This is a genomic window from Pseudarthrobacter sp. NPDC058362, from assembly GCF_042723515.1.
Classification (GTDB): Bacteria; Actinomycetota; Actinomycetes; order Actinomycetales; family Micrococcaceae; genus Arthrobacter.
In genome coordinates this window covers 286,514-328,865 of record NZ_JBHXIW010000002.1, presented here as the reverse complement: position 1 = coordinate 328,865, position 42,352 = coordinate 286,514, and the positions used below count along the sequence as shown (strand labels likewise).

The window sequence follows — 42,352 nt, the reverse complement described above, 5'->3', positions numbered from 1 at the left end:
ACCCCGCGCCCCCCCCCCGGCTCCCCGCCGCACCCCCCCCCACCAACGCCCACCCCCCAACGGGCGTTTGGGGGCACACACCCCCCCACTTGGCGCTACTCAATTGGGTGGGGGTCAGCCGGCGACGCCCGCCACCATGAAGATGACCGCGGCGATGCCGAAGCCCATCACGCCGATCAGGGTCTCCATCACGGTCCAGGTCTTCAGCGTGGTCTTGACGTCCATGCCGAAGAAGCGCCCCACCAGCCAGAAGCCGGAGTCGTTCACGTGCGAGACCACCACGGAACCGGCGGCAACGGCGATGACCAGGGTGGCCAGCTGCATGCCGTTCATTCCGGCGGCGGCAACGGCGGGGGCGATCAGGCCGGCCGTGGTGGTCAGCGCCACGGTGGCTGAACCCTGGGCGATGCGCAGGATGGAGGAGATCAGGAAGCCGGCCAGGATCAGCGGGATGCCGAGGTCGCCCAGGACGTCGGCCAGCGCCGCGCCAATGCCGGAGGTGCGCAGGACGCCGCCGAACATGCCGCCGGCACCGGTGATCAGGATGACGGAGCAGACAGGGCCCAGGGAGGACTCGAGCAGCTTCTCCAGCGCCCCGGCATCCTTGCCGCGCTTGGCGCCCAGAACGAACATGGCCACCAGGACCGCGATCAGCAGGGCAACAGGGGTTTCACCGATGGTGCGCAGGATCTGGTACCACTGCTGGTCCTTGGTGCCCTCGGCGAGCGCGCCGGAGGCAGCCAGGGTGTTCAGGCCGGTGTTGAGGAAGATCAGGACCAGCGGCAGCAGGAGCAGGCCCACAATGGTGCGGAAGCGCGGCGGGTTCTGTTCGGCTTCGGGAGAGGCGTGGCCCAGCAGTTCGGGCACCGGCAGGATGAGCTTCTTGCCGGTGTACAGGCCGTACAGGTAGCAGGTGACGTACCAGGTGGGAACGGCCACGATGATGCCGGCCACGAGGACCAGGCCGATATTGGCGTCAAAGAACGCGGACGCGGCAACCGGGCCCGGGTGCGGCGGCAGGAAGATATGCGTCACGGAGAACGCACCGGCGGCGGGCAGGCCGTAGCGCAGCACTCCGCCGCCCATCCGGCGGGCCACGGCGAAGACGACGGGCAGCATGACCACCAGGCCGGCGTCGAAGAAAATGGGGAAGCCAAAGATCAGCGAGGCCAGGCCGAGCGCGAACGGTGCGCGCTTTTCACCGAAGACCCCGATCAGGTATTCGGCCAGCACCTTGGCTCCGCCGCTGGTCTCCACGATGCGTCCGAGCATCGCGCCGAGGCCCACCAGGAGGGCAACGGTGCCCAGGGTGGTTCCGAAGCCGTTGAGCAGCACCGGGACCACCTGGCCTGCGGGAATGCCGGTGGCGAAGGCCGTGGCCAGGCTGACGAGGATCAGCGCGATCAGGGCGTGGACGCGCAGCTTGATGATGAGGAACAGCAGGACGACGATCGCGGCTGCGGCGATGAGCAGCAGCGGACCTGCTCCCAGCGTCTGGGTCCATCCTTCGATGGTCATGGTTCTCCTTTGAAACAGATATTTTGGGTGGTTTTTTCGGTCGGTTCAGGGGTGCCAGGCGCCTATTGGGCGGAGAGGCCCAGGGCCTCCACGACGGCGGCAGCCAGCTCCTCCGGCGAGCGTGCGATATCGAGGCGGAGGCTGCCTGCGCGGAGCTCTTCCCCGGTCAGCGGCTCAAGGGTGGCGAGCTGGCTGGGAAGCAGCGCCGGCGGCATGAAGTGGCCTTCGCGGCCCTGCATGCGTTGGCTGATCAGGTCCGCGCCGCCCTCCAGGTGGAGGAACACGACGCGCCCCTCGGCCGCGGAAAGCAGCTGCCGGTAGCTTTGCTTCAGCGCCGAACAGGTGAGGACGGTGCTGGCCCCGGCGCGGGCCTGGGTTGTCATCCAGTCCCGGATTTCGGCCAGCCAAGGCCACCGGTCGGCATCTTCAAGCGGGATTCCCCGGCGCATCTTGTCGATGTTCTGCTGCGGGTGGAACTCGTCCGCCTCCGCGCAGGTCCAGCCCAGCCGTTTTGAAAGCGCGGCCGCCAGGGTGGTTTTGCCGGACCCGGCCACGCCCATCACCACGAGGTGCGTGGGTTGCTGCATGTCATACCTCCGGAGAAGACGTCGTTGGCTTTGGAAGAAGCTCGGTGTGGGCCCGCCGTGGAGTGGGCTACGCCATAAGGTATCGCCTTTTGAAAGCAAAGATACTATCTTTTCGTGTCACAAGTCATACCTTTACAGATCTTCGCTATCCTGTAGGGGCGCTGCGGCGCGGAAGAGAGAGCGGGAAGATGTCGACGGCGACAGTACAGGGCGCAGACAACGCGGACGACGGCGGGTCCTCACCCGCGATGCATGAGCGCGTCCTCGAAGCGGTGGGGATAGCGATCGCTTCGGCTGAGCTTCCGCCGGGCAGCCGACTCACCCTTGAGGGGCTGCAGCAGGATTACGGGATTTCCCGCACCGTCGCACGGGACACCATGAAGGTCCTGGAATCCATGAACTTGGTCTACTCGCGCCGGCGGGTGGGGATTGTGGTGCAGGAGCGCAGGTTCTGGAACGTCTTCGACCCCAAGCTGGTGCGCTGGCGACTGGCCTCAAACCGCCGCGAGATCCAGTACAGCAGCCTGACCGAGCTGCGTATCGCCGTCGAACCCATTGCGGCGGCAGGTGCGGCGCGGCGGGCGACGTCCACCGAACGCCACCAACTGCTGGCCCTGGCAGCGGACCTGCGGCGGCTCGGCGAAGCAGGGGACCTCAAGGGATTCCTGGCGGCCGACATTGAGTTTCACCAGCTGCTGCTGCGCAGCTGCGGCAACGAAATGTTCCAGGCGCTCGAGGGCATGGTGGCGGAAGTCCTGACCAGCCGGACGCAGCAGGGGCTTATGCCGTTCAAGCCACGGAACGAGGCGCTGCAGGCGCACGAGGACGTGGCGGCAGCCGTGGCAGCGGGCGACACCGCGGTGGCCGAACAGGCTATGCACCACATCCTCAACGAAGTGCGAGAGGCGATGGGCCTGCACTAGCGGCCGCGCGGTTGCTAGGCCAGGGAGAGGAAGAGCTTCTCCAGGTCCTTGCGGTCCAGGCTGGCGTCCTCCTGGACGATGCACTGCTCCAGGCCGCTGGCGATAATGGCGAAGCCTGCGCGGTCCAGCGCCTTGGACACGGCGGCGAGCTGCGTGACGATGTCCTTGCAGTCGCGACCCTCTTCCAGCATGCGCGTTACGGCAGCAAGCTGCCCCTGCGCGCGCTTGAGCCGGTTGACCACCGGGGTCAGTTCAGTTGTGTCCAGTTGCACGGCGATCTCCCATTTCCAGAATTCGTACCCCACCATCGTATACCCAGAGGGGTGTTTTGCCTACCCCCTGGGGTATATAGGATACTCGGTGGGGTATTGAGCAAGGCGGCCGCTGCCATGGCAGAGTGCAACAACTCAACCGGCACGGCCCCTCATCGTGATCTCAGGAAAAGCACCGGCACGCCCTCTTTTCAAGATACCCCTAGGGGTAGACGATATTTATTAACCGAGTTCAGGAGATCCCATGCTTATCGAACGCATCTATGACGAAGACCTCGCGCAGGCCAGCTATTTCATCGGCTGCCAGTCCAAGGGCGAGGCGATCGTGGTGGACGGCCGCCGCGATATCGCGGTGTACCAGGACCTCGCCGCGAAGAACGGCATGAAGATCGTGGCGGTGACTGAGACGCACATCCACGCCGATTACCTCTCGGGGACCCGTGAGCTGGCTGCCGCTACCGGTGCCACGATGTACGTTTCCGGTGAGGGCGGGCCGGACTGGCAGTACGGGTTCGACGCCGAGCGCCTCTATGACGGGGACGCCATCACCCTGGGGAACATCAGTGTCAAGGCCCTGCACACCCCCGGGCACACCCCGGAGCACCTGTCCTTCCTGGTGACCGACGGCGCGTTCAGCGACCAGCCCGGCTACCTGCTCTCCGGTGACTTCGTGTTCTCCGGAGACCTGGGCCGCCCGGACCTGCTCGATGAGGCAGCAGGCGGCATCGACACCCGGTTCGAAGGCGCCAAGCAGCTCTTCGCCAGCCTGCGGGATAAGTTCCTCACCCTGCCCGACTACGTCCAGGTCCACCCCGCCCACGGCGCCGGCAGTGCCTGCGGCAAGGACCTCGGAGCCATCCCCTCCTCCACCGTGGGCTATGAGCGCCTCTACGCCTGGTGGGGCCCGTACCTGGCCGCCAACGACGAACAGGGCTTCATCGACGAACTGCTCGACGGCCAGCCCGACGCGCACGCCTACTTCGCCCGCATGAAACACGAAAACCGTGAGGGCCCGGCCGTCATGGGTAAACGTGCACCACTGCCGGAACTGGACGCTGCCGCCGTCGTCAAGGGCTTGGAAGAGGACACGCTGACGTTTGTCGATACCCGCGGCAACCGCGAGGTGCACCGGGGAACGGTGGCCCGCTCGCTGAACATTCCCGCCGGCAAGATGGCCAGCTACGGCGCATGGGTGGTGGACCCGGAGAAGGGCAAGAACCCCCTGGTGCTTCTCGCACCGGACCAGGACGCCGCACAGGAGATGTGGGACCACCTGGTCCGCGTCGGCATCGACAACGTCGCCGGCTACGTCACCACCCTTGACGGCCTGCCGATGACCACACCCCGGCTGATCCAGCCCGAGGAACTGGACGGGTTTGACGCCGCGCTCCTTCTGGATGTCCGCAACCGATCCGAGCACGCCGCCGGGCACATCCCCGGCTCTGCTCAACTCGGTGCCGGCCGCATCATGTGGCACCTGGACCAGCTCCCCGAGGACGGACCCATCGTGACGTACTGCCAGAGCGGGGCGCGCAATTCGGTTGCCGCCAGCGCCCTGCGGCGTGCGGGGTACGACGTCATCGAACTCGACGGCAGCTATGCCGCCTGGAGTGCCTCGCGGCTCAGCGCCCAGTCGTAACAGGCTCTGACGCAGTACGGCTCCCCAGCAGATGGACATTTCCCCCTGGGACCCCGGCGGGAAATGTCCATTCGGCGGGGACAAACGGCAGCAGGCACCAAAAAAGCAGGACCCGCCGTGTTGAAACGGCGGGTCCTGCTTTTAAGTGGAAACCTAACGGTCCCGGAACTCTAGGAAATTAGAGAGCCTGGATGTTGGTGGCCTGGGGACCCTTGGGGCCCTGCTCGGTGTCGAAGGAAACCTTCTGGTTCTCTTCGAGGGAGCGGAAGCCGTTGGAGTTGATCGCGGAGTAGTGCGCGAAAACGTCCTGCGAGGAGTCGTCCGGGGAGATGAAGCCGAAGCCCTTTTCAGCGTTAAACCATTTGACGGTACCAGTAGCCATTATTTTTGTCCTTCGTGAAGGTGGAGGGATAGTCCCGACTTTCGGGCCCTCCGGTGTGGGGTGTTCAAAACCGCTACTTCAGAAGAACGCGGACTTTCGACCGCGCGTACTGCCTGAACTACCAACTGCATAAACACAACAACAGTTTCGAGACTACAGGAGTTTTCCGCCGCACCCTAAACGGCTGCCGCCGCGTCCCTCGACCGCCCCGGGTATATCCTGCATCCGGATCCGAAGAACGCCTGCCCCCGGGAGATGACGCCATGGATATGCCCAAAGCCACCGACGCCGAGAAAGCACACTTCCGCGCCCTGGTCCCGGACCGGCCGGATGTGGTGGTCAAACCGATGTTCGGCAACCTGGGGGCCTTCGTGAACGGCAACATGTTTGCGGGGCTGTTCGGGCCCACCGTCGGCGTGAAGCTGTCCGCCGAGGACCGCCGAGTGCTCGAAACCACCGAGCGGACGGTCCCGTTCGGTCCCGCGGAACGCCCCATGGGTGGGTACACCGGACTGCCTGAGATGTGGAATGAAGAGGGCGACGGCGACGAGGCCCGGGCGCGCGCGTGGGTGGAGAAGGCGCTGGACTACGTTTCCACGCTGCCGCCTAAGGCGCCCAAGGCCCCCGCCCGGAAAGCCCAGCCCCGGAAGTAGCCGCTCCCCCGCCGCGAGATGGCACCAACGGCCGGGACCAGTCAGCCGGGGAATCCGAAGCAGGGGAAGAACCCCTCCACCCCAGGACGGGCGACTTCAATGCACCGTGACTTCACCTGTTCCAGCACAGCGTTGGGATCCGTGCCCGCGGCCGTCATGCCGTCAACTGAGACCGCCACGTCGGCAGCGGCGGCCCGGCGCAGGTTGTTGTCCGTTGCGTTGACGGTGCCTTCATCCGGGTAGTTGCTGTGGGTATGGACGGTATCGTGCTCCAGCGGACCGGTGGCGGTCCACGTTGCCGACAGGCTGATGGTCACGGGGTTGCCCTCGCCATCCGTGCCAGCCATGCCGGTACTGATGGAGGCGGTGTTCAGCCGCGGGTCAACCACCAGCGGCGCCATGTTCTGGCCTTCGGCCTGGAACAGGACCGTACCGCCGCCCGCAGCTGCAGTGACCACACCGGCCGGAGCGGCGCAGATGTCCGTGACGCGCACAAACACGGCACTGAGTCCCTGCTTGTTGACGGGCCCGGGCTGGCTGGCGTACATCGCCACACTGGAGGAGACAAAGACTTCGGTCTGCTCGCAGCCGCTGATGCTGGTCACCGTTGCGGAGCCATGCGTCGACGAGATGGTGTGGTAAATGTTCGGGGCCGCCCCGGCCGGGGCCGCGGCCAGAACCATCGAGGCTGCGGTGCAGAGAAGAACGGGCAAACGCTTCATGACAACTCCTTTGTATGAGGTGAGGCTACTCCCGGCTGCAGGCCACCGGCAGGGCCCAATGGCCCAAAAGTTTTCCCAGGTCACCCATCCGACCTGCGGCAGCAGCCGAATAGCTTGCATAACCCTTTGGGTCGGCAGCAAGCGTTCTGCTGATCCATGAATCCATACCGCATTCAGGAGAACATCATGGCTACACACACCAGCACCGGCACGGCAGTCCGCACCAACGTCCAGAAAGCGTCCATGGCAGTAGGCGCCGTATTCCTGCTGGTCGGCGTCCTGGGCTTCGTCCCGGGCATCACCGGCAACTTCGAGCAGCTGCACTTCGCAGGAGCGCACTCCGAGGCCATGCTGCTGGGCCTCTTCCAGGTGTCCGTGCTCCACAACGCGGTCCACCTGCTGTTCGGCGTTGCCGGCCTCGTCCTGGCCAAGACCGCCGGCGGCGCCCGTTCGTTCCTGCTCTACGGCGGCGTGATCTACCTGGTCCTGTTCGTCTACGGCCTGGTGGTTCCCCAGGATTCGGCCGGCAACTTCGTCCCGTTGAACCTGTTCGACAACATCCTGCACCTGCTCCTGGGCATCGGCATGGTCGGCCTGGCGCTGGTCCTCACCAAGGGCCACAAGGCACACGCCTAACCACAACTAACCACGCAACGCACGACGCCGGGACCCGCCAGATATGGCGGGTCCCGGCGTCGTTTTCGTGGCTGGGCGGGTTGGGGCCGGCTACTGCACGGCCAGGCGCCCTTCGATCTGCGGATCAACCGGTGAGTGGTGTTCCAGGTAGTGCACCACGGTGTCCACCAGGTTGATGCCGGTGTCCACGGTGCCGGTGCCCTGGGTGAAGGTGGTGAACTGGTCGCCGCCGGTGGCCATGAAGTTGTTCGTGGCCACGCGGTAGGTGGCACCCGGATCCAGCGGGGTTCCGTCCGGGAGGGTGACGGAGGTGACCCGGGCGCCGAAGGGTGCGCCGGCGTCGTACGCCCACTTCAGTCCGGAGACCTGGACGGTGCCGTACTGGCTGAAGGCGCCTTCCTCCAGTACCTTGCGCACCTGGGCTCCGGTGAGGTCCATGGTGACCAGCGTGTTGTTGAACGGCAGGACGGCGTAGACCTCTTCGAGCGTGATGGGCCCGGCGTCAATGTCCGCGCGCAGGCCGCCGGCGTTGGTGAAGGCGAAGTCCACCCCGTCAATGTAGGAGCGCATGCTGTCGGTGACGAAGTTGCCCATCTCCGACTCGACGCCGCGGCTGGAGCCGCGCGTGATGGACGTGGCCGCCTCCCCCACGCTCTTGCCGAGCTCTTCGCCCAGCTGAGCCTGGTAGCCGTCCACGATCGCCTTCACCGCCGGGTCCGGGGCGATGGCGTCCGTCCAGGTGGCATCCAGCTCGATGCCGGTGCCCACTACGTCCTTCGTGGCGCGGTCCACGGTAAGGGTGACATCCGCGTAGCCGCGGGTGTTGCCGTAGGGCTGGACCACGGGAATTCCGTTGATGACGGTGTTGTATTCGAGCGGAATGTGTCCGCCAAGGACCAGGTCCACCTCGCCGGAAAGCTGTCCCACCAGGTCCGCGAGCGCGCCGGTGGAGGCTGTTTCCAGGCCCTGGTGGGCGCTGACCACGATGGTTTCCACGTGGCGTTCGCGGAGTTCCGCCACGGCATCGTTGACCGCCGCGGCCGTCTGGTTCAGGTCCAGGAAGCTCAGGCCCTCGGTGGCGGCGGGGAGGGTGACGTTCTTGGTGTCGGGGTTTGCGACGCCGATGACGCCCACCTTGACCCCGTCCAGTTCCTCGATGACGTAGGGGCTGACGCCGGCTGGGGCGGCTCCTGTGGCGTCGACGACGATGTTGGCCGCGATGAACGGGAAGTCGGCCTGCTCCACCCGTTCGGCGAAGGCGTCCTGGCCCCAGTCGAACTCGTGGTTGCCCACGGCGGCCGCATCCACGCCGATCGCGTTGAAGACGTCCACGGTGGAGGCGCCCTCGAAGTAGGAGGAGATGGCCGGGCCCTGCATGAAGTCGCCGGAGTCCAGGATCAGGGTCCGCGGGTTCTCCGCTTCCTCTGCCTTGAGATAGGCGGCGAGCGCGGCCGCTCCCCCGGCCAGGCGGCCCGAGCGCTTGAGCGGGGTGAGCTGGCCGTGGGTTTCGTTCAGGCCGAGGATCTGGATGTCCACGGTGCGCTGGGACTGGGGTTCGGCCTGCGCCGGCGGCGTGCGGTCAGCGGCGGTGGCCGTGCCGGGGACGACGGCGGCCAACAGCACCGCGGTCACCGCGGCTGCGGTGCCCCTTTGGAGGGCAGGGGCCAGGTGGGTTCGAGGGGTCATGAGGGCATCTCCTGGTGCGTAGCAGTGGGATGCCGCGAACCTAGCAGCACCGGTATAACCGCTGGTGAACGGCAGGTTGCTGGCTCGGTACCTGGGGTCTGCGCACGGAACGTTCACGTATGGTTCACTCAGGCAACAGCCCGCGGTCAACCTGCCTCCCTAGGTTCGAAGCCATGCACAACATCTCCCGCAGATCCCTCATTTCCGCCGGTCTCGGGGCAGGCCTTGTCGCCGCCCTGCCTGGTACCGCCGTCGCCGTTTCCACCGCAGACGACGCCGGCCTCCGCACCGATCCCTTCATGCTCGGCATCGCGTCGGGTGAGCCGTGGCCGGACGGCTTCGTGCTGTGGACGCGCCTTGCGCTGGACCCCTTGGCTGCGGACGGCCTGGGCGGAATGCCGTCCCGTCCGGTCCCGGTGGCCTGGGAAGTGGCCGAGGACGCATCAATGCGCACCGTGGTGGCACGCGGCGTCGAGGAGGCCCGGATCGAGACGGCCCACTCCGTGCATGTGGAGCTGCGCGGACTGAAGCCGGGCCGCGAGTACTTCTACCGGTTCCGCAGCGGCCGCCACATCAGCGCCGTCGGCCGTACCCTGACGGCGCCGGCGCTGCACGAAACACCCGCCGCGCTGGCCATGGCGTTCGCCAGCTGCTCGCAGTACGAGCACGGCTACTTCACCGCCTACTCCCGCCTGGCGCAGGACCACCCGGACCTGGTGCTCCACCTCGGCGACTACCTGTATGAGTACAAGAAGAACCACTACGTCATCGGCGGTGGCAACCCCCGCGACCACCAAGGACCCGAGACGGTCACGCTCGAGGGATACCGGCAGCGGCACGCCCAGTACAAGTCCGACGCCGACCTGCAGGCCGCGCACGCCGTCGCACCCTGGCTGGTCGTGTGGGATGACCACGAGGTGGACAACAACTGGGCGGACGAGATTCCGGAGAACCGCGACGCCAACCAGATGAACGACACCACCGAGCGCTTCCGGCAGCGCCGCGCAGCCGCCTTCCAGGCATACTACGAGAACATGCCGCTGCGAAGGTCCTCCGTTCCCGCCGGATTCGACATGAAGATCTACCGCACCATCCAGTGGGGCCAGCTTGCCAACTTCCACATGATGGACACCCGCCAGTACCGCGACGACCAGCTCGCCGGCGACGGCTGGAAGAAGAACGTGGCCGAGCGCCTCGCCGAGGACCGCAGCATCACCGGTGCCGAGCAGGAAAAGTGGCTGCTGGACGCGTTCCGGAACTCCACCCAGCGCTGGGACATCCTGGGCCAGCAGGTCTTCTTCGCCGAGCGCGACCGCAACGCCGCCCCCGAAATCGACGACGTCTCCATGGACGGCTGGGACGGCTACGCCGCCTCCCGCCGCCGCATCACCCAAGGCTGGGTGGACGCGAACGTCCGCAACGCCGTCGTGCTCACCGGGGACGTGCACCGCAACTGGGCCAACGACCTCAAGGTGGACTACAAGGACCCCGCCTCCCCCGTCGTCGGCTCGGAACTGGTGACCACCTCGATCACGTCCACGGGCAACGGCTCAGGCTCCACCGCGGACCCGGTCATGGCCTGGAACCCGCACCTGAAGTTCTACAACGACAACCGCGGCTACGTGAACACGAAGATCACCAGGGACGCGATGACCGCCGACTTCCGGACGCTGGACTACGTCACGACGCCGGGCGCCCCCGTGTCCACGAAGGCCTCCTTCGAGATCCGCGACGGCGTGCCGGGGCTGCACGCCCGCGCCTAGCACGCAGGACGTCGGGACGCACCGAAAGTAGTGCGTCCCGACGTCGTTCAGCGTCAGCGCTTGGCGTAGTCGGACGATCCCTGCCAGTCGATCATCACGCAGGGCTCCTCACCCACTACCCAGGCATCATGACCCGGTGCGATGGTGGCGAAGTCGCCGGGCCCGTACTCCATCTCCTGGCCGTCATCCATCACCACGGTCATGCGGCCCGAGACGAAGTAGCCGGTGTGGCTGGCCTGGCAGCTGTCGGTCTTGGCGATCGGCTTGACGTGGTCGGACCAGCGCCAGCCTGGCTGGAACGTAGCGCGGCCAACAGCACCCCCGTCCATATTGACCAGTTCGAGCTGGCCCTTGCCGTCCTCAAACGGGCGGGTTTCCTCGGGTGAATTCAGACTTTTGCGGACTAAACCTGCCATTTCAACTCCTCCAAACGGTGCTGCTTCTGGTGTGGAAAGGACTACTAGTGAAGCGCCGATATCCGCAGCGGAGGAGATATGGAACCCCGCCAGTGAGCACATTCTCCGCCTGCACCGCGGCGGCGGCAAGGGTCCCGGAAAAGCGCTGTGGAAACCCCGTAGCCGGGCACCTGAAGGGGGCGTAGCATCCAACCATGGAACCCCTCCGGGCACTCCTCCTGCCTGGCAGCGTCCTCCCAGCCGGGCCTGCCTACGGAGCGCTGATCGAGGCGCTGGGACCGGACGTGCATGCCGTCGCCAAGGACCTGGAACTGTACGCGGATGCCGCTCCCCCGCCCGGCTGGACCCTGGACACCGAGGTCGACGGCGTCCTCCGCGAAGCCGGCCGGCTCGGCTGGGACACCTTCCACCTTGTGGGCTATTCCGGCGGCGGTGCTGCGGCCCTGGCGCTCACCGCCAAGCATCCCGAGCGGTTACGGAGCCTCACACTCCTCGAAGCAGCGTGGGCCGGGAACTGGGACTGGAGCCCCGCCCACGCCGCGGTCTGGGAAGAGTACGCAAAGCTGGAGTCCCTGCCGCCGGAGCAGTTCATGCCTGCCTTTATGCGGCTGGGGGTGAAGTCCGACGTCGTCCTGCCGCCTCCGCCGCCGGGTCCCCCGCCACCGTGGATGGCCAAGCGGCCGGCGGGCATCAGCGCGTTCCTGGCGGACTTCAAGCGCTACGACCTGGACCGGGCCCGCCTGGCTGCGTTCATCAAACCGGTGCTGTTCGTCCTGGGCGGGCGGAGCAATCCGGATGACTACGGCGAGGTGGCGGACCGGCTGGCCACCGTGTTTCCGGATTTCACGCTGGAGGTATTCGAGGCGCGGCACCACTTCGACCCGCCGCACCGGATCGAGCCTGAACGGCTGGCCGGGCTGCTTCGGCAGCACTGGGAGCGGGCGGGTCAGGGTGCCCGCACGGCGTCGTAGGCGTTGACCCGGCCGTGCTTCCAATGACTTCCGGTGCCCGCCACGGTTGGGTCGGCCGTGGATTCGACGATGCCTCGTACCGTGGCGTTCGTGGCGGTGGGGTGCGAGCCCAGCGCCAGCGCGGCCACGCCGGCAACTACCGGGGAGGCCATCGACGTGCCGCTGGCAATGTCATACCCCTCAGAACGGCCGTTTGATTGCAACGCGAACGGGTGGTTGGGGAAGGTCGAGTAGATGCTGACCCCTGGCGCTGCCACGTCTACCCACTTGGCGCCGTAGCTCGAGAAGGAGGCCTTGGCGTCGTTGTTGTCCGTGGCTGCTACGGCAATGACATTGGGGTAGGCACCGGGGTAGATCTTGGCCTGGCTGCCGCCGTTCCCCGCTGCCGCCACGATGACCACCCCCGCCTTCCAGGCATTTTGGACCGCGGTTTCAAGCGTCCGGGACGATACGCGCTGGCCCAGGCTCATGTTGATGATGTCGGCGTTTCCGTCGCCTGCCTTCGCGCTGGCCGCCCACGCAATACCGTTGACGATGTTGGACGTGGACCCGGACCCGGAGTCGTTGAGCACCTTCACGTCCACGATGTCGCACTCCGGGCACACGCCGGCTACACCGGTGGAGTTATGGACCGCGGCCACAATGCCGGCCACGTGGGTACCGTGCCCGTAGTTGTCCTCCTGCGTTGCGGTGCCGCTGAAGTTCGCGCGCGCCACCACCTGGGTGCTGATATCAGGGTTGTCCGACGCGACACCGGTATCGAGGACGGCTACCCTGACGCCGGCTCCGGTGGCGATGCCCCAGGCTTCAACAGCGTCGACGTCGGCGTCCGGGGTGCCTGCGGGGACAGTGGCCGTCTCCAGGGTGTTCTGGAACGATTGCCCGTCGTTCTTGAGGGCGTACTGGCGGTCGAAGTAGGTGTCGTCCGTGACGGCGGTAACCACGGCGTCAGGTTCTGCATACTCCACCGCGCGGTTGTGGCCCAGGGCCTCAATCAGCCGGAGTTCCCTGCCGGCCGGCACCTTGATGACCTGGGCCCCGGTAGTCCCCACAAAGTTGCCCTGACGCAGACCGTGCTGGCGTAGCACGCCGTCGGCCGACCCCTGGTCCCGGAACTTAACCAGAATCTGCCCTGCCACGTGGGACGGGTCGGGGGCCGCGTTCCCGGGAGCCGCCAGCGTGGTGGCGCCAAGACCAACGAAGGCTGCAGCGAGGCCGGCGATCAGGAGTTTTTTCATAGCTCATAGTGCGCCCGCTGAGGGCCTGCTGGATAGGGCTGACGGAAAGTGTGTGGTTAACGGCAGGGAGCACCTCAGGCCAGCTGAAATTCGGTCAATTGGACTCATAGCCGAACCACGTGAGAAACTTCACAGGTTTGTGTGGCGCCCACCACGGGCTAACCTGCCCGTCCCTGCGCCCCGCCAAACCGCATTCGTTTCGCATCACCCACGCTCTTCATGGAGGGAACCCACTCATGAGCGATGTCTTATCCGCTATCAATGGCGTTATTTGGAGTGACTGGCTCGTTTACCTGTGCCTCGCCACCGGCGTCTACTTCTCCGTCCGCTCCCGCTTCCTGCAGGTGCGCCACGTCAAGGGAATGGTCCAGCAACTGCTGAACGGCGAAAAGTCCGCCGCCGGCGTCTCCTCGTTCCAGGCCCTGGCCATGTCCCTGTCCGGCCGCGTCGGCACCGGCAACGTCGCCGGTGTCGCCACCGCTGTCGCCTTCGGCGGCCCGGGCGCACTGTTCTGGATGTGGGCTGTCGCCTTCCTGGGCGCCTCCACCTCCTTCATCGAGTCCACGCTCGGCCAGATCTACAAGACCCGTGACCCGCAGACCGGTGAATACCGCGGCGGTCCGGCATACTACTTCTCCCGCGCCTTCGCCCACACCAAGGCTGCCGGTTTCTTCAAGGTCTACGGCTATGTCTTCGCCGCCGTAACCGTCCTCGCCTGCGGCGTCCTGATGCCGGGTGTCCAGGCCAACTCGATGGCCACCGCCATCGACGGCGCCTTCACCGTCCCGGCCTGGGTTGTCAGCGTCGGTGCCGTCATCGTCCTGGCACTGGTCATCATGGGCGGCGTCAAGCGCATCGCCAGCGTCGCTGCTTTCGTCGTGCCCTTCATGGCCCTCGGCTACATCATCCTGGCCCTGGTGGTCGTCTTCGTCAACGCCGGCCAGCTGCCGGGCATCCTGGCCATGGTCTTCCGCAGCGCCTTCGGCATGGACGCCGCACTCGGCGCCGTGATCGGCCTGGCCGTGATGTGGGGCGTCAAGCGTGGCGTCTACTCCAACGAGGCCGGCCAGGGCACGGGCCCGCACGCCGCCGCCGCGGCTGAGGTTTCCCACCCGGCCAAGCAGGGCCTGGTCCAGGCGTTCGCCGTCTACATCGACACCCTGTTCGTCTGCAGCGCCACCGGCTTCCTCATCCTTTCCACCGGCGCCTACCGCGTGTTCTCCGGCGGCAGCGAGGACGGCGAGGTCCTGGTTGAGGGCGGCCTGCTCTCCGCCACCGCCACGGTTGGCCCGCAGTACGTCCAGACCGGTTTTGACTCCGTCTTCCCGGGCTTCGGTGCCGCGTTCATCGCCGTCACGCTGATCTTCTTCTGCCTGACCACGATCATCGCTTACTACTACATGGCCGAAACCAACCTGCGCTTCCTGGTGGGCAAGTCCGCCAACAAGCTGGTGCCGGGCATCCGCGCCAACCTGGGCCGCGTGACCACCCTGGTCCTCCAGGTGGGCATCCTCATCGCCGTCGCCTACGGCTGCGTGAACACCGCCGCCGATGCCTGGACCATGGGCGACATCGGCGTGGGCCTCATGGCGTGGCTGAACATCGTGGGCATCCTGGTCCTCCAGAAGCCGGCATTCCAGGCCCTGAAGGACTACGAGCGCCAGATCAAGCTCGGCCTCGACCCGGTCTTCGACCCCCGTCCCCTCGGCATCACCGGTGCCACCTTCTGGGAGTCCTACAAGGTCGCCGAGCGCGAAAAGGAAGACGCACGCGTCTAAGCTGCACAGAACTTCCTGAAGTACGACGGCGGGATGCCGGCTTTTCTGCCGGCACCCCGCCGTCGTCGTTCCCCGCCGCGGCGTGCGGTTCCGCCGTCACCGCCGCGGGCGTATCCTGAAAATCCAGCTGGTGGCGATCAAAGGAAAGTGATCAGGATGGCGTCCGAACCTGCCACACCCGGAGGACTGCCGCCGAAGCCGCCGTCTGACGTACCGGCCCCGGGAACAGCACCTCCCGCTTCTTCCAGTACCAGGCCGCAACCGACCCGCTCCGGAGTGGTCTGGGTAGCCGTGGTCGTAGCGCTCCTCCTGCTGGTGCTCCTGATCATCTTCATTCTGCAGAACCAGGAGACCGCCAGGGTGATGTTCCTGGGCTTCGAGGGCACGCTTCCTCTGGGGATGGCCATGTTCATCGCCAGTGTCGCCGGCGGCATAGTCGTGGCCGTTGCCGGCGCAGCGCGGATCATTCAACTCCGTGCCAACGCCCGCAAGGTGCGGATGCTCCACAAGCGCCGCTGACGGCGACAGGATTACGGCCAGGAGCGCGGCGGAACTTTCGGGCGTGCCGAACGTTGTGCGGGTATGAAATGTCCTTTGGATTCAGTAGAACTTGTCATGACCGAACGCAGCGGCGTTGAGATCGACTATTGCCCGCAATGCCGGGGTGTGTGGCTTGACCGGGGGGAGCTGGACAAGATCCTGGACCGTGCTGCCGCGTCGCCCGCTCCCGCCAGTCCGGCACCGCCCGCTCCCCTGCCAGTCCCGCCGCCTCTCTACACCGGCCATGATCAGCGGCGGGACGAGCGCAGCTACGATGGCCGCCGCAATGACAAACCGGGCTATGACCGCGACTACGGCCGGCGGCCTAAGAAGAAGGAAGGCTGGCTGGGCGACCTGTTCGACTTCTAAAGTCCCCGCCCGTTCCGGGCCGCCCGGCCCGGAACGGCACCCTCCCGGCAGCCCGGTCCCATATACTCTGACCATGCCGATCACGCTCCTGAACCGTGCCCTGGACGCTCAGCCGTCCGCCGTCGAACAGTCCGGAAGCGACCTGTGAGCGGCGGTCTGGTCGCCCTCCTGGACGACGTCGCAGCCCTCGCGCGCATAGCCGCCGCCTCGGTGGACGACATCGCCGCCGGGGCCGCGAAGGCGGGAACCAAAGCCGCCGGCGTGGTGATCGACGACGCCGCCGTCACCCCGCAGTATGTGTCCGGAAAGGACCCGTCCCGCGAACTGCCGATGATCCGGAAAATCTTCTGGGGCTCGCTGCGGAACAAGCTGCTGATCATCCTGCCGGCGCTGCTGCTGATCAGCACCTTCGCCTCCTGGGCCATCCCGTTCATCCTCATGATCGGCGGCACCTACCTCTGCTACGAGGGCGCCGAGAAGGTCTGGCACAAGATCCGCAAGGACCACGCGGATGAGAAGGCACCGGCGGTCGAGCGCGGCCCGGAGGCCGAGGCCAAGGTGGTCAAGGGCGCCATCACCACGGACTTCATCCTGTCCTGCGAGATCATGGTCATCTCGATGAACGAGGTGGCAGACGAATCCCTCTGGGCCCGGGCATCCATCCTGGTGGTGGTGGCCCTGGCCATCACGGTGCTGGTGTACGGGGCTGTCGCCCTCATCGTCAAGATGGACGACATCGGGCTGCACCTGGCTGCCAAGGACTCCGCAAGCTCCCAGCGCATCGGCGGGCTGCTCGTCAAGGGAATGCCGGCCGTGCTGGCCGCCATCACCCTCATCGGAACCGTCGCCATGCTCTGGGTCGGCGGCCACATCATGCTGCAGGGCGCGTACGACCTTGGCTGGCACCTGCCCTACGACCTGGTCCATGCCGTGGAAGAGCCGGTGGCCCACGTCGCCGTGGTGGGCGGCTTTCTGGCCTGGCTGGTGAACACGCTGTTCTCCGCGATCCTCGGACTCGCATGGGGGTTGCTCGTCATGGCCATCGTCCACCCGCTGCTGCACGCGCTGCCGTTCGGCAAGGGCAAGGGCGGCCACGAGGAAGGCGACGTCCGCGCCGAGCTCGCCGGGTACCGGCCGGGGAAGCACGACGGCGGTACGGCGCCTTAGCGAGGAGCCCGCCCACTTCGCGAGATGTTGGCGGCCGACCCGTACAGCAAAGAAAGGAAAACAGTTGATTTTCATTACCGCCAAGTTCCCGGTCAAGCCGGAGCACGCCGACGCGTGGCCGGAGATCTCCCGCGAATTCACGGAAGGGACCAACGCAGAAGAAGGCTGTCTGCTCTTCGAGTGGTCCCGTTCCGTGGAGGACCCCAATACCTACGTCCTGATCGAAGCCTTCCGTGATGACGAGGCCGGCGGAGCGCATGTGAACTCGCTTCACTTCAAGAAGGCCACCGCCGAACTGCCGGCGTACCTGGCCCGGACCCCGGACATCATCAATGTGAAGGTGGACGGCTGGTCCAGGCTCGGGGAACTTGCGGTCGAGTAGAGCCTAAAATCCCTTCGCCCGAGGACACCATGGATAAGAGCACAGCATCGCCGGCCACGTGGAGCCTGCAGCGGGAATGGTCCCGGGCGTTCATTGTGATGCTGCTCGCACTGCTGCTGGGCGCCGTGATCACCATCGTGGGAGTCCGTTCCGTGCTGGGCCAGGTTGAAGGCGCTGCCGCGCGGCTCCAGGCCGAGTACGCCAGTGTGGCTACGCTGGCTGAAGCGGTCGACGGGCACGAACAGTTGGGGCATCAGCTGCTCTCCGGGGCCCGGGTCAACAGGGAGGCTTTTGTTCTCGAACAACAGGACATCGAGGAGCTCTTCCAGGCTGCTGCCGAGACCGGAGACCGCGGCCGTTCCGAAATCCTGTCCCGGGCGCGGCAGTACTGGCAGTCGGGCCTGGAAAAGGGTGGCCTTTGGGGGGCAGCCGCTCTGAACCATGCCGGGAACGATCCTGCTGCCGGGACGGATTTGGCGGCTGCGGGTTCGAAGGTCCGGACGCACCTGAGCGAGGTCCAGCGTTCCTCGATCCAAGCGCTGAACAGCGGGCTCGTGGATACCAGCGCAATGGAGCGGCTCCTGACGATCGCCAGGATTGGACTGCTCTTGGCGGCGATCGGCGTCACACTGTACTTCCGGCGCCGTATGGTGACGGACCTGATCCGGCCGGTGAACAGCCTGCGGCAGGGCGTGCAGAAACTGCAGGCCGGGGACTTCGGCTACCGCGTGGAGGTGGCCCGGCGCGATGAACTGGGCGAAGTGGCGGTGGCGTTCAACGGGATGGCTGCCGCGCTTGAGGACAGCCACCAGAGCCTGACGTATCGGGCCACGCATGATGCCCTGACGGGGCTGGTGAACCGTGCCGGCCTTGCCGAGCGCCTGGCGGCATGGTTCGAACAGGACGATGCCCCCGGGCCTCCCAGCGTCGGCCTTCTGTTCATCGACATCGACGATTTCAAGGACGTCAATGATTCCCTGGGCCACGAGGGAGGCGACGAACTGCTCGTCCAGCTCGCCCGGCGGCTCCGGTCCAGCGTCCGCGCGCACGACGTCGTCGCCCGGCTGGGAGGCGACGAGTTCGCCGTCGTGGTTTTCGGCAAGGACGCCAACAGCCCGCCCACGGAGTCAGTCATAGAACGCATCTACGCTGCCACGAATGAACCGTTCATGGTGGGCGGACGGCCGGTCGGCGTGTCCCTGAGCATGGGAGTCGCCCGGCGGGCCGGGCAGTTCCCTGATCTTTCCGAGCTGCTGCGGGAGGCCGACGCAGCGATGTACCGGGCCAAGCATACGGGCAAGGCCCGGTACGAGAACTTCAGCTAAGCGCTGGACCGTCCAGCAGCACGGGTCTCAACGGCCACGAGTTACCCCTGCTGGCGCGGCGGGCCGCTCGATTCACGCGGAATGAGCGTGGGGATCGACTTCCTGATCCGGGGTTCCTGGGTTGGGTCGATGATGAGGTCGATGGCCGTCCTGGCGATCTGGTCCAGGGGTACATGCACCGAGGTCAGCGGGGTGGGCAGCCTGGCGGACAGCGGTGTGTCGTTGTAGCCGACCAGTGCCAGATCAGATCCGATTCTCAGGTCGTGGCGGTGGGCGGCCGCCATGATGCCCATGGCGGTGTTGTCGTTGGCGGCAAACACTGCGCTCGGCCGTCTCCTATCGCTCCCGGCCAGGAGCGATTCCCCGGCAGCGAAGCCGTTTTCAATGCCATAGCCTGCCGCCACGAGCCAGGGCCCGGGCGGGGTGATCCCTGCTTCGTCCATGGCCTTGCGGGCGCCGGCCAGGCGGGCGATGCCCGTGGAGGTGAACGATGGTCCCGTGACGACTGCGATGTCTCGGTGCCCCAAGTCGATGAGGTGGCGTACGGCGAGGTAGCCGCCCACTTCGTCGTCGCCCAGTGCTGACGGGCTGACGCCGTCAGTGCGCAGCACCAGGGCGTGCGGGACGCGGCGTTCGCGCAGGAAGAGCGGAAGGCCGTCGTCGAGCCTGGCCGTAGCCAGGATCAGCCCGTCCACGTTGCGGTCCAGCAGGGTCTCGGCGGCACGCCGTTCATCGTCCGGGTCATCGCCACTGGTGGCCACCATGGCGAAGTAGCCGCGCGAGGACGCCGCCCGTTCCAGCTCTTCGAACATCAGCGCCATGACGGTGTCGCTCAGCCGCGGGACGAGGACGCCGAGCGTGCGGGTCTCTCCCCGCCGCAGGCTGGAGGCGAAGGAGTTCCGCCGGTAGCCGAGTTCTTCGGCGACTTTTCGCACATGCGCAGCAGCCGCGGAGCGGGATGTTGTCCGCTCATCCAGCGCCCGGCTGGCCGTGGAGATGCTCACGCCGCTCGCTGCCGCGACGTCCTTGAGCGTGACGATGGTGCCCGGGGTGGCCGGTTCCATGGGCTGTTCTCCTCTTCAGCAGGCGTGTAACAGACACTCTATTCCCCTTTTTGCAAACGTTCTCTTGACAGTGAGCTGGGACACGTGCAAACTTGAAAACGTTCCCGCAAACGTTTTCACGACACGGCGGGACGGCCGACCATCAAAGAAGACATGAGGTAGTTCCAATGACCATCGATCTCCGTGGGCTGGTCCCCGCACCCGTCACCCCGTTCAACCGCGACGGCAGCGTCGACGTCGACGCGATCCACCGCTTGGGCGGTTGGCTGGCCAGCGTCGAGGGCGTCAAGGGCCTGGTGGTCCTGGGCCACGCCGGCGAAGGAACGTTCCTGACCCAGGACGAGCAGGCCCTGGTGATTCGCGAATTCAAGAACGCCGTAAACGGCGAGATCCCCATCATCGCCGGCATCACCGGCGAAGGAAACACCGTCGCAGCCCTTGAAGCCAAGCGGGCGGTGGAAGCCGGCGCTTCGGCAGGCCTGGTGTACCCGTCCCACGGCTGGCTCCGCTTCGGCTACCAGAAGGGCGCACCACAGACCCGCTACAAGGAAATCTACGAAACCTCCGGCCTGCCGCTGATCCTGTTCCAGTACCCGGACGCCACCAAGGCAACCTACGACCTGGAAACCCAGCTCGAGATCGCCGGCCAGGAGGGCGTGTTCGCCACCAAGAACGGTGTCCGGAACATGAAGCGCTGGGACACCGAGATCCCGGTCCTGCGCGCCACCTTCCCTGACCTGCAGATCCTCACCTGCCACGACGAATACCTGCTGCACACCATGTTCGACGTCGACGGCGCCCTGGTCGGCTACGGCGGACTGGCACCGGAGCCCCTGGTGGAGCTCATCGCCGCCGGCAAGGCCGGTGACTACAAGGCAGCGCGTGCCATCCATGACCGCCTCCTGCCGGTGACCAAGAACGTGTACCACCGTGGTTCCCACATGGAAGGCACCGTCGCCCTCAAGGAAGGCCTGGTGGCCCGCGGCATCCTCGAGCACGCCACAGTCCGCCCGCCGCTGCTTCCCCTGGCAGAGGGTGCGGACCAGGAGATCGCGCTGGCCCTGAAGTCCGCCAACCTGGGCAGCGTCACCGCCCGCGTCTGATCCACCCCTTCACGGATCCTTCCGGGCGGCGGGTCCCGCTACCCGCCGCCCGGCCCCAAAGCTTCACACTCTCCATTCCGGTCAATGACGACCACCCAGCAACGCCGCTGAATAAGGAGGACTCGCCAATGCGCGAGCAGAATAGGACCATCACACACCCCGGCACCAGGGACGAGCAGATGGCAACGCAGCACGGAACCCCTCACCAGGGGACCACCAAGAAACAACGCACGTTCCTGGGCTACCTTGCCCTCATGGGCCCGGCCTTCGTGGTCGGGGCATGGCAGTTCGGTCCCGGCAACCTCACCACTGCCGTGCAGGCCGGCAGCCGGTTCGATTACTCCCTCGTCTGGGTCATCGCCGTCTCCACCGTCCTGATGATCTTCTTCACGGACATGAGCGTCCGGCTCGGCATCGTCACCCCCGTCTCCCTGATCAGCTCGATCAAGGAGCACCTGGGCAAATGGGTCGGCGTGCTGGCAGGCTTCGGCGTCTTCGGCATCACCCTGATGTTCTCCGTCGGCAACGCCGTGGGATCGGGCCTGGGCCTGTCCCTGGTCTTCGGAGGATCCCCGGTGCTGTGGACGGTCGTCTGTACTGCCGCCGTCGGCTTTGTCCTTGCGTTCCGGAACGTCTACGGCGTCGTGGAAAAGGTCCTCCTGGGGATCGTGGTCCTCATGGGCCTGGCCTTCATCGCCAGCACTATCGTGGCCCAGCCCGACTGGTACCGGTCCATGGCCGGCATGGTCCCCCAACTGCCGGCGGGCAGTGAGATCCTCATCGTGGCGCTGGTGGGCACCAATTTCTCCATCAACGCCGCCTTCTACACCTCGTACGGAGTGAAGGAACACCGGCGCACCCGTGCCGACTACCGGGACATCACCCTCGCGGATACCATCCCCGGCATCGTGGCTCCCGGGATCATGACCGCCCTGGTCATCCTCGTCGCCGCCGCAGTACTCGGAAAGACCGGCGGCGAGGCCGGCACCATCAACGCCCTTGCCTCCGTCTTCACACCACTGGCGGGACCGGTCGGCTCGATGGTGTTCGCTTTGGGCCTGTCCGGAGCAGCGTTCTCCTCCATGATCGCCAACGCCACCGCCGGCGGCACCATGCTCTCCGACGCGCTGGGCCGCGGCCCCAAGGCGGGATCCCCCACCGCCCGTGTCTTCACCGGACTGATCCTGGCCTTCGGACTGATCATCACCCTGTCCTTCCAGTCCTCGCCCGTCGGGCTCATCGTGATCGCCCAGTCCCTCACCGTGCTCATCGCGCCACTGCTCGGAATCCTGATCGTGACCATGGCCAACAAGACCGCCGTCATGGGCGACCTCCGCAACAAGTGGTGGCACAACGTCTTCGCCGTCGTAGGCCTCATCGCCATCATCAGCTCCTCCATCAGGCTCATCACCATCCTCCTGGGATAAGGGACTGACGGCTGCTGCGACCGAAGTGCCCCCGCCGGCTGGCGGGGGCACTTCCGTGCGTGCGCCGTGGAGGCCGCGGCGAAAGGCGGGCGCACGACGGCGGAAGAGCCGCCGCCCCTTCCCCGTGCTTTCGTCCATCATCTCGAAACGATAGTAAAACGTCTGGATTTTCCTATTGATTTCCGGATTTGCTTCCGTATAGTCTGTGCCTGGCGGATTCGAGCCGCGGTTATTTTGGGGGTAATCCGTTGTAGTTTGCCATTTTACAAATCACTCGTATCCGTAAGAAGGTATTCGATGCTGTTAGCTCTGACCGATTATGCAATCGGCGCCCATGTCGCCACTCAGAACACCATCGCGCGTGCTGTTGATTCCGCCTTGGACAAATCCAACGGTTTCCGCTGGGTATGGCTTGTCCTCATCGGCATCTTCGTTATCGCCGCGGCCATCGCGTGGATCTACTGCCGGAACGCCGGTTACCGTGGATTTACCGGACACATCGAAGCGGTCAAGGGTCCCTGGGGCATCAAGATCGGCATTAAGCTTGGTTGCTACTAAGGCCGAAGCCCGCTAATTAAGGACTGAAAATGGACTTGCCTGACCCGCTGCAGGTAGCGGAATTAACCAAAATGTATGGGTCCCGGCCCGGGATCGAAAACTTGTCCTTTACGGTCGGGGCCGGACAAATAACCGGACTTCTGGGACCGAACGGGTCAGGCAAGTCCACCACCATACATTGCATCACCGGATTTATCAGGGCTTCTTCCGGCCGGATCCTGGTTGGCGGCGCCGCCCATGATTCGGTGGAAGCCAAGGACCGGTTCGGTTTTTTCCCGGATGACCTGCCCATGCCGGATTCGCTCACCGGTTCCGAAACGATCGCGTTCTACCGCCGGCTGCGCCCCCTGTTTTCAGATGCGACGGCGGACGGGTTGGTGGAACTGCTCGGACTTTCGGCCCACCTGGGGAAGTATGTGGGCGAGTACTCGCATGGAATGAAACGCAAACTTCAGCTGGTCGTCGCGCTGGCCCACCGGCCCGAACTGCTGATCCTGGATGAACCGATGCGCGGACTGGACCCCGAAGCCGGGCTGTTAATGAACGCCCTCTTGAAGACCTTTACCGAAGAGGGTGGCGCCGTCCTCCTGGCAACCCACGACCTCACCGCGGCGGAACGGATGTGTGGTTCGGTGGTCATCCTGGCCCAGGGCAAGATGGTGGCCGCAGGCGCACCAGGTGACCTCATGGCACGTCACGGCACCGCGTCCCTGGAAGAACTGTTTGTCCACGCCACGGGCCTGCACACAGCAATGCTCGGTAAAGAACTGGAGCTGCAGCGGTTGCTGCAGCTGCCCTGACAGAACATAGGAGAAGAGCAGATTATGACCTTCGCTAAGTCCCTCGGGTTTGGAGCAGCGCTGTCCCTGCTGACGCTGGCAGCGGTCTTCCTGATCACCTTTGTCACGAACGGCGACTTCTCACTGCCGGCTTTTGTTGTGGTGGAATCGACCACCACCGCCACGGGTGCACCGGAAACCAGCATGTTTTTCAACCCGCTGGGGCCGGTTCTTCTTGCACTGCTGGCCGGAGCCCTGATCTGGCTGGTTTCCCGCGGCATGAAACGCCAGGCCAGTCAGCAGTGACGCTCCCGCTGCGCCGCAGCCCGGCACCGCCGGGGGCGTTCACCGTCACTGCCGCAGTCCACAGCATCACGTGGCGGATCTGGTTCAACGATCTGGCCCGCTCACTCGGCTCCCCGGCCCGGGCAAAGTCACTGCTGATTGGCATCGGCGCCGCCATGGCAGCCTGGACTGCCTGGTCGAGCGTGGAACTCGGCCGGCAGTTGGGACTCGACGCGGAATCGGGGTGGCAGATAGCCGGTCCCGTTGCCGGTGTCATGTTCACCATGCCGGCCCTTGCCACACTCATGGCCGTCTTGTACGCCCCCAGCCGCACCCTGCTGACGGAGATGCTGTCCGTGTTGCCGGTCAGGCAGGCCCACACCAGGGCAGCAGTCCGGTGGCTTACGGTTGCAGTCGGGCTGTGCGGGGGGCTGCTGATCGCCGCACCCCTTGCCCTGCAGTTCGCTTTCGCCGGAAGTGTGCGGGTGGCCGTCATCGGATTGAGCAGTGCCGTCTACGCAGCCCTGCTCGGCGCGCTGACCACCCAGGTGCTGATCGAAGTGACGCAGGTAGCCGGAGGGCGGCTCCTGGGCCGCAACACCGTCATTATCCAAGGCATCAGCGGATTGGCCGTCGCCGCGGTGCTGCTCCTCGCCTTCATCGCCACGATGCCGCTCAACGGCAGGGAAAGTGGCGGGCCGCTGCGGCCGCTCGGCGATGTCCTGGCCTGGCTGCTTGGGGGGCCCGATCCCGCATGGTGGGCGGCCGCCGTCGCGTTCGGCCTCCCGGTTCTCCTGATCGGGATGCTGCGTCTGCTCGAATCAGCACCCAGGCCGGACATGGCACCTTGGCGCCCCGGCCTTCGGCTGCGCTTCCGGGCGCGGGCCGCACGCGACGACTCCTTGTTCCGCCTGGAGCTTCTGCAATGGATCCGCTATCCGAGCAATGCAGTCCTGCTGCTGTTCATTAACGGGCTCTGTATCGCCGCTGTCGTGTCGGCAGCGGCCGCAGGCGCGGATGACCTGGGCCTGACGTACGTCGCCTTGGCCGTTGCCAGTTCCATTGGCATCGGCTGCTACGGCCCCACCCGCAGGCACCACTGGATTTACCGCACCGCCGGGAGCCCCACGGCCTGGGTGGCGCCAAAATTCATGGCCGTGGTGGGCGTGTGGTCCGCAATGATGGCCATCTACGGTACGGCTCTGGTGCTGCTGACCGGATGGGAGCCCTTCGAGCTGGTGATGACCCTTCCGATGCTGTTCGTGGAACTGTGTGCCAGTTGCATCGTTGGCCTGGTGCTCCCGGTGTCCCGCGACCAGTCGATCGGCGGGGCGGTGTCCGAGGCCGTCGCCCTTATCGGCCTGATCGGACTGACTTTCTCAGCCCAGTCCGTTCTTGCCATGTCGGCAAATCTCCTGATCGGGGTTCTGCTGCAGCTGCTCATGGTGGCCGCGGTGGTGACGGCGTACTTCGTGATCGGCCGGAAGCTGGCACTGCGCGGATCCGACATGGCGGAGATGTGACCGGGCGCCGCGGTCCAGGGGGCAGCCTCGCCGTCTTGGGCAGCGTCGCCGCTTCCCTGCTGGCCGTGACCAGGGCGGCGCTGAAACCGGCGCTGGTGATGGCCGTCCTGTTTGTCGGAGCAGGGACCGTGGCCGCAGTGGCAACCGGGGTGCCGGACGTTCCCCTGTCGGCAGCATTGACGGGCCTCATAGTCAGCGTCACGTCCCTCATCGTCCATGAGACTGCACATCTGCTCACCGCACGCGCCCTGCTGCGCCAGCCTTCGGCATGCTCCGTCCACCATTCAATGACCGAAGTCTGGATAAAGACCCCACCCCTGGGCGGCAAGCAGAACATCCTCACCGCACTCGCCGGGCCGTCCGCCGGCATCATCTGGTGCCTGCTCGCCATTCCTGCCGGTGCCCCGGCCTGGATCGCTGGTGCCATCGCCGTAGTGCATGGCGTGAACCTGCTGCCGTTCCTCGCCGACGGACGAATGCTCCTGGTCGGTCTGGGCCAGATATTCCTGGCGGCTTCGAGATACTCAGGACCACCGCCGCGCCGCGCGAGCGCAGGAGCTCGAGTTCACCGTCGAACGTGTGGGTCTCCCCCGCCACCAGGCGGCGGATCCTGAACTGGATAATGGTTCCGACTCACACCTAGGAGCGGGCCTCCTCATTTGCATCGATGGATTCGGCGATCCGCTTGATCGCGGCGAGCGTTTTCGGAATACCGTCGAGGGCGTGCTGGGTGCGGTCGGCGATCTGGGCGTCTGCGCCGTCGCCGAATTTTTCCTCGAACATGGCTATTCCATCCGGCAGGAATTCCCAAGACTCGGTGAGCGTCGTCCCGGTTTCGGCCGGGGTCATCGTGAAGCCCCACCGGACAAACTTGCCGCCTACCACCCAGGCGAACTCACGGCCGCGGTCGGCAGTCACGACCTGCGACCGTGTCTCCCAGGTCCGCTGCGGCAGCTCATTGCGCCCGGTAAACCAGGCCCCGGGCTGGCCGGCACTGTCCTCGTCGTCCCACCAGCACGATGTACAAACCGGACTCCATTCGCCGGTGCGGGTGATATCCGAGACCAGGTCATAAAGGGTCTCGGCTGAGGCCTGGACGGTGATGGAGTCCTGGTACTGGCGGATGCTGGTCTCGTTCATGGGTTCATCCTTCCCAACGTTCACTTCTTCTGACGCCGGCTGCCGCCGTGCCAGTCCTCCTGCTGACCCACTGTATTCGCGGCCACTCCGAAGGCAGGCAGCTGAGGCTGCTCGCGCAGGCTGCGCTTGAGCTCGGCGAAACCTCCGAAGCGTGCCAGCCCCACCACGTGGTCCCACAGCTCTGCGGCTGACTCCCCCTCCGGCAGCCGGCTGATGACCGGCCCGAAGAAGGCCACGCCGGTCGGTGGTTCAAAGTGGATGATGGGCGTGCCCACGTCCTTGCCTGTCAGCGAAAGGGCCTCGTCCGTTTCCTGCCGGATTTCGAGGTCCCAGGACTCGTCGTCGAGAGCGTCCGCGAGGTCCAGTGGCAACCCGGCGTCGGCGAGGATCGGCTCCACAAACTCCCGCGTCCCGCGCCTCTCCCGCATCTCGCCCTCGGTGCCCTGGTCCGCGTCCGGCGCAGTTTCGAAGATGTGTGCCCCGAACGCTTCATACAGCCGGGCGATCGACTCGCGGCCATGCTCCGCGCGGGCCCTGGCTGCCACCCGCAGAAGCCGGAGTCCGGCAGTGTGCCCGGCCTCGTATTCCGGCGGAAAGTGAGCGTCATAGTCAACCTCGGCATTGACCTGGCGCAGGGAGATGAACCGCCAGTCGACGGTGTAGTCGCGCTGGGCCTGCACCAGCCGCACCCATTTGCTGGTCATCCAGGCGAAAGGGCAGACCGGGTCGAAGTAGAAATTGATATCGGCTTTCATTCGTCCACCCTTACACCGGTTAGTGACGCAGGTCTAATCAGGCCTCTTCCGCGATGTCCTCCGCCCACAGCTCCGGATGGGAATCCTGGAAGGCGCGCATCATGTCCACGCACCGCTGGTCCTCCAGCACCACCACCTCAACGCCGCGTGACCGCAAAAGCTCCAGTTCGCCGTCGAACGTTTGCGCCTCCCCCACCACCACCCGCGGGATCTTGAACTGGATGATGGTCCCGGCGCACATGGCGCACGGCGCGAGGGTGGTGTAGAGCGTGGTGTCCCGGTAGCTCTTCTGCCGCCCGGCGGCGCGGAGCGCGGACATCTCCCCATGCGCGATGGGGTCGGCGTTCTGTACCCGTTCGTTATGTCCGCTCGCAATCACCACACCGCCCCTCGCCAGAGCTGCTCCGATCGGGACGCCGCCTTCGGCGAGGCTCTTTTGGGCGGCTTGGTAGGCGGCGTCGAATGCGTGAGCGTCGGTGCTGTCCGGTGCCGGTGCGGCGGGCTGCTGCGGCTCGTGGGTCATGGCGCCATTGTTGCACGGGGCTCTGTTGTTTTTGACTATACGATTCTCTAGAAACCCGGAAGCTGTGATTTTCCGGGAAATGAATATGGGGGAATTTTATGCAGGAATTAAGCCGAATCTATTGGACGCGGATTGGCCTTCGGCTGGCGTATTCGGCGGCGATGCTGTGGCTGGCTTTCTCGGTGATGACAGCTCTTATGCCAAAGGCCGCGCCGGTTGCCGGCCCGGCGCCGGAGGTCCTTCGCGGACTCGTCGACGGGGTGGTCGCCGTGGCAGTGCTGCCAGGGCTGGTGATTGTCGTTCTGGGCATCGTCGCCGCGGTGGTCACCGCCGGTGATGTACGACGGCGGGACCCGGTTCGGCGCTTCACCCGCCAGCAGCGACGCGAGGGGATGTCCCGGGCCGGCGGGCTGTGCGAGCTGGAGTCGGGGTTCGGGCGGCGCTGCGCACGCCCGGCCGAGCACGGGGACCACTTCTATCCGTGGTCCAAGGGCGGGTCCACCAGCCTGCAGAACTTCGTGGCGGCGTGCGCCAGGTGCAACCGCAGTAAGCGTGCCGGCATCCCGTCGCCGGCCCAGCAGCGGCGCCTCGAACGACGACGGCGGGACTACCTGCCGTCGTCGTCCTCCGTCAGCGTGGGCGAACGCCAGCCACTGCCCTGACGCGGGCAGCCAATAGCCAGCTCGAGTGAATCAGGCGGGAAGCACTTCTTCCGCAGTTCATCCCATAGCGGGGATCCGGACTATAAAATGGGCCATGGTGTTGCTTTTCTCAGCAATGGGAATACTGCTTTGGGCCGGCTTCCTGCTGGCTGCCTGGCTTTTCCTGGGAACCTTGCTGGTCATCGGCAAGTCGATTGGTTGGTCCGTGGACCTCGTAGCTCTCCTCATCCGCAGGAATAAGGTCCGTGCCGCTTCAAAACGCAGCGTCCGCCCCGCACCGCCGCGACAAGTTGCCCGAAAGCGGAACGCGCCTCCTGCCCGCAAACCGCCGGCCCAGAAGCCGACCGCCCAGGAATTGACGCAGGACATCATGCCCAAATGGAACACGGCGCATCGGCGCGACGTGGACCGCGACCTGGCCGAGTGGCAGGAGTTGTTCGACGCCCTGGACCGCCGCAACCTGTAGCAATGACCTCCAGGTAGAGCCGATCTTTGCCCGGTCCCGACGCGGCCCCCAGCTGGTCAAGCGTCAGTCTCGTGGTGGAGCCGGAATTCGGCATGGTCATGGAACAAATAGGGGGAGTTTGTAATGGAAGCAGCCGCAGTAGCTACATGGATGTTCGTGGAGGAATGCCCGATTCCCCAAGACGTCGCGGAGCTCATGGTCGGCGGTGAGCAGCCCGTAGCGGCCTACAAGACGTTCCGGGACAGCGCAATTTTCACGACCAAGCGCATGATTGTCCGTGACGCACAGGGCTTTACGGGCAAGAAGGTGGAGATTTATTCACTCCCCTATTCAGCCATCAACATGTGGTCGTCCGAGAACGCCGGGACATTCGACCTCGATGCAGAACTGGAGCTGTGGACCCGGGCAGGGCATATCAAGATCAAACTCGGCAAAAAGGCTGACATCCGGCGGCTCGACATGCTGATCGCCCACTCCGTGCTGGGAACGCAGCACTGATGTAATGGGAGGCCGCGCGCTTCTTGCCTGTGTACGTCCCCCGCCCGGAAGTGCCCGAGCGTTCGCGGCGGAAAGCCCGCATTAAGTGAGAGAGCGTCGGAGGGGACGACGGCGGAACTGCCTGCCGACGCCGGTCTATCAGCGTGCCAGGCCGAGGAAGACGGCGAGCGATTGCTCCACGGCAACCATGGTTTCAGAATCGATTCTGCCGATTCGCTGGCCGAGGTTCGCGCGTCGCACCGTTGTCAGCTTGTCCACCATGATCTGGCTGGTCTGCGCCAATCCCGTCAGGGTGCTTGGCTCCACCGTCAGCCGTAGCAATGGCGCGTCAGTGAGGTGCGAGGTCAGCGGGAGTAGGGTGATCGATTCTGATTTCCCGAACACGTCATCCTGGATGATGAGCGCCGGCCGCGGTTTCTGCGCATAGGTTCCGCCGGATACCGTCCACAGCTCACCGCGGTTCACTCGGGCCAGTCTTCCGAGATCTGTTCGACGAAGTCCTGGTCGTCGAAGGCCCGGTCGGCAGCGGCAACCGCGAGCGCCTGACGTTCGGCCTCCCGCCTGAACTCGTCCGTGCGCGCGTCCGGCACCCACATCTGGATCTGCCGGAAGCCCCGTTCGCGCATGACGGCACGGTGCCGGGCAACCCGGTCTCTAACACCCATACCTCAACGTTACATGTAACGCTTTGCCCTGTCACTCAAGCGGAGGTTCTGCGCCCGATGCGACCGCGTCAAACATGCCAACCCCCGGCCAGCAACAGCGGATGGAACGTCGACGGCAGGACTACCTGCCGTCGTCGTCCTCCGTCAGCGCGGGCGAACGCCAACTGCTGCCCCAGGCCCTGTCAGCGCCTTCCGGTAAGAGGAGTGATGGGAGTTATGGAGAACGGTACGGCCAGCAGGGAATGCACCTCTTTCACGAATTCCTTGACATGGTTTTCTTCGTTGTGGGCCTCGAGGTCCCCGCGGCTGGCCCACCCCTCAAAGAGGACGAAGGTACCGGGCCTCTGATCGTCAGAGAAGACGGTGTATTCCAGGCAGCCTGGGTCTTCCCGGCTCGCGGACTGCAGCCGAAAGAGTGCCTCATGAAGCGTTGCTTCCTGCCCTGCTTCGGCGATGAACACTGGCGTGAGCCAGACTTGCTCTTCTCTTGTTTGTGGCAATTTCACGTCCTCGGGTGCTCCTGTGCCCGCGGGAGGGACGGCTGGTGGGCCGCCCCTCCCTTCGGGTCATGCGTTGATCTGTGGAACGTCGACCCACGATTCTTTTGCAGCTGACTCGACGATTGCGTCGTCGATGAGGGCTACCTGATAGCCGTCGGCAAAGCTCGGGCTTACGCTGCCGCCTTCTGCGATCGCTTTGAAGAAATCGTAGGCCTCGATGATCTTCGTTTCGCCGTAACCGATGCCGAGAGCAGGGATGGGCCACAGTCCTTCGCCATAGGGGTGCGCGGGCCCGGTGTAAACGGTACGGAATCCACGGCGGTCGCCCGGGTCGGACGCGAAGCAGACCTGCAGCTCGTCGCGCCGCTCGTAGTTGAACACGATGCTTCCTTCGGTTCCGTGGATTTCGAAGGTGATGTAGTTGTTTCTGCCATACGCGTTGCGTGTTGCTTCAACGGATCCCACGGCTCCGTTGGCGAAGCGGATCATCGTCATCACTTCATCGTCAACATCAACCTGGCCCCTTGGGCCTTCTCCGCCACGAACGGTGCCGAGCGCGTCAGCGCCGCCCGCCTGCAGCGGCCGCTCGGGGATCCAGGTGGACATCATGGCGTTGACGGCGCTGAACTCGCCCACGAGGTACCGGGCCATGTCAATGACGTGTGTTGCAATGTCTCCGAGGGCACCGGAACCTGCGATGGATTTCTGGAAGCGCCAGGAAAGCGGTGAATTGGGGTCGGCGCTCCAGTCCTGCAGGTAGGTCCCACGGAAGCTGAGCACGCGGCCAATGGCGCCTTCCTCGATGTATTTCTTTGCCAGCGCAACGGCAGGGGTGCGCCGGTAGTTGAAGGCAACCATGTGGACGATGTTCTTGTCCTTGACCGCGTCATACATGGCCTTGGACTCTTCGCCGGTACGCGCCAGGGGCTTTTCGCAGATAATGTGTTTTCCCGCCTCAGCCGCGGCAATGGCAATCTCGGCGTGGAGGTGATTGGGCGTAGCAATATCGACGACGTGAATGTCGGGGTCCTCGATGATGCTGCGCCAATCCGACGTGGACTTTTCGAAGCCGAAGCGGCGGGCCGCTTCCGAAGCGAGGTCTTCGCTGGCTTCTGCAATCACTTTGCGGACCGGCATAGCCGGTGCAGGCCAGAAGAACATAGGCATGGCGGCGTAAGCCAACGAGTGGGCCTTGCCCATGAAGCCGCCTCCGATGAGGCCGACGTTGAGGTTCTGCATGTGAGTCTTTTCCTTCCGGAAGGCAGGGCTGATGCCGGCTTTGGCGATGCCCTGCGGTTGAAAATTAGTTGGAGAGGAGCTTTTCCAGGTATGTCTTGCTGATGGCGGCCGCTTCCCGGGGGTCGCCGTCGTAGTTGTCGAGTTCGACCATGAGCCAGCTGTCATACCCGCTTTCCCGGATTGCGGCGATGATGTCCGGGAAGTCCAGCTCGCCCTGTCCCAGGGGCAGGAAATTGAAGGGGTCCCGCTGGAAGTCTTTAAGGTGCACGTGCCGGATACGGTCTGGGTATTTCCGGATAATCGCGGCCGGGTCGGCCCCACCGGCAGCAAGGTGGGCGGTGTCGGGGCAGAAGCCGATCCGGGTGAGCGGCATCAGCTTGTCCAGTTCGTCCGGGCTCTCCACGATGGTGCTCAAGTGCGGGTGGTAGCTGGCTGACAGCCCGAAGCTTTCTGCGATGTCCGTGACTTTGTCCAGCGCCTGGCCGAGCCGGCGGTAGTCTTCCTCGGTGGTGCCGGCCGCGCGGCGTGCTCCGCCTCCTACTACTAGCCGTTCGGCTCCGAAGCCGGCAGCCAACTCGGCGGCGCGGTGGATCCGGTGGAGCTCGTCGGGAAGTATGTCGGAATAGATGAAGTTCGCCCCGGTATAGACGCTGGTTAGTTCGATTCCGGCAGTAGCCAGGATCTCCTTGAGTTCTTCGGGCTTCTCTGCGTACTCCGCGAGGTTGCCGTCGAACATTTCAACACCCTGGTAGCCGACTGAGGCGATGTCCTGGACGGCGTCCCGCATCGACCCGTGGGTCAGGTAGAAAAGGTCCTTCACGCTGGTCACGCCTTGCGGGTGGCCGACGACGCCGCCCCAGGTGATGGAACAGTAACCGAGTTTCATTGCTTCTGCCTTTCAGCTGCTGAGGAAGACTTGAGTGATCCGATGAGGTTGTCTGTCTGGGGAACGTCGACCCACGTCTGCTGCGCGGCTGAGCGTACGACTGCATCGGTGAGGAGTGCTGCCCGCAGTCCATCCCGGAAGGTGGGCAGACCGTCGGGTTCTTGACCCTGGACAGCCGCATATACGTCTGCGACGAAGGCATTGAAGCTGTCCTGGTAGCCCTGCGGGTGACCCGGAGGAAGCGTGGCGTACCGTCTCCCGCCGGGGGTCGTGAGGGTTTGAGGGCCTACCGGGATGTGGGCGGTTGAGTCGGTGCGGCCCATGTGCAGGGTGTCCGGCCGTTCCTGGTTGAAACTGAAGGACGCTTCGGTTCCGTCAAAAGAGAACCAGAGGCGGTTCTTCCTTCCGGGACTGACCTGGCTGACTACCAGGGATCCTGTGGCGCCCTGGTCCGTCTCGAACAGGAGCGTCGCCCCGTCCTCGGTAGCCACAGAGGACATACTCCCTCCTGTTTCCCGCTGATCGTAGGCACGGCTGGTGCTCGCTACGAGCCGGATAATCTTGTGCCCGGTGGTGAATTCCATGAGGTCGCACCAGTGGACGCCGATGTCACCGAAAGCCCTGGACGCACCGCCGATCGATGAATCGACCCGCCAGTTGGTGGCTTCTGCGCCCACGAGCCAGTCCTGCAGGTACGAGCCGTGCAGGAGCCAAAGACTGCCCGCCTCGCCGCGGGCGATCCGGTCCCGCGCTTCGCGCACGGCCGGATAAAACCGGTACACGAACGGAACGCCAGTAACCACGCCGGCCTGGTCCGCGAGCTCTTTCAGCTCCCGGGCGTCATCAACGCTGGTGGCCAGTGGCTTTTCGCAGACGACTGCCTTTCCTGCAGCAATGGCCTTGCGGGCGAGGTCGGCGTGGGTCGCATTCGGTGTGCAAATGTGGACCACGTCCACGTCGTCCCGGGCTATCAATGCCTCGGGCGTAGCGGCCGCGAAACGGGCGCCGAGTCCGGCTACGGCGGACTCGGCTGCTGCCAAGGTCCGGCCGGCGACTGCGGTGACTTCACCGCCTGTTGCGCGAACTGCATGGGCGTGGACAGAGCCCATGAATCCTGTTCCGATGATTCCGGCCCGTAGTTGGAAAGTCACGGGTGCTACTTCTTCCTGGCCAGCGCGACAGCCAGGATGATGATGGCACCGCGCACCACCTGCTGCTGGCTGCTGTCGAGCCCTGCGAGGATCAGTCCGTTGTTGATCAGTCCAATCAGCAGCGCCCCGAAGAGAGTGCCGATGATGGACCCGAACCCGCCAAAGAGGCTGGTTCCACCCAGGATGACGGCAGCGATGGCGGAGAGTTCGTCTCCGGATCCCCACTGAAACCGCCCCGACTGGAGACGTCCGGCGTAGAGCATGCCGGCGACGCTTGCCGCCACGGCCGAGATAAGGAGCACCTGGAATTTGATGCGCTTGGTGTTGATGCCGGTAAACTCTGCGGCGTTGCGGTTGCCTCCAGTAGCCAGGACCTGACGGCCGAACTTGGTGCGGTTCAGCACGACGGCGCCAATGGCGACGAAGATGGCGCTCCACACCACCAGACCCGGAATCGGACCGAAATTGCCGGATCCAAACAGCATGTTGAACGTGTCGTTAAGGATGGGCTGAGGCGCCGAGGCCGTGATCCACTGGGCCACGCCGACGGCGATGCCCAGCATGCCGAGCGTCACCAGGAAGGAAGGGATGCCAAGGAGGCTGACCAGGGCACCGTTGACCGACCCGACGACGAGCCCGACAGCGAGGCCGGCCAGGATGCCGGGGATCAGGCCCCACTGGGAGAGTGCCATCGCGGTGCAGACACTGGAGAGACCGGCCACGGATCCGACGCTCAAGTCGATCTCTGCACACGCGATCACATAGGTCATGCCGACGGCGATGACGGTGATCGTGGCGGTCTGCCGGAAGATGTTCAGCAGATTGTTTGGCGACATGAAGCCCTGGTCGCGCAGCAAAACTGCGAAGAAAAGGAAGACCACGACGAAGCCGATGTAGATGACATAGCGACGCCAGTCGAGTTCTTTCAGGACGGTACCGAAATTGCGGGCCGCGTTGTCCCGCGGCGCTACGGAGTTTGCCTTGCTCACTGTTCAGACTCCTTGGACTGCGAGTTGGAGATATTCCTCGTCAGCGATTTCGCTGCGGGGAATGTCACGGATGATGGAACCGTCCTTGAGGACGAGGACGCGGTCGCTGACCGCAAGTAGTTCTGGATACTCGGAGGAGATGACGATGACGGCTTTTCCGGTACTGGCCAGTTCACGGATCATGTCCAGGATTTCGCTTTTGGTGCCGATGTCGACGCCGGCCGTGGGCTCGTCCAGGATCAGAATGTCCGGGTCGGTACCCAGCCACTTGGCGATGACCACCTTCTGCTGGTTTCCGCCCGAAAGGAGCCGCACCGGACGGTGGGGATGGGCGACTTTCACTGCGAACCTCTTAATCAAGGACGAAGACAGCTCCTTGGCCTTGGCCCCGTCCAGGAAGGGTCCCCGCTGGATCTGGCTGAGGAGGGGAAGCAGCAGGTTGTCCTGGACGGAGTGCTCCAGGACAAGCCCTTGGGCCCTGCGGTCCTCCGGGATGAGGGCGAGGCCGGCATTGATGGCCTGCTGCGGTGAGGTCAGGGTTACCTTCTTTCCCCGCAGGAGGACTTCGCCGCTTTCCGCCTTGTCTATTCCGAAGAGTGCACGCGCGAGTTCGGTTCGTCCGCTTCCCATCAGCCCTGCCAGGCCAAGGATTTCGCCGGGCCGGAGTGTAAAGGAAACGTCCCGGACGCGCGGCCCCGCATTGAGTCCGCGGACTTCCAGCAGCGGCGCCCCTTCGTGTGCCACGTGGTCCCGGGCACGATAGGAGAGCTGGCCCTCGATCTTCTTGCCCACGATGCCTTCCACGATCTGTTCGGGAGTGACGTCCGTCAGTGGCGCGGTGAGGAGGTGGCGGCCGTCGCGGAGGATAGTGATCCGGTCCGCAAGCCTGTACACCTCATCCATGCGGTGGGAGATATAGATGATTGAAATGCCGCGCTGCTTGAGCCGGTCAATCAGTTCGAAGAGGGCTTCGGATTCATGCCGGGCAAGGCTGGCTGTGGGTTCGTCCATGATCAGCACCTGGGCGTTCTGTGCGAGCGCCTTGGCGATCTCGGTCAGCTGCCAGTAGGCAGTGCCGAGCCGCGAGACCTCGGCGCGCGGGTCGACGTCGACCTCCATCTCAGTGAAGACTTCCCTGGCCCGGCGCACCGCGGCACGGTCGTCGATCATTCCCCCCACGCCGAGCGGTTCGGCGGCAAGGAAGATGTTTTTGGCTACGGTCAGGCTCGGTACCAGGCTGAATTCCTGGAAGACCATTCCGATTCCGGCGGCCTTCGCGTCCTGGATGGAGTTGATGGCTGTCGGTTTGCCTCCAACAAGGATCTCCCCGGCATCTGCCTGGTAAACGCCCTGGAGGATTTTCATCAGCGTGGACTTCCCTGCGCCGTTGCCGCCTGCGAGCGCGTGGACTTCGCCCTTGCGGACGTCGAAGCTCACGTCCTTCAGTACGGTAACGCCGTTGAAGCCCTTGGAGATCGATCGCATTTCGACGACATTGTCTGCGGTGTTCATCGTTGCCCTTTCGGCGCGGTGCGGAGGAAGGAACCCCCGCACCGCCGGTTCTTGGCTACTGCTTGTAGGAGTCCCGGATGTCCTTCGGAGCATCCTCGTGGTAGACCTGCTTCCAGGCTTCCAGAACGTTGGAGTGGTCAACCGGGAGGGCGCTCAGTGCCACGTAGGCCGGAGCTTCCTTGCCGATGAGCGCCCCTGCGGCCAGCCGCGCTTCCGTGACACCCTGGTCGAACGGAACCTGCGCTCCAAGGCCAACAATGAGTTCGTCTTTGGCCAGGGCAATCGCGACGTTCTTGCCCAGGTCCTCGGTGGCGATTTTCAGGTCCTGCCGGCCCGCGGCCCTCGCGGCTGCCATGACCCCTTCTGCGGGGACATCCCAGACAGCCCAGATGCCGGACAGGTCGGGGTACTTGCTCAACATGGCGTTGGCAGCAGCCTGTGCGTCTCCAGCGAAGTCGGGACCGGCGATCCCCTTTTCTTCGACGATCTGGATCTCCGGATATTCCTTCGTAATCGTTTCCTTGAACCCGTCGTAACGCTGCTTGGTTACGAAGAAGTCGGCCTGGTGGAAGACCACCCCGATCTTCCCCTTGCCACCGAGTGCTTTAGCCATCTGGTGGGCAGAGACGACGCCGTTGCCGTAGTTGTCGGCGGAAACAACAGAAACGTAGTCCTTACCGGCGGTCAGTCCCTGGGGGATGTTGTCCATGAAGACGAGCTTTGTCCCGGCAGCTGCAGCCTTCTTATAGGCCGATGCCGTGGCGACGGGATCGGTGGGGATGGAGACGATGATGTCAGGGTCCTGGGTCATGACCGTCTCGATGTCCGAGACCTGCTTGTCCGGCTTGAAGTTCGCATCCGTTGTGGCGATGACCTTGATGCCGAGTTTTTCGAATTCACTCTTGAGCCCGTTGACCTGGGCCGTGGCCCAGTCGTTGCCGCCGTAGTGCATCACGATGGCGGCTTTGGCGTTGAGTCCCTTGACCTTCTCGATCTCTTCGGGCGTCAAATCTGCGACGGAGGCGGGCGAGGGGGTCTCGCCGTTGGGGCCCTTACTCAGGACCTGTCCCTTGATCTTATCGAGGGCCTGCTGGGCCTTCTCTGACACGCCGGCGTCGGGAGCATTCGAGGTGTCTGCTGCCGGGCTGCTGCAGGAAGCGATGGATAGGGACAAGGCTGCGGCGAGGGCCACAATGGGAAGCCTGCGGATCATCATTGTTCTCCAGTGCTTTGAGTGGTGGATGGATGGGGTGGATGTTGAATGTGGGTCAGGCGAGGGCAATAGCCAGGGCTGGAGGAACCGGCGACAGGACAAGCCCGCCGGAGGCCGACGCTGCGCGGATGGCAGCGGCCTTGTCTGAAGCTCTCAGGAGCGCCTCTGCGTGCACTCTGTCGACGAACAAACCGAGGGAACATGGCCCGTGGTGGGCTTGAACCCACTTCACCGCCTCGTTAGCCGCCTTCCCCATATCAGCGCCCGGTTCCGCGGCGGGGCCGGAGATGGTGGACACCGAGGCGGGTTTACCCGAGTTGTCGACGAAGAGGACCAGGCTTGCCCAAAGCAGGTTTTCATCGAAGATTCCGATGACCGCCGAGGAACCGGCAGGGACAAAGGTGCGGACAGCGGCTGCGAGATCGTTCGGCGGCGCGTCTTCCAGGATCAGTTCCAAATTTGCCCACTGGGACTCATCGACGTTTCGAAGCCCAGTGTTGGGATCGAGCGCGAGGGCGTCGGCGATCGTGTCAGCCATCCCGCTCCTTTCCTCCGTTGGTGGTTGGGGTCACTTCCGTAAGCGTTTATGGAATACCGTGAACGTTTACGGACACCATCGTAAACGTTTACGGAGAGAGGTGTCAACCATCACATTGCAATTCCTTTCCGGCGCGCGGGCCGGTGGCCCGGCGTAAGATCGAAAGGCATGGAACCCGAGGGTTTGTGCCATTGAGGTGCTAGACAGGAGAGAGTGTGGCAGGCACGACTGTTCCCCGCGAGGCGAACGAGAGGTTACCGGACGCCCCGTTGCGGCGGCGCAAGCCTACTATCAACGATGTCGCGAGCGCGGCCGGCGTGTCGTTCGGCACGGTTTCGCGGGTGCTCAATGACGCGCCGGATGTGAGCGCCGCGACACGGGAACGTGTCTTGCAGGTCATCAAAGACATCGGCTACCGGCGCAACCGGGCGGCCACTGCATTGGTTACCAGCCGATCGACGTCCATCGGCATACTTTCCGACGGTTCGCCGCGGTTTGGTCCTGTGGGTACGCTGATGGCTCTCGAAAACGTTGCCCGGAAGAAGGGCTATGCCACAACCGTCATCAGTGTCGAGAAGCCCTATGATGCGTCCGTCCAGGACGCCCTCGACACCCTGGACGATACCGGAGTGGGGGGAATCATCGTCATTGCCCCGGTGGTGGACATGGCAGCCGCCGTATGGAACGCCACGTGCCGCGTCCCTGTGGAGATGATTGCCGCCGGGGCATCCTCAACCCCCAACGTCTTCACGTACTCGGAAAACCAGGAACTGGGAGCGAGGCTGGCCACCCAGCACCTCATAGATCTGGGCCATAGGGACATCGCCCATATTGCAGGATCCATGGAATGGTTCGATGGCCGGGTGCGCAAACGCGGCTGGGAAGCGGCGCTGAGGGAGGCCGGACTCACGCCGGGGCTTTGCCTCGAGGGCGACTGGAGCCCCAGGTGGGCCTATGAGACGGGCCTCCGGCTGGTGCGCGAGGGAAGAGTTCCCCAGGCCATCTTCGCAGCCAGTGACCACACTGCCCTCGGACTGATCCGGGCTTTCACCGAAAACGGCATCCGCGTTCCGGAGGACGTCAGCATCGTGGGATTCGACGACGTTGAAGGATCTGATTATTTCCTTCCTCCCCTGACCACCGTGCGCCAGGACTTCACCGCGCTGGCGCTGATGAGCACCGAGGTGCTTCTGGGTGCCATGGAGGGGCGGGACGTTGACCGCACGCCGATCCCGCCCACCCTTGTGGTGCGCGACAGTGCCCGCCAAGCCACCTCCCAAACGTAGAAACGGCAGGGAAGTGAGCGAGCGTTCGCGGAAAACCTGCATTAAGTGAGAGAGCGTCGGAGGGGACGACGGCGGGACTACTAGCCGGGATCGCCTGCCGTGCCGTTCTCCCCGGCCTTCGTCAGCGTGAAGATTCCGTAGCGCATTGCGCCGGTGCGGTAGGCAAGGATCATGCGGGGAATGCTCAGGACAGCACCGCGGTTCCGTGCGCCCAGGGCGACGCCGCGCATTTCGCGATCGACGAGCAGGACCTTCAGCAGCCGGCCGGCACAGATCCACCAGGTGCGGGCCACGCGGCGGCTGACGTCCTCATAGCCGGTGACCGTGAAGCCCGCCGCCGTTGCCATCGCCTCATACTCCTCGCGCGTGCCCATCGACGGCAGGCGCCCTTCGCGGCAGATCGGCTCCAGCAGGTGGCGGCCCTTCCACCCCCTGGCATCGGTCCCGACGAGCCACGCGCAGACGACCAGGCGGCCGCCCGGGGCCAGCACGCGGTGCGCTTCGGCGAAGAACCTGGGCTTATCCACCATGTGCTCGCTGGACTCGATCGCCCAGGCCGCGTCAACCGAGGCATCGGCCAAGCCGTTGGCAAGCCAGTCGCGGACCTGGATGTCCACGCCCGGCACCGGATGTGCGGCGGCGTACTGGGCCTGCTCGGCGGACAGCGTGAAACCGGTGACGCGGACCCCGCGCGTCACCGCGACCTGCCTGGCGGTGGCGCCGTAGCCGCAGCCAATGTCCACGCATGTTTGGCCGGGCGCGAGACGCAGCCGGTCGCCAACCGCGTCCACCAGCGCCTCGACCGCTTCACGAGGTGTCTCCCGGCCCGTCAACCAGTACCCGTGATGGACATGGTCACCCCACACCCGGCGGTACACGGGATCGAGGTCGTCGTAGTGGTCCGCCACTGCCACGGCGTCCTGGGAGATATCGGGCACGATCATGTCACACCAGCCAGCGCCACCAGCGTGGCTGCTCAGGTTCCGGCACCGGTTCGGGCTCCGGTTCCTCGCCCAGGGCCAGCGCGGCCTGGATGATGTCGTCCGCCGTAAGCGTCATGACGGCGTCACGGTCGAGCGCGTCGAGGCTTTGTTCCTCGTCGAGCGACAGCCGCAGCGCCTGCCGGTTGAGGGCCTGTTCGAACAGCGTGCGGGCGAACCGTGCGTTGCCGGAATCCTCGCCCGCGTGGAGGCCAGTGAAGATCTGGCGCAGCACCTGGTCCGCCTCGGGCTCCAGCATGTACTCGTGCTGGGCCAGCATCCGGTGGAAGATCTCCTGGAGCGCGTCGACGGAGTAGTCCGGAAACGTAATCTCGCGGGCGAACCGCGAGCGCAATCCCGGGTTGGAGAGCAGGAAAGCCTCCATCAGCCGCGGATAGCCGGCCACGATCACCACAAGCCGGTGGCGGTGGTCCTCCATGCGTTTGAGCAGGACCTCGATCGCCTCGGGCCCGAAATCCATCCGGCCGTCCTCGGGGGCCAGCGCGTAGGCCTCGTCGATGAACAGGACGCCGTCCAGCGCGCGCCGGATCACCCGGTCGGCCTTGATGGCGGTCTGCCCGACGTACTGCCCCACCAGGCCCGAACGGTCCACCTCCACCAGGTGGCCCTTCTGCAGCAGGCCGACAGCGCGGTACATCTCGGCCAGGAGCCGCGCAACGGTGGTCTTGCCCGTGCCCGGGTTTCCGAGAAACACCAAATGTTGCGACGTGGCCACCTCCGGCAGGCCGTGCGCCTTCCGGCGGGCCTGGACCTGAAGCAGTGCCACGAGGGCGCGCACCTGTTCCTTTACGGTCTCCAGCCCGACTAGCGCGTCCAGTTCCGCCTGCACCTCAGCCAGCGGCCGTGCCGGCCCGGGCCTCGCACCCATGAGGTCACCGACCAGGTCGTCAACGCGGTCCGAACCGGGCAGCTTGAGCTGATCGGCCAAGTGGCCGATGGTTTCGCGCAGGTCGTCGAGCGGGTTGCGGCCGTGAGCCATGCCTCCACTGTAAACCTCTAAGCCCAGGTCCTGGATCCAAGGAGCTACACCGATAGAAGCCGATAGAAATCGCGGCCGGGCGCGGCCGGGTCGCTGAAATCAGTGCCCATGCTGCCAGACTATCGGTCAGGGCAGTCCACAGAAGGAGACAGGACATGGGGTTCCAGCCGTACCGTTCGCCATCCACCGGGCGCGAGGTGCGCGCCGTCCTTTTCGACACCTTTGGGACCGTGGTGGACTGGCGCTCCGGTGTCGCACGGGAGGCGGCGGCCTTTGCCGCGGAGCGGGGGCACCATCTCGACGCCGAGGCCTTCGCGGACGACTGGCGCGCCCTGTACCAGCCGGCCATGGACGCCATCCGCAGCGGCGCCCGTGAGTTTGCCACGTTGGATACCTTGCACCGGGAAAACCTGGACCAGGTGCTCCGCCAACACGGCTTCGCCCCGGAGCGGCTCGATGCGGAAAGCCTGGAGAAGCTCAACAGGTCATGGCACCGGCTCCCGCCGTGGCCGGACAGCGTGGAAGGCCTGGCCGCCATCCGCCGCTGCTACATTGTGGGACCCCTGTCCAACGGCAACACCTCCCTGCTGCTGGACATGGCCAGGAACGCGGGCCTGCCGTGGGACGTGATCATCGGCTCGGA

The 42,352-nt window shown here is 65.1% G+C and carries 48 protein-coding genes (1 of these 48 only partly in view); 24 read left to right on the top strand and 24 right to left on the bottom strand.

The window, feature by feature from the left end:
- Positions 1-114: 114 nt before the first annotated feature.
- Both ACFWIX_RS06105 and ACFWIX_RS06100 read right to left on the bottom strand, forming a co-directional pair.
- A complete protein-coding gene (locus tag ACFWIX_RS06105) occupies positions 115-1,518 on the bottom strand; it encodes a GntP family permease (protein WP_377215223.1) in 1,404 nt (467 codons plus the stop codon).
- A gap of 62 nt (positions 1,519-1,580) precedes the next feature.
- Positions 1,581-2,105: a gluconokinase gene (locus ACFWIX_RS06100; RefSeq protein ID WP_377215222.1), complete on the bottom strand. Its 525-nt coding sequence runs from the start codon at positions 2,103-2,105 to the stop codon at positions 1,581-1,583.
- Between the two features lie 188 nt (positions 2,106-2,293).
- On the opposite strand from ACFWIX_RS06100, the gene ACFWIX_RS06095 reads away from it, so the two are divergent.
- Positions 2,294-3,028 (top strand): FadR/GntR family transcriptional regulator, encoded by a 735-nt coding sequence (locus ACFWIX_RS06095; protein ID WP_377215221.1) that lies wholly within the window; start codon positions 2,294-2,296, stop codon positions 3,026-3,028.
- A 14-nt stretch (positions 3,029-3,042) separates the two neighbouring features.
- Here ACFWIX_RS06095 and ACFWIX_RS06090 read toward each other — a convergent pair whose 3' ends face one another.
- Entirely contained in the window at positions 3,043-3,300 is a 258-nt protein-coding gene (locus tag ACFWIX_RS06090) for a metal-sensitive transcriptional regulator (RefSeq protein ID WP_377215220.1), read from the bottom strand.
- A gap of 244 nt (positions 3,301-3,544) precedes the next feature.
- Between ACFWIX_RS06090 and ACFWIX_RS06085 the strand changes: the two genes are divergently transcribed.
- Entirely contained in the window at positions 3,545-4,939 is a 1,395-nt protein-coding gene (locus ACFWIX_RS06085) for a rhodanese-like domain-containing protein (RefSeq protein WP_377215219.1), read from the top strand.
- Between the two features lie 178 nt (positions 4,940-5,117).
- On the opposite strand, the gene ACFWIX_RS06080 is transcribed toward ACFWIX_RS06085, so the two are convergent.
- The gene (locus ACFWIX_RS06080) at positions 5,118-5,321 is read right to left on the bottom strand and encodes a cold-shock protein (protein ID WP_009372930.1); all 204 of its coding nucleotides are present in this window, start codon (positions 5,319-5,321) and stop codon (positions 5,118-5,120) included.
- Between the two features lie 263 nt (positions 5,322-5,584).
- Between ACFWIX_RS06080 and ACFWIX_RS06075 the strand changes: the two genes are divergently transcribed.
- Positions 5,585-5,974, top strand: a complete 390-nt coding sequence (locus tag ACFWIX_RS06075) for a TfoX/Sxy family protein (RefSeq protein ID WP_377215218.1) — start codon at positions 5,585-5,587, stop codon at positions 5,972-5,974.
- A 41-nt stretch (positions 5,975-6,015) separates the two neighbouring features.
- Here ACFWIX_RS06075 and ACFWIX_RS06070 read toward each other — a convergent pair whose 3' ends face one another.
- Positions 6,016-6,696: a hypothetical protein gene (locus ACFWIX_RS06070; protein WP_377215217.1), complete on the bottom strand. Its 681-nt coding sequence runs from the start codon at positions 6,694-6,696 to the stop codon at positions 6,016-6,018.
- A gap of 186 nt (positions 6,697-6,882) precedes the next feature.
- On the opposite strand from ACFWIX_RS06070, the gene ACFWIX_RS06065 reads away from it, so the two are divergent.
- Positions 6,883-7,332, top strand: a complete 450-nt coding sequence (locus tag ACFWIX_RS06065) for a DUF4383 domain-containing protein (RefSeq protein WP_377215216.1) — start codon at positions 6,883-6,885, stop codon at positions 7,330-7,332.
- Positions 7,333-7,422: 90 nt separating this feature from the next.
- On the opposite strand, the gene ACFWIX_RS06060 is transcribed toward ACFWIX_RS06065, so the two are convergent.
- The gene (locus tag ACFWIX_RS06060) at positions 7,423-9,018 is read right to left on the bottom strand and encodes a bifunctional metallophosphatase/5'-nucleotidase (RefSeq protein ID WP_377215215.1); all 1,596 of its coding nucleotides are present in this window, start codon (positions 9,016-9,018) and stop codon (positions 7,423-7,425) included.
- Between the two features lie 173 nt (positions 9,019-9,191).
- Between ACFWIX_RS06060 and ACFWIX_RS06055 the strand changes: the two genes are divergently transcribed.
- Complete coding sequence (locus ACFWIX_RS06055) at positions 9,192-10,781, top strand: alkaline phosphatase D family protein (protein ID WP_377215214.1); 1,590 nt, start codon at positions 9,192-9,194, stop codon at positions 10,779-10,781.
- 53 nt (positions 10,782-10,834) lie between these two features.
- Here the strand turns inward: ACFWIX_RS06055 and ACFWIX_RS06050 are convergent, their stop codons facing one another.
- Positions 10,835-11,197: a cupin domain-containing protein gene (locus ACFWIX_RS06050; protein ID WP_377215213.1), complete on the bottom strand. Its 363-nt coding sequence runs from the start codon at positions 11,195-11,197 to the stop codon at positions 10,835-10,837.
- Positions 11,198-11,391: 194 nt separating this feature from the next.
- Between ACFWIX_RS06050 and ACFWIX_RS06045 the strand changes: the two genes are divergently transcribed.
- Positions 11,392-12,168, top strand: a complete 777-nt coding sequence (locus ACFWIX_RS06045) for an alpha/beta fold hydrolase (RefSeq protein WP_377215212.1) — start codon at positions 11,392-11,394, stop codon at positions 12,166-12,168.
- Here the strand turns inward: ACFWIX_RS06045 and ACFWIX_RS06040 are convergent.
- Positions 12,144-13,406, bottom strand: coding sequence for a S8 family serine peptidase (locus ACFWIX_RS06040; RefSeq protein ID WP_377215211.1), 1,263 nt, complete (start codon positions 13,404-13,406; stop codon positions 12,144-12,146). The genes ACFWIX_RS06045 and ACFWIX_RS06040 overlap by 25 nt on opposite strands.
- A 236-nt stretch (positions 13,407-13,642) precedes the next feature.
- Between ACFWIX_RS06040 and ACFWIX_RS06035 the strand changes: the two genes are divergently transcribed.
- From ACFWIX_RS06035 to ACFWIX_RS06010, 6 genes are all read left to right on the top strand, one after another.
- Entirely contained in the window at positions 13,643-15,184 is a 1,542-nt protein-coding gene (locus ACFWIX_RS06035) for an alanine/glycine:cation symporter family protein (protein ID WP_377215210.1), read from the top strand.
- A gap of 291 nt (positions 15,185-15,475) precedes the next feature.
- The gene (locus ACFWIX_RS06030) at positions 15,476-15,703 is read left to right on the top strand and encodes a lipopolysaccharide assembly protein LapA domain-containing protein (RefSeq protein ID WP_377215209.1); all 228 of its coding nucleotides are present in this window, start codon (positions 15,476-15,478) and stop codon (positions 15,701-15,703) included.
- 63 nt (positions 15,704-15,766) lie between these two features.
- Entirely contained in the window at positions 15,767-16,093 is a 327-nt protein-coding gene (locus ACFWIX_RS06025; RefSeq protein WP_377215208.1) for a zf-TFIIB domain-containing protein, read from the top strand.
- 144 nt (positions 16,094-16,237) lie between these two features.
- Positions 16,238-17,260: a DUF808 domain-containing protein gene (locus ACFWIX_RS06020; RefSeq protein ID WP_377215207.1), complete on the top strand. Its 1,023-nt coding sequence runs from the start codon at positions 16,238-16,240 to the stop codon at positions 17,258-17,260.
- Between the two features lie 64 nt (positions 17,261-17,324).
- A complete protein-coding gene (locus ACFWIX_RS06015) occupies positions 17,325-17,642 on the top strand; it encodes a putative quinol monooxygenase (protein ID WP_377215206.1) in 318 nt (105 codons plus the stop codon).
- A gap of 29 nt (positions 17,643-17,671) precedes the next feature.
- The gene (locus ACFWIX_RS06010) at positions 17,672-18,967 is read left to right on the top strand and encodes a diguanylate cyclase domain-containing protein (protein ID WP_377215205.1); all 1,296 of its coding nucleotides are present in this window, start codon (positions 17,672-17,674) and stop codon (positions 18,965-18,967) included.
- A gap of 41 nt (positions 18,968-19,008) precedes the next feature.
- Here the strand turns inward: ACFWIX_RS06010 and ACFWIX_RS06005 are convergent, their stop codons facing one another.
- Entirely contained in the window at positions 19,009-20,031 is a 1,023-nt protein-coding gene (locus ACFWIX_RS06005; protein ID WP_377215204.1) for a LacI family DNA-binding transcriptional regulator, read from the bottom strand.
- 167 nt (positions 20,032-20,198) lie between these two features.
- Here ACFWIX_RS06005 and ACFWIX_RS06000 point away from each other — a divergent pair, with 167 nt between their 5' ends.
- The 7 genes from ACFWIX_RS06000 to ACFWIX_RS05970 all read left to right on the top strand — a co-directional run bounded on the left by ACFWIX_RS06000 (position 20,199) and on the right by ACFWIX_RS05970 (position 26,320).
- Entirely contained in the window at positions 20,199-21,134 is a 936-nt protein-coding gene (locus tag ACFWIX_RS06000) for a dihydrodipicolinate synthase family protein (RefSeq protein WP_377215203.1), read from the top strand.
- A 128-nt stretch (positions 21,135-21,262) separates the two neighbouring features.
- Entirely contained in the window at positions 21,263-22,561 is a 1,299-nt protein-coding gene (locus ACFWIX_RS05995; protein ID WP_377215202.1) for an Nramp family divalent metal transporter, read from the top strand.
- A gap of 297 nt (positions 22,562-22,858) precedes the next feature.
- Positions 22,859-23,119, top strand: a complete 261-nt coding sequence (locus ACFWIX_RS05990; RefSeq protein ID WP_377215201.1) for a hypothetical protein — start codon at positions 22,859-22,861, stop codon at positions 23,117-23,119.
- Between the two features lie 29 nt (positions 23,120-23,148).
- Positions 23,149-23,919 carry an ABC transporter ATP-binding protein gene (locus ACFWIX_RS05985; RefSeq protein ID WP_377215200.1) on the top strand — a complete coding sequence of 257 codons (771 nt, stop codon included), beginning with the start codon at positions 23,149-23,151 and terminating at the stop codon, positions 23,917-23,919.
- A gap of 24 nt (positions 23,920-23,943) precedes the next feature.
- A complete protein-coding gene (locus tag ACFWIX_RS05980; protein ID WP_377215199.1) occupies positions 23,944-24,204 on the top strand; it encodes a hypothetical protein in 261 nt (86 codons plus the stop codon).
- Positions 24,201-25,706, top strand: coding sequence for a hypothetical protein (locus ACFWIX_RS05975; protein ID WP_377215198.1), 1,506 nt, complete (start codon positions 24,201-24,203; stop codon positions 25,704-25,706). Before ACFWIX_RS05980 ends, ACFWIX_RS05975 begins: the two co-directional genes overlap by 4 nt.
- 35 nt (positions 25,707-25,741) lie before the next feature.
- Positions 25,742-26,320, top strand: a complete 579-nt coding sequence (locus ACFWIX_RS05970; protein ID WP_377215197.1) for a hypothetical protein — start codon at positions 25,742-25,744, stop codon at positions 26,318-26,320.
- Between the two features lie 25 nt (positions 26,321-26,345).
- On the opposite strand, the gene ACFWIX_RS05965 is transcribed toward ACFWIX_RS05970, so the two are convergent.
- From ACFWIX_RS05965 to ACFWIX_RS05955, 3 genes are read right to left on the bottom strand one after another with little or no spacing between them, the layout of a single operon-like run.
- The gene (locus tag ACFWIX_RS05965; RefSeq protein WP_377215196.1) at positions 26,346-26,846 is read right to left on the bottom strand and encodes an SRPBCC family protein; all 501 of its coding nucleotides are present in this window, start codon (positions 26,844-26,846) and stop codon (positions 26,346-26,348) included.
- Between the two features lie 20 nt (positions 26,847-26,866).
- A complete protein-coding gene (locus tag ACFWIX_RS05960) occupies positions 26,867-27,601 on the bottom strand; it encodes a hypothetical protein (RefSeq protein WP_377215195.1) in 735 nt (244 codons plus the stop codon).
- A 37-nt stretch (positions 27,602-27,638) separates the two neighbouring features.
- Entirely contained in the window at positions 27,639-28,124 is a 486-nt protein-coding gene (locus ACFWIX_RS05955; protein ID WP_377215194.1) for a nucleoside deaminase, read from the bottom strand.
- A gap of 98 nt (positions 28,125-28,222) precedes the next feature.
- On the opposite strand from ACFWIX_RS05955, the gene ACFWIX_RS05950 reads away from it, so the two are divergent.
- The 3 genes from ACFWIX_RS05950 (at position 28,223) to ACFWIX_RS05940 (ending at position 29,750) form a co-directional block, all read left to right on the top strand.
- Positions 28,223-28,786, top strand: coding sequence for an HNH endonuclease (locus ACFWIX_RS05950; RefSeq protein ID WP_377215193.1), 564 nt, complete (start codon positions 28,223-28,225; stop codon positions 28,784-28,786).
- A gap of 94 nt (positions 28,787-28,880) precedes the next feature.
- On the top strand, positions 28,881-29,252 hold the full coding sequence (locus tag ACFWIX_RS05945; RefSeq protein WP_377215192.1) for a hypothetical protein: 372 nt from the start codon (positions 28,881-28,883) through the stop codon (positions 29,250-29,252).
- Positions 29,253-29,375: 123 nt separating this feature from the next.
- A complete protein-coding gene (locus tag ACFWIX_RS05940; RefSeq protein ID WP_377215191.1) occupies positions 29,376-29,750 on the top strand; it encodes a PH domain-containing protein in 375 nt (124 codons plus the stop codon).
- A gap of 138 nt (positions 29,751-29,888) precedes the next feature.
- Here ACFWIX_RS05940 and ACFWIX_RS05935 read toward each other — a convergent pair whose 3' ends face one another.
- From ACFWIX_RS05935 to ACFWIX_RS05890, 10 genes are all read right to left on the bottom strand, one after another.
- Positions 29,889-30,215: a type II toxin-antitoxin system PemK/MazF family toxin gene (locus tag ACFWIX_RS05935; protein ID WP_377215190.1), complete on the bottom strand. Its 327-nt coding sequence runs from the start codon at positions 30,213-30,215 to the stop codon at positions 29,889-29,891.
- Positions 30,212-30,415, bottom strand: a complete 204-nt coding sequence (locus ACFWIX_RS05930; protein ID WP_377215189.1) for an antitoxin MazE-like protein — start codon at positions 30,413-30,415, stop codon at positions 30,212-30,214. Before ACFWIX_RS05930 ends, ACFWIX_RS05935 begins: the two co-directional genes overlap by 4 nt.
- A 182-nt stretch (positions 30,416-30,597) precedes the next feature.
- The gene (locus ACFWIX_RS05925) at positions 30,598-30,921 is read right to left on the bottom strand and encodes a putative quinol monooxygenase (RefSeq protein ID WP_377215188.1); all 324 of its coding nucleotides are present in this window, start codon (positions 30,919-30,921) and stop codon (positions 30,598-30,600) included.
- Positions 30,922-30,981: 60 nt separating this feature from the next.
- Positions 30,982-32,154, bottom strand: a complete 1,173-nt coding sequence (locus ACFWIX_RS05920; RefSeq protein WP_377215187.1) for a Gfo/Idh/MocA family protein — start codon at positions 32,152-32,154, stop codon at positions 30,982-30,984.
- Between the two features lie 64 nt (positions 32,155-32,218).
- Positions 32,219-33,040: a sugar phosphate isomerase/epimerase family protein gene (locus ACFWIX_RS05915; RefSeq protein WP_377215186.1), complete on the bottom strand. Its 822-nt coding sequence runs from the start codon at positions 33,038-33,040 to the stop codon at positions 32,219-32,221.
- A complete protein-coding gene (locus ACFWIX_RS05910) occupies positions 33,037-34,191 on the bottom strand; it encodes a Gfo/Idh/MocA family protein (protein WP_377215185.1) in 1,155 nt (384 codons plus the stop codon). The genes ACFWIX_RS05915 and ACFWIX_RS05910 overlap by 4 nt, the downstream gene beginning before the upstream one ends.
- Before the next feature lie 5 nt (positions 34,192-34,196).
- Entirely contained in the window at positions 34,197-35,180 is a 984-nt protein-coding gene (locus ACFWIX_RS05905) for an ABC transporter permease (RefSeq protein WP_377215184.1), read from the bottom strand.
- Positions 35,181-35,183: 3 nt separating this feature from the next.
- The gene (locus ACFWIX_RS05900; protein WP_377215183.1) at positions 35,184-36,692 is read right to left on the bottom strand and encodes a sugar ABC transporter ATP-binding protein; all 1,509 of its coding nucleotides are present in this window, start codon (positions 36,690-36,692) and stop codon (positions 35,184-35,186) included.
- 55 nt (positions 36,693-36,747) lie between these two features.
- A complete protein-coding gene (locus tag ACFWIX_RS05895) occupies positions 36,748-37,908 on the bottom strand; it encodes a substrate-binding domain-containing protein (protein ID WP_377215182.1) in 1,161 nt (386 codons plus the stop codon).
- 52 nt (positions 37,909-37,960) lie between these two features.
- Positions 37,961-38,443, bottom strand: coding sequence for a hypothetical protein (locus ACFWIX_RS05890; protein WP_377215181.1), 483 nt, complete (start codon positions 38,441-38,443; stop codon positions 37,961-37,963).
- Positions 38,444-38,658: 215 nt separating this feature from the next.
- Between ACFWIX_RS05890 and ACFWIX_RS05885 the strand changes: the two genes are divergently transcribed.
- The gene (locus tag ACFWIX_RS05885; RefSeq protein ID WP_377215180.1) at positions 38,659-39,729 is read left to right on the top strand and encodes a LacI family DNA-binding transcriptional regulator; all 1,071 of its coding nucleotides are present in this window, start codon (positions 38,659-38,661) and stop codon (positions 39,727-39,729) included.
- An 80-nt stretch (positions 39,730-39,809) separates the two neighbouring features.
- Here ACFWIX_RS05885 and ACFWIX_RS05880 read toward each other — a convergent pair whose 3' ends face one another.
- A complete protein-coding gene (locus ACFWIX_RS05880) occupies positions 39,810-40,673 on the bottom strand; it encodes a class I SAM-dependent methyltransferase (RefSeq protein ID WP_377215179.1) in 864 nt (287 codons plus the stop codon).
- A gap of 1 nt (position 40,674) precedes the next feature.
- On the bottom strand, positions 40,675-41,709 hold the full coding sequence (locus tag ACFWIX_RS05875) for an AAA family ATPase (RefSeq protein ID WP_377215178.1): 1,035 nt from the start codon (positions 41,707-41,709) through the stop codon (positions 40,675-40,677).
- 155 nt (positions 41,710-41,864) lie between these two features.
- On the opposite strand from ACFWIX_RS05875, the gene ACFWIX_RS05870 reads away from it, so the two are divergent.
- Positions 41,865-42,352: the 5' portion of a haloacid dehalogenase type II gene (locus ACFWIX_RS05870; protein WP_377215177.1), read on the top strand. The gene runs 325 nt beyond the window's last position; only the first 488 of its 813 coding nucleotides appear in the window; the start codon lies at positions 41,865-41,867; its stop codon lies beyond the right edge, outside the window.

Excerpts from the sequence above, each read along its gene's own strand:
- ACFWIX_RS06105 (WP_377215223.1), bottom strand. The coding sequence starts at position 1,518 with ATGACCATCGAAGGATGGACCCAGACGCTGGGAGCAGGTCCGCTGCTG.
- ACFWIX_RS06100 (WP_377215222.1), bottom strand. The coding sequence starts at position 2,105 with ATGCAGCAACCCACGCACCTCGTGGTGATGGGCGTGGCCGGGTCCGGC.
- ACFWIX_RS06095 (WP_377215221.1), top strand. The coding sequence starts at position 2,294 with ATGTCGACGGCGACAGTACAGGGCGCAGACAACGCGGACGACGGCGGG.
- ACFWIX_RS06085 (WP_377215219.1), top strand. The coding sequence starts at position 3,545 with ATGCTTATCGAACGCATCTATGACGAAGACCTCGCGCAGGCCAGCTAT.
- ACFWIX_RS06080 (WP_009372930.1), bottom strand. The coding sequence starts at position 5,321 with ATGGCTACTGGTACCGTCAAATGGTTTAACGCTGAAAAGGGCTTCGGC.
- ACFWIX_RS06075 (WP_377215218.1), top strand. The coding sequence starts at position 5,585 with ATGGATATGCCCAAAGCCACCGACGCCGAGAAAGCACACTTCCGCGCC.
- ACFWIX_RS06070 (WP_377215217.1), bottom strand. The coding sequence starts at position 6,696 with ATGAAGCGTTTGCCCGTTCTTCTCTGCACCGCAGCCTCGATGGTTCTG.
- ACFWIX_RS06065 (WP_377215216.1), top strand. The coding sequence starts at position 6,883 with ATGGCTACACACACCAGCACCGGCACGGCAGTCCGCACCAACGTCCAG.
- ACFWIX_RS06060 (WP_377215215.1), bottom strand. The coding sequence starts at position 9,018 with ATGACCCCTCGAACCCACCTGGCCCCTGCCCTCCAAAGGGGCACCGCA.
- ACFWIX_RS06055 (WP_377215214.1), top strand. The coding sequence starts at position 9,192 with ATGCACAACATCTCCCGCAGATCCCTCATTTCCGCCGGTCTCGGGGCA.
- ACFWIX_RS06050 (WP_377215213.1), bottom strand. The coding sequence starts at position 11,197 with ATGGCAGGTTTAGTCCGCAAAAGTCTGAATTCACCCGAGGAAACCCGC.
- ACFWIX_RS06045 (WP_377215212.1), top strand. The coding sequence starts at position 11,392 with ATGGAACCCCTCCGGGCACTCCTCCTGCCTGGCAGCGTCCTCCCAGCC.
- ACFWIX_RS06040 (WP_377215211.1), bottom strand. The coding sequence starts at position 13,406 with ATGAAAAAACTCCTGATCGCCGGCCTCGCTGCAGCCTTCGTTGGTCTT.
- ACFWIX_RS06035 (WP_377215210.1), top strand. The coding sequence starts at position 13,643 with ATGAGCGATGTCTTATCCGCTATCAATGGCGTTATTTGGAGTGACTGG.
- ACFWIX_RS06025 (WP_377215208.1), top strand. The coding sequence starts at position 15,767 with ATGAAATGTCCTTTGGATTCAGTAGAACTTGTCATGACCGAACGCAGC.
- ACFWIX_RS06010 (WP_377215205.1), top strand. The coding sequence starts at position 17,672 with ATGGATAAGAGCACAGCATCGCCGGCCACGTGGAGCCTGCAGCGGGAA.
- ACFWIX_RS06005 (WP_377215204.1), bottom strand. The coding sequence starts at position 20,031 with ATGGAACCGGCCACCCCGGGCACCATCGTCACGCTCAAGGACGTCGCG.
- ACFWIX_RS06000 (WP_377215203.1), top strand. The coding sequence starts at position 20,199 with ATGACCATCGATCTCCGTGGGCTGGTCCCCGCACCCGTCACCCCGTTC.
- ACFWIX_RS05995 (WP_377215202.1), top strand. The coding sequence starts at position 21,263 with ATGCGCGAGCAGAATAGGACCATCACACACCCCGGCACCAGGGACGAG.
- ACFWIX_RS05990 (WP_377215201.1), top strand. The coding sequence starts at position 22,859 with ATGCTGTTAGCTCTGACCGATTATGCAATCGGCGCCCATGTCGCCACT.
- ACFWIX_RS05985 (WP_377215200.1), top strand. The coding sequence starts at position 23,149 with ATGGACTTGCCTGACCCGCTGCAGGTAGCGGAATTAACCAAAATGTAT.
- ACFWIX_RS05980 (WP_377215199.1), top strand. The coding sequence starts at position 23,944 with ATGACCTTCGCTAAGTCCCTCGGGTTTGGAGCAGCGCTGTCCCTGCTG.
- ACFWIX_RS05965 (WP_377215196.1), bottom strand. The coding sequence starts at position 26,846 with ATGAACGAGACCAGCATCCGCCAGTACCAGGACTCCATCACCGTCCAG.
- ACFWIX_RS05960 (WP_377215195.1), bottom strand. The coding sequence starts at position 27,601 with ATGAAAGCCGATATCAATTTCTACTTCGACCCGGTCTGCCCTTTCGCC.
- ACFWIX_RS05955 (WP_377215194.1), bottom strand. The coding sequence starts at position 28,124 with ATGACCCACGAGCCGCAGCAGCCCGCCGCACCGGCACCGGACAGCACC.
- ACFWIX_RS05950 (WP_377215193.1), top strand. The coding sequence starts at position 28,223 with ATGCAGGAATTAAGCCGAATCTATTGGACGCGGATTGGCCTTCGGCTG.
- ACFWIX_RS05945 (WP_377215192.1), top strand. The coding sequence starts at position 28,881 with ATGGTGTTGCTTTTCTCAGCAATGGGAATACTGCTTTGGGCCGGCTTC.
- ACFWIX_RS05940 (WP_377215191.1), top strand. The coding sequence starts at position 29,376 with ATGGAAGCAGCCGCAGTAGCTACATGGATGTTCGTGGAGGAATGCCCG.
- ACFWIX_RS05930 (WP_377215189.1), bottom strand. The coding sequence starts at position 30,415 with ATGGGTGTTAGAGACCGGGTTGCCCGGCACCGTGCCGTCATGCGCGAA.
- ACFWIX_RS05920 (WP_377215187.1), bottom strand. The coding sequence starts at position 32,154 with ATGCAGAACCTCAACGTCGGCCTCATCGGAGGCGGCTTCATGGGCAAG.
- ACFWIX_RS05915 (WP_377215186.1), bottom strand. The coding sequence starts at position 33,040 with ATGAAACTCGGTTACTGTTCCATCACCTGGGGCGGCGTCGTCGGCCAC.
- ACFWIX_RS05900 (WP_377215183.1), bottom strand. The coding sequence starts at position 36,692 with ATGAACACCGCAGACAATGTCGTCGAAATGCGATCGATCTCCAAGGGC.
- ACFWIX_RS05895 (WP_377215182.1), bottom strand. The coding sequence starts at position 37,908 with ATGATGATCCGCAGGCTTCCCATTGTGGCCCTCGCCGCAGCCTTGTCC.
- ACFWIX_RS05890 (WP_377215181.1), bottom strand. The coding sequence starts at position 38,443 with ATGGCTGACACGATCGCCGACGCCCTCGCGCTCGATCCCAACACTGGG.
- ACFWIX_RS05880 (WP_377215179.1), bottom strand. The coding sequence starts at position 40,673 with ATGATCGTGCCCGATATCTCCCAGGACGCCGTGGCAGTGGCGGACCAC.
- ACFWIX_RS05875 (WP_377215178.1), bottom strand. The coding sequence starts at position 41,709 with ATGGCTCACGGCCGCAACCCGCTCGACGACCTGCGCGAAACCATCGGC.